This is a genomic window from Citrobacter sp. Cb041 (genome assembly GCF_030336655.1).
In the GTDB taxonomy this organism is placed as follows: domain Bacteria; phylum Pseudomonadota; class Gammaproteobacteria; order Enterobacterales; family Enterobacteriaceae; genus Citrobacter; species Citrobacter braakii.
Genome location: NZ_JAOWDD010000028.1, coordinates 749,297 through 806,258, shown reverse-complemented (window position 1 = coordinate 806,258; position 56,962 = coordinate 749,297). Strand labels below are relative to the sequence as shown.

The following is a 56,962-nucleotide window of genomic DNA, read 5'->3' as shown; positions in this document are numbered from 1 at the left end:
GAGTCGATACCACCAACCCCAATAATCGGCAGCTGACCTTTTAATTCCTGAGACAACTGGCGAATAATTTCTGTACTTTTTAATTGTAACGGTCGACCGCTCAGGCCACCCATTTGATCGCAATTTTTCATTCCCTGAACGAGAGAACGATCGAGAGTGGTGTTAGTCGAAATTACGCCATCAATATTATGACGAACTAAACTGTCAGCAACCTGGATCAGTTCTTCCACAGAAAGATCCGGTGCGATCTTAACCGCCACTGGAACATATTTATGGTGGATCGCTTGCAGATCATTTTGCTTATTTTTAATTGCCGTCAGAAGATCATCCAACGCCTCACCATATTGCAGCGTACGTAATCCCGGCGTATTCGGTGAAGAGATATTAATCGCGATATAACCAGCATAAGCATAGACTTTTTCCATACAAATCAGATAGTCATCTTTGCCGTTTTCTACCGGAGTATCTTTATTCTTACCAATATTAATCCCCAGAATACCGTCAAAATGCGATTTTTTAACGTTCTCAACCAGGTTATCAACCCCCAGGTTATTAAACCCCATGCGGTTGATCAAACCTTCTGCATCGACCAGACGAAACAGACGTGGTTTATCATTACCCGGCTGAGGACGCGGCGTCACGGTACCAATCTCAATGGAACCAAATCCCATCGCGCCGAGCGCATCAATGCACTCCCCGTCTTTATCCAGTCCGGCAGCAAGCCCGAGTGGATTTTTAAACGTCAGCCCCATACAGGTAACCGGTTTTGCGGGTACTTTCTGGCGGACAAGCGCTTCGAGCGGCGTGCCGGTAATGCGACGTAATTGCTGGAATGTCAATTCATGAGCGCGCTCTGGATCGAGCTGGAAAAGGGCTTTACGAACGAAGGGGTAGTACATGAACTCTCCTGGATTCCCGGTGTGCAAACCGGGGGCGTATTATGTGCGATCGCGAGCAAAAAGGGAATTGACCTGCGGCAATAAATAGCAATCGTTTTCCTGCTTCCTCCTTTTTATTCATTTTTCAACTTTTCTATCCCGTATAAATCATTTCGATAAACAAAGTCTCTCTGCCAGACTGCACAAATTGTTATCAATGTTAATCAAAAGCAAACAATTGGTTATAAGGGGAGAATAACATTATGCGCGTCATCACTCTGGCGGGAAGCCCACGCTTTCCCTCTCGCTCCAGCGCGTTGCTGGAATATGCCCGAGAAAAATTGAACGGCCAGGATGTCGAAGTCTTTCACTGGAACCTGCACAACTTTGCCCCGGAAGACCTGATCTATGCCCGTTTTGACAGTCCGGCGCTGAAGACATTTATCGAACAACTACAGGATGCTGACGGGCTGATTGTCGCAACGCCGGTCTACAAAGCAGCTTACTCTGGCGCACTGAAAACGCTGCTCGATCTGCTCCCCGAGCGGGCGCTGGAAGGAAAAGTGGTTTTGCCGCTGGCGACCGGCGGCAGCGTGGCGCATTTACTGGCCGTCGATTACGCGCTGAAACCGGTGCTGAGCGCGCTAAAGGCTCAGGAGATCCTGCACGGCGTGTTTGCCGATGATTCACAGGTCATCGACTATCAGCATAAACCGCAGTTTACGCCCAACCTGCAGCAGCGCCTGGACAGTGCGCTCGACACTTTCTGGCTGGCGTTGCATCGTCGCGATCTCCAACTCCCGCAACTGAACGCCCTGCGAGGTGCCGCCCATGCTTAATCTGCTCAAGCGTCATACCTCATGGCTGGCATTAACCGGGCTGCTGTCACTGTCATCCTTGGTGCATGCCGCAGAATCGGCTCCGGATGCCCTGCGCATTGGGTATCAGAAAGGAAGCGTCAGCATGGTGCTGGCAAAAAGTCATCAGCTACTGGAGAAACGCTACCCACAGACCAAAATCTCGTGGATTGAGTTCCCGGCTGGACCGCAAATGCTGGAAGCACTCAATATCGGCAGTATCGATCTCGGCAGTACCGGTGACATTCCGCCAATTTTCGCCCAGGCCGCCGGAGCCGATCTGGTTTATGTGGGCGTCGAACCGCCCAAACCGAAAGCCGAAGTGATTCTGGTGCCGAAAAATAGCCCGATCCAGAGCGTTGCGCAGCTCAAAGGGCATAAAGTCGCCTTCCAGAAAGGTTCCAGCGCCCACAATTTACTGCTCAGGGCGCTGCAACAGGCAGGGTTGAAATTTACCGATATTCAACCGACTTATCTGACCCCCGCCGATGCGCGAGCAGCCTTCCAGCAAGGAAACGTCGATGCGTGGGCTATCTGGGATCCTTACTATTCGGCCGCATTACTGCAAGGTGATGTGCGCGTGCTGAAAGACGGCTCAGACCTCAAGCAGACCGGTTCGTTTTATCTCGCTGCACGTCCTTATGCCGAAAAAAATAGCGCTTTTGTTCTTGGCGTACTGGATACCTTTAGCCAGGCGGATGCGTTAACTCTCAGCCAACGCCAGCAAAGTATTACTCTGCTGGCTAAAACCATGGGTCTGCCCGAGCCGGTAATTGCGTCTTATCTGGATCACCGTCCGCCAACCACCATTACGCCCGTCAGCGCCTCGGTTGCCGCCCTACAACAACAAACCGCGGATCTGTTTTATGACAACCGTCTGGTGCCGAAAAAAATCGATATTCGCCAGCGTATCTGGCAACCCACTCAGCAGGCAGGAGAAAAATTATGAGTCTGAACATGTTCTGGTTTTTACCCACCCACGGTGACGGTCATTATCTGGGGACGGAAGAAGGTTCGCGCCCGGTCGATCACGGTTATTTGCAACAAATTGCGCAAACAGCCGATCGTCTGGGATTTACTGGCGTTCTGATCCCAACCGGTCGCTCCTGTGAAGATGCCTGGCTGGTCGCCGCGTCGATGATCCCGGTCACCCAGCGATTAAAGTTTCTGGTCGCGCTTCGTCCAAGCGTAACCTCGCCGACGGTCGCCGCCCGCCAGGCCGCGACGCTCGACAGACTCTCTAACGGCCGGGCGTTATTCAACCTGGTAACCGGCAGCGATCCACAAGAGCTAGCGGGTGACGGCGTGTTCCTTGATCACACCGAGCGCTATGAAGCCTCTGCTGAATTCACTCAGGTCTGGCGGCGTTTGCTGCAAGGTGAAACCGTGGATTTCAACGGCAAACACATTCATGTCCGCGGCGCGAAACTGTTTTTCCCTCCTGTACAACAACCCCGGCCACCGCTTTATTTCGGCGGTTCGTCTGATGTTGCACAAGATCTTGCTGCCGAACAGGTTGATCTCTATCTGACCTGGGGCGAGCCGCCTGAACAGGTGAAAGAGAAGATTGAACAGGTGCGGGCCAAAGCGGCGGCGCTCGGGCGCAAAATCCGCTTTGGTATTCGTCTACATGTGATCGTCCGGGAGACAACGCAAGAGGCGTGGCAGGCAGCGGATCGTCTGATAGCCCATCTGGATGACGACACCATTGCCAAAGCCCAGGCCGCCTTCTCAAGAACGGATTCGGTTGGTCAGCAGCGAATGGCTGCACTGCACAACGGTAAACGCGACAAACTGGAAATCAGCCCAAACCTGTGGGCAGGAGTAGGACTGGTGCGCGGTGGCGCGGGTACCGCGCTGGTCGGAGATGGTCCGACGGTCGCGGCGCGTATCAACGAGTATGCCGCACTGGGAATCGACAGTTTTGTGTTGTCCGGGTATCCACATCTGGAAGAGGCATACAAGGTTGGCGAGCTGCTGTTCCCACATCTGGATGTCGCTATACCAGAAATTCCACAGCCGCAGCGCCAGCATCAACAAGGCGAAGCGGTGGCAAACGAATTTATCCCACGCAAAATCGCGCAAAGCTAAGGAGCCTGCTGATGGCAACGCCGAAAAACAGGTGGTTACTGCGCCTCGCGCCCTGGTTTTTACCGGTTGGGTTGGTCGCGCTCTGGCAGCTCGCATCATCAATGGGCTGGTTGTCCACCCGCATCCTGCCCTCTCCGGAGGGCGTTGTCGAAGCCTTCTGGACGCTTTCCGCCAGCGGCGAGCTTTGGCAGCATCTGGCGATCAGCTCCTGGCGTGCGCTGGTAGGCTTCTCCATCGGCGGATCGATTGGCCTGACGCTGGGACTGATTAGCGGTCTTTCGCGGTGGGGAGAACGCCTGCTGGATACTTCGGTGCAGATGCTGCGTAACGTGCCGCATCTGGCGCTGATCCCACTGGTGATTTTGTGGTTCGGCATTGATGAATCCGCCAAGATCTTTCTCGTCGCGCTGGGCACGCTTTTTCCGATTTACATCAACACCTGGCATGGGATCCGCAATATCGATCGCGGTCTGGTAGAGATGGCTCGCAGCTATGGGTTGTCTGGTTTTTCACTATTTATTCATGTGATCCTCCCCGGTGCCCTGCCCTCGATTATGGTTGGCGTGCGTTTTGCTCTCGGGCTGATGTGGTTGACGCTTATTGTCGCGGAAACCATTTCAGCCAATGCCGGCATTGGTTACCTGGCAATGAACGCCCGCGAATTTCTGCAAACCGATGTGGTCGTGGTGGCCATTATTCTCTACGCCCTGCTCGGCAAACTTGCCGACGTCAGCGCCCAATGGCTGGAGCGAATCTGGCTGCGCTGGAACCCGGCTTACCATGTGAAGGAGGCTACCGTATGAATACCGCTCGTTTGAACCAAGGCACGCCGCTTTTACTGAGTGCCGTGACGAAACAATACGCCGCCAATACGGTGCTCAATCAGTTAGATTTGCACATTCAGGCCGGACAGTTTGTTGCCGTGGTTGGCCGCAGCGGAGGAGGAAAAAGCACGTTGCTGCGTCTGCTGGCTGGGCTGGAGTCTCCCACCTCAGGTGCATTACTTGCCGGAACCACCCCGCTGGCAGAAATTCAGGAGGATACGCGAATGATGTTTCAGGATGCGCGTCTGCTGCCCTGGAAGACGGTTATCGATAATGTGGGTCTGGGTCTGAAAGGTCACTGGCGCGATGCGGCCCGGGACGCGCTGGCCGCAGTTGGGCTGGAGAATCGTGCTCAGGAATGGCCTGCCGCCCTGTCCGGTGGACAAAAACAGCGCGTGGCCCTGGCGCGGGCATTAATTCATCGTCCCGGTCTGCTGCTGCTGGATGAACCTCTCGGTGCGCTGGATGCCTTAACCCGCCTTGAAATGCAGGAGCTGATTGTCTCTTTATGGCAAGAGCACGGCTTTACCGTACTGCTGGTCACCCATGACGTCAGTGAAGCGGTGGCAATGGCCGATCGCGTGTTGCTTATTGAAGATGGAAAAATCGGACTGGATTTAACGGTGGATATTGCGCGACCACGCCGGATTGGTTCGGTGCGTCTGGCAGAGCTGGAAGCAGAAGTGTTGAACCGGGTAATGCAGCGTAGCGAAACGGAACAGCCGATCCGCCGGCATGGATAAGCATTCAGAAAAATCAGGCCCAGTAAGCGCAAGCGCCACCGGGCCTTTTGCCGGATAGCGGCGTTACCGCCTAATCCGGCTTACAAAACGACAGGTCAACGATTCAGGCTAACGCTTTGGTTACCTTCTCGAACAGATCGCCGGAGAGATTCTCCAGACCTTTCAGCTGTTCCAGCGCCGCGCGCATCTGCGTCTGACGTTTTGCATCATACCGTTTTAAGCGAATCAGCGGCTCAATCAGACGTGACGCCACCTGCGGGTTACGGCTATTGAGTTCAGTCAGCATGTCGACCAGGAACTGATAGCCGCTGCCATCTTCCGCATGGAATGCCGCCGGGTTGCTGCCCGCAAAGGCGCCAATCAGAGATCGGATTCGGTTCGGGTTACTCATACTGAAGGAACGGTGCTTCAGTAAGCCACGTACCGTTTCCAGCACGTTTCTCGCCGGGCTGGTGGATTGCAGGATAAACCATTTGTCCATCACCAGACCGTCATGATGCCACTTATCGTCATACTCCTGCATTAGCGTGTCGCGGCAAGGCAGTTGCGCCGCGACTGCCGCGGACAGCGCCGCCAGCGCATCGGTCATATTGTTTGCTTCACGGTACTGCTTGCTGACCAGCGTGTCGGCCAGATGGGTTTCGCCAAAGGCCAGGAAACGCAGGCAGGCATTACGTAGCGTACGCTTGCCAATATCGGCATGCTCAACGCGGTACTCATCAAGATGATTAGCGTTATAGATGGCGAGGAATTCATCAGCCAGTTCGGCCGCCAGCGTGCGAGTTAACGCTTCACGTACTTCCGTTATCGCCACCGGATCGATGATGTCGAACAGTTCAGCAATTTCATTCACCGAAGGCAGCGTCAGAATCTCTGCCGCCAGTGCCGGATCGATTTTCTCATCCAGCAAAATCGCCCGGAATGCATCGGCCACGTGTACCGGCAGCGACAGCGGCTGTCCCTGCTGATGGCGGGCTACGTTGAGCTTAATATAGGTCGCCAGCAAGCTTTGCGCCGCGTCCCAACGAGAGAAATCGTTACGTGCATGACGCATCAGGAAGGTCAGTTGCTGATCGCTCCATTTGTATTCCAGTTTTACCGGTGCGGAAAATTCGCACAGCAGTGCCGGAACCGGCTGGAAGTAGACATTATCAAAGACAAACGTCTGCTCAGTCTGGGTGACATTGAGTACGGAATTCACCGGGTGCCCGCCTTTTTGCAGCGGGATCACTTTCCCTTCGTTGTCATACAACTCGAGGGCGAAAGGAATATGCAGCGGTTGTTTTTCGGCCTGATCCGGCGTGGCCGGCGTGCGCTGGCTGATAGTCAGCGTGTACTGCTCAGTGGATGGATTGTAGTCATCACGCACGGTCAGAATCGGCGTACCGGACTGACTGTACCAGCGGCGGAAATGCGAAAGATCGACGTTGGACGCATCTTCCATCGCCTGCACGAAATCATCACAGGTTGCAGCGCTGCCGTCATGACGCTCAAAGTACAACTGCATCCCTTTCTGGAAGTTAGCCTCACCGAGCAGGGTGTGGATCATACGAATAACTTCAGCGCCCTTTTCGTACACGGTCAGGGTATAGAAGTTGTTCATTTCAATAACCATATCCGGACGGATAGGATGCGCCATTGGGCTGGCATCTTCGGCAAACTGCAGGCCGCGCATGGTGCGCACATTGCTGATCCGGTTTACCGCGCGTGAGCCGAGATCGGAACTGAACTCCTGATCGCGGAACACGGTTAGCCCCTCTTTCAGGCTCAACTGGAACCAGTCGCGACAGGTCACGCGGTTGCCGGTCCAGTTGTGGAAATATTCGTGACCGATGACGCGCTCAATATCCAGGTAGTCTTTGTCGGTGGCGGTATCGGTACGTGCCAGCACATATTTGGAGTTAAAGATGTTCAGACCTTTATTCTCCATCGCCCCCATGTTGAAGAAATCGACCGCGACAATCATATAAATGTCGAGGTCATATTCGAGGCCAAAGCGCTCTTCATCCCATTTCATGGAGTTTTTCAGTGAGGTCATCGCCCACGGCGCGCGGTCCAGGTTGCCGCGATCGACGTACAGTTCCAGCGCCACTTCACGCCCGGAACGGGTAGTAAAGGTGTCGCGCAGGACGTCGAAATCACCGGCTACCAGCGCAAACAGATAACACGGTTTCGGGAACGGATCCTGCCACTGTACCCAGTGACGACCATTTTCCAGTTCCCCCTGCGCCACACGGTTACCGTTGGAGAGCAGGAACGGATATTGGGTTTTATCGGCGATAATTTTGGTGGTAAAACGCGCCAGGACATCCGGCCTGTCGAGATACCAGGTAATATGGCGGAACCCTTCCGCTTCACACTGGGTGCACAGCGCATCGCCGGACTTGTACAGTCCTTCCAGCGCGGTATTGGCCGCTGGGCTAATTTCATTCACGATACGCAACGTAAAACGTTCCGGCAGTTGACTGATGACCAGAGCGCCCTCTTCTTCTTTATACTCTGCCCACGGCTCGTCGTTCACGTGGATCGACACCAGGGTCAGATCTTCACCATTCAGGCGCAGGGGCGCATCGGACGCGCCATGACGGACAGCCTGGCTCACGGCGGTGACCACGGTTTTTTCAGCATCCAGGTCAAAGGTCAAGTCAATATCAGTAATCTGGTAATCCGGCGCACGATAGTCGTGACGGTATTTGGCTTGTGGCTGTTGTGTCATAAAAAAACCTTTAGCATCTTTGGTAGAGTCTCGGCTTCAGTCTATTCCTGTTGCGTAAATCGCGCTACGCAGAATGTTCATCTTTTCAGGCACAAACACCCTTTTTGCTACATTTTTATAACACGCGGCACGAATTGCCCTCGACCAGAAAGACAGCTTATGGTGTGATCGGGGTTCAATAAATCGCTAAACAAGGTATACTCCAGCGGTTTTCTTAGTTGTTTATTGTACTAAACGCTCCCGTGAGAGGATGCTACTGCGCACCTATGACACAATTCGCTTCTCCTGTTCTGCACTCGCTGCTGGATACAGACGCTTATAAGTTGCATATGCAGCAAGCCGTTTTTCACCACTACTATGATGTACAAGTAGCGGCTGAATTTCGTTGCCGTGGCGATGACCTGCTCGGTATTTATGCCGATTCTATTCGTGAGCAGGTGAATGCTATGCAACACCTGCGACTGCAGGAGGACGAGTACCAGTGGCTCTCCGGCCTGCCTTTCTTTAAAGCTGATTACCTCACCTGGTTACGTGATTTCCGCTATAACCCGGAACAGGTTTGCGTCACCAATGATAACGGGAAGCTGAACATTCGCTTAACCGGGCCGTGGCGTGAAGTGATCATGTGGGAAGTCCCGCTGCTAGCGGTTATCAGCGAGATGGTACACCGTTACCGTTCGCCCGAATCAGGCGTCCCGCAGGCACTCGATGAGCTGGAAAGCAAACTAGTAGAATTCTCTGCTTTAACGAAAGATGTCGATATGTCCCGCTTCCATCTGATGGATTTCGGTACGCGTCGTCGTTTTTCACGTGAAGTACAGCAGGCTATTGTTAAACGCCTGCAGCGAGAGCCCTGGTTTGTCGGCACCAGTAACTACGATCTGGCCCGCCGCCTGTCATTAACCCCAATGGGCACGCAGGCGCATGAGTGGTTCCAGGCTCATCAGCAAATCAGCCCTGAGCTTGCCACCAGCCAGCGCGTTGCCCTGGCCGCCTGGTTAAATGAATATCCTGACCAACTCGGCATTGCGCTGACCGATTGCATCACCATGGATGCGTTTTTACGCGACTTTGGCGTCGAGTTTGCAACCCGCTATCAGGGTTTACGCCATGACTCAGGCGACCCGGTGGAATGGGGTGAAAAAGCCATCGCCCATTATGAAAAACTGGGCATTGATCCGCTGAGCAAAACGCTGGTGTTTTCAGATAACCTCGATTTGAAAAAAGCGATTGAGCTCTACCGCCACTTCTCTTCTCGTGTGCAGTTGAGTTTTGGTATTGGCACACGTTTAACCTGTGATATTCCCCAGGTTAAGCCGCTCAATATTGTAATCAAGCTGGTGGAATGTAACGGCAAACCTGTGGCGAAGTTATCTGATAGCCCGGGTAAAACCATCTGCCACGATAAAGCGTTCGTGCGCGCGCTACGCAAAGCCTTCGATTTGCCGCATATTAAAAAAGCCAGTTAAACCTTCCAGGGAGCCAGTTTGGCTCCCTTTTCACGCTAATTTCCGAAATCTTTCACTCCAGCTACGAATTCTGCTTGTCTGATTGCAGATGCCAGGTAACATAGGTATCCCCCCATTACGGGTGGACATGTGTTTATATATCCGACTATTAACAGAGAGAATATTATGAGCGTTGTGCCTGTAGCCGACGTACTCCAGGGCCGCGTAGCCGTTGACAGCGAAGTCACCGTGCGCGGATGGGTGCGTACCCGCCGAGATTCAAAAGCTGGCATCTCCTTCCTCGCCGTTTATGACGGTTCCTGCTTTGATCCTGTACAGGCCGTCATCAATAATTCTCTGCCCAATTACAATCAGGACGTACTGCGCCTGACGACGGGTTGTTCAGTTATCGTAACGGGTAAAGTCGTTGCATCACCTGGACAAGGACAGAGCTTTGAAATTCAGGCCACTGAGGTTGAAGTAGCCGGCTGGGTTGAAGATCCTGATACCTATCCAATGGCGGCTAAGCGTCACAGCATTGAGTATCTGCGTGAAGTGGCGCACATGCGCCCACGTACCAACATGATTGGTGCCGTCGCGCGTGTACGTCATACGCTGGCGCAAGCGCTGCATCGCTTCTTCCACGAGCAGGGTTTCTTTTGGGTATCGACTCCGCTGATCACCGCTTCCGATACGGAAGGTGCCGGTGAAATGTTCCGCGTGTCTACGCTGGATCTGGAAAACCTGCCGCGTAACGATCAGGGCAAAGTCGATTTCGACAAAGACTTCTTTGGTAAAGAAGCTTTCCTGACCGTTTCCGGTCAGCTGAACGGCGAAACCTACGCCTGTGCTCTGTCCAAAATTTATACCTTTGGCCCGACGTTCCGTGCAGAAAACTCTAATACCAGTCGTCACCTGGCAGAGTTCTGGATGCTGGAACCGGAAGTGGCTTTCGCCGACCTGAACGATGTTGCAGGCCTGGCTGAAGCGATGCTGAAGTACGCGTTCAAAGCCGTACTGGCTGAGCGTGCGGATGATATGAAATTCTTCGCCGAACGTGTCGACAAAGACGCGATTTCACGCCTGGAACGTTTCATTGAGGCTGACTTCGCGCAGGTGGATTACACCGACGCGGTAAGCATTCTGGAAAAATGCGGCAAACAGTTCGAAAACCCGGTTTACTGGGGTGTGGATCTCTCTTCTGAGCACGAACGTTATCTTGCTGAAGAGCACTTTAAAGCGCCGGTCGTCGTTAAAAACTACCCGAAAGATATCAAAGCGTTTTATATGCGCCTCAACGAAGACGGTAAAACCGTTGCAGCAATGGACGTCCTGGCTCCGGGAATCGGTGAAATCATCGGTGGTTCTCAGCGTGAAGAGCGTCTGGACGTACTGGATGCCCGTATGCTGGAAATGGGTCTGAACAAAGAAGATTACTGGTGGTATCGCGACCTGCGTCGCTACGGTACCGTTCCACATTCCGGCTTCGGTTTGGGCTTTGAGCGTTTGATCGCTTACGTGACCGGCGTGCAGAACGTCCGTGACGTTATTCCGTTCCCGCGTACCCCGCGTAACGCCACGTTCTAACCCTGCATTTTTAATACAAAAGCCAGCATTGCTGGCTTTTTTTGTCACCGCTTCACGTTTTGGGATCCCCCTCCCGCGTTTAACACAACCCTTCGCCTTCCCCCTTCCTGTTACGTAATATTTCACCGCAATATATTTGAACAAAAAATAATCAGCGTTTTTATTGTGGATTAGCATTTTCTGATTAAATAGTACATTTTCTGACCATTTGCACGGCATTCCAGACGTCCAGAAATAGCTATCTGTAAACCATGAACTTTATGGCAGAACAGAGAAAAAAGGAGTTTATCTAAATTAAATATAAGAAAATCATATAAATAGAAATAGAAGTGGTGATTTTTAGCGCACGGACATCTGAAATTTGAAGTTGTTCACAAAGTTGCACAAAAATAACATTTTGTTACACACTTTTTCTTTTTGAAACCAAATCTTTATATTTGTAGCACTTTGACGGTAGCGAAACGATAGTTTGAATGGAAAGATGCCTGTCAGACACATAAAGACACCAAACTCTCATCAATAGTTCCGTAAATTTTTATTGACGGAAATTATTGGCGGCAGTGGCAGGTGTCATATAAAAACCGATGAGGGTAATAAATAATGATGAAGCGCAATATTCTGGCAGTGGTTATCCCTGCTCTGCTGGTAGCCGGGGCAGCTAACGCTGCAGAAATCTATAACAAAGATGGCAACAAAGTAGACCTGTACGGTAAAGCAGTAGGTCTGCACTATTTTTCCAAGCACAACGGTGACAATGCCTACGCACCTAATGGCGATCAGACTTACGCCCGTCTTGGTTTCAAAGGGGAAACTCAGATTAACGACCAACTGACCGGTTACGGCCAGTGGGAATACCAGTTCAGCGGCAATAACTCTGAAGGCGGTGATGATGCTCAGAATGGCAACAAAACCCGTCTGGCGTTTGCCGGTCTGAAATTCGGTGATGCAGGCTCCTTCGATTACGGTCGTAACTACGGCGTCGTTTACGATGCACTGGGTTACACCGATATGCTGCCAGAATTCGGTGGTGACACTGCTGCTTCCGACCAGTTCTTCTCCCAGCGTAACGGCGGTCTCGCAACTTACCGTAACTCTAACTTCTTCGGTTTGGTTGAAGGCCTGAACTTCGCTGTTCAGTACCTGGGCAAAAACGAGCGTGATGACGCACGTCGCTCTAACGGTGACGGCGTTGGCGGTTCCGTAAGCTACGAAATGGATGGTTTCGGTATCGTAGGTGCTTACGGTGCAGCTGACCGTACCAACGCGCAAGAGCAACTGACCTATGGTCGCGGCGCGAAAGCTGAGCAGTGGGCGACCGGCGTGAAATACGATGCTAACAACATCTACCTGGCGGCGAACTACAGCGAAACCCGTAACGCAACCCGTATCTCTAACGGTTATGCTAACAAAACTGAAGACGTCCTGTTGGTTGCTCAGTACCAGTTCGACTTCGGCCTGCGTCCGTCCCTCGCCTATACCAAATCTAAAGGTAAGGACATCGAAGGAATCGGCGACGTAGATCTGGTGAACTACTTCGAAGTGGGTGCGACTTACTACTTCAACAAAAACATGTCCACCTATGTTGATTACATCATCAACCAGATCGATTCTGACAACAAACTGGGCGTAGGCTCTGACGACACCGTTGCAGTGGGTATCGTTTACCAGTTCTAATAGCAGACCTCTTTGTTAAATGCCTTAAAAACAGGACTTCGGTCCTGTTTTTTTATCTCTGCTAGCGGATTCTTGCGTCTTAAAAAAACACCTCGGCTTTTCGTCAGTAACGGTTGGCATTTTGTAAATCTACCGTTAACCTGATAGCGGACTTCCCTTCTGTAATCACTATGGAACCTCGTCATGTTTGAGAACATTACTGCCGCTCCTGCCGACCCCATTTTGGGTCTGGCTGATTTGTTTCGTGCCGATGACCGCCCAGGAAAAATAAACCTTGGGATCGGTGTATATAAAGATGAGACAGGCAAAACGCCGGTACTGACCAGCGTTAAAAAAGCCGAGCAATATATACTGGAAAATGAAACCACCAAAAATTACCTTGGCATCGACGGTATTCCAGAGTTTGGTCGCTGCACTCAGGAATTACTGTTTGGTAAAGAAAGTTCGCTTATCAACGACAAACGTGCGCGTACAGCACAGACCCCTGGCGGCACTGGCGCACTGCGTGTGGCCGCTGATTTCCTGGCAAAAAACACCTCAGCTAAACGCGTATGGGTGAGCAATCCAAGCTGGCCAAACCATAAGAGCGTCTTTAACTCTGCCGGTCTGGAAGTTCGTGAATACAACTATTACGATGCCGCGAACCACTCATTAGACTTTGATGCGCTGCTGGCAAGCCTCAGCGAAGCGCAGGCTGGCGACGTGGTGTTATTCCACGGCTGCTGCCATAACCCAACCGGTATCGATCCTACGCTGGAGCAGTGGCAAACGCTGGCTCAGCTTTCTGTCGAAAAAGATTGGTTGCCGCTGTTTGACTTCGCATACCAGGGCTTTGCCCGCGGTCTGGAAGAAGATGCTGAAGGTCTGCGCGCATTCGCTGCGCTGCACAAAGAGCTGATCGTCGCCAGCTCCTACTCCAAGAACTTTGGTCTGTACAATGAGCGCGTAGGCGCCTGTACGCTGGTTGCAGCCGATGCTGAAACCGTCGACCGCGCGTTTAGCCAGATGAAATCCGTCATTCGTGCCAACTATTCCAACCCACCAGCACACGGTGCGTCGGTTGTGGCAACCATCCTGAGCAACGATGCCCTGCGCGCTATCTGGGAGCAGGAACTGACTGATATGCGTCAACGCATCCAACGCATGCGTTTGCTGTTTGTGAATACGCTGCAAGAGAAAGGTGCGAACCGCGATTTCAGCTTTATCATCAAACAGAACGGCATGTTCTCATTCAGCGGCCTGACCAAAGAGCAGGTTCTGCGTCTGCGTGAAGAGTTTGGTGTCTATGCCGTCGCTTCCGGACGTGTGAACGTAGCAGGAATGACGCCAGATAACATGGCGCCGCTGTGCGAAGCGATTGTCGCAGTACTGTAATCTATCGCGTACTAAAAAGGCCGCAATAGCGGCCTTTTTCATTTATCTGCGGTGTTACCAGACTGGCATTTCATCCTGCAGGAACGGATTATGTAGCCGTTCGTTGCCCAACGTCGAAAGTGGGCCGTGACCCGGAATAAACGTCACGTCATCGCCTAACGGCAACAGTTTACGTTTAATCGAATCAATCAATTGACTATGATCTCCGCGAGGAAAATCGCTGCGCCCAACGCCGCCTTTGAAAATCACGTCACCAGAAATCAGTAGCTTCGATTGTTCATCAAGGAAGACCACATGTCCCGGCGTGTGGCCCGGGCAATGCAGTATCTGCAACGTCACGTTACCCACGCTTACCCGGTCGCCTTCATTCAACCAGCGATCGGGCGTCAGCGGCTCACAATCGCCCAGGCCAAACATGCGACTCTGAGCAGGAAGTCCTTGTAACCAGAACTCATCTTCTTTTTCCGGACCAATAACCGGTACACCATAATGCTGTGCCAGTTCAGCCGCAGCACCTACGTGATCAAGATGACCATGGGTGAGCAGGATCTGCATTAGCGTCAGGCCACTGGCATCGACTTCCTGTTTGATTTTCTCAGCATCGCCGCCGGGATCGACCAGCGCAGCCAGACGGGTTTGCTCACACCAGATTAACGAGCAGTTCTGGGCGAATGCAGTGACCGGAATAATACGATAGTTCATACGGCTCCTGTTTCATTAAGCTTATGGATCACCAATGACGCGCCGGTCCGGTGTCAATATGCACAAAGTTACTGCGTGGGTAGTATCCTACACCACCTGCGCGCATAGATAACGCAGCTTTGCGAATATTACTTAATGCGATGCCTTCAATATGGAAATCCATGGCCTGCCCTTTCGTGTGGTAGCTTTTCTTTGCCACACCGCGGCTGTGCGCACGTAATTCATTATTGGTATCAATAGAGCGGTAACCAGAAATAAGCTGTACGGGTTTACGCGTGCCCAGCAGGCCCTGCAGACGGAAGAGTTGATCGAACAATCCCGGATCGATGGATTTCACTTTATTCGCACGAAAATCACGGAAAAAGTGATTAAGTTTAGCTAATTCGTCCTGAATATAGCCCCTGCCATCAAAAAACTCTGCTTTTATTGACTCACCGGTATGCAGGTTATTCAGAGTCAAAATGCGCGGACGTGGGGTAGAGAGTGTAGCAAACGCAGGCGTAGGCAAGATGGCAGCGCCGAGGGCAATGCCACCAAGCGCCAGCAGTTTGCGGCGATTAGCGTCAAATTTGTCCATGGTTTTAAGGTCTACAAGGTCAATGTTATCGTATGTATGCTCTAGCGCACGCGGGAAACCTTATCTGGCTAAGTAGTCCACGTCAAGGCTCCCAACCCCAGGAAATACGGGGCTTGCAGCCATTTCGCCCCGTTTCCAGCATAACTTACGACAATTATTTTCCTCGAACTGCTTCATTTATCTGATTAATTGTTCAGCTTTTGACATAATTTGTGCACTGGATCGCGCTGTCTGATCGTAATTGTAAATATCTGTACGATACTGCGTGCGACCATCCGGGCCAACAAATGCGGTCAGATAGTAGAGGTTGACGGGGATATTCTGGCGAATATTCACGTACCTTGTATCCCCTTGCTTCAGGGCATCCGAGATGCGCGTATCATTCCACCCCGCATCCTGTAGCAGCATATTCGCCAGCTCAGATGCCTTGTTCACGCGCACGCACCCGGAGCTTAACGCCCGCGAATCCTTCTGGAACAGAGTGTGGTTCGGCGTATCGTGCAGATAAATAGCATCCGAACTCGGCATATTGAATTTATAGCGTCCGAGCGAGTTACGCGCTCCCGGAGCCTGCTGGAAGCGGAACGGCAGATTGGAGGCGGTGATGGTGGCCCAGTCAACCTGCCACGGATCTATCGTCTCTTTGCTGTTCCAGCCGCGCATTACGGTATAGCCGTGACGCTCAAGATACCCCGGGTCATTCCAAACCTTAGGCAGAATATCCTTCCGGGCCAGCGTCGGCGGCACGTTCCACGGCGGGTTAACGACCACGTTATTCAGCGCACTGCTCATCATCGGCGTTTTACGATCGGGACGTCCGACGATAACGCGCGAGGCCAGTACCTGATTGCCGTTTTGATAATACACCAGCGAGTAGGCAGGAATATTCACCATAATACCGGTAGACAGCGTACCCGGCAGCAGGCGCAAGCGCTGAATATTTAACGCCAGCACGCCCGCACGTTGAGCGGGCGTCACGTTCAGCCAGTCACGCGTGGCAGGGCCAATCGCGCCATCGGCCCCAAGCCCCTGCCACGTCTGAAATCGCTTAACCGCGTCAACAAGTTCACGATCGTAAGCGCTACGGCCTTCTTTGGCAGCCGTACTGACAACAGATTCCAGCATCCCGGTGCGGCGCAAAATTTCACGCAGCGCAGGGATGTCGTTACTCCACTCCCCCGGACGCAGCGTCGCGGTACTGGTCAGTTGCGGCCAGGGCCGCGTATCACCCACCAGTTTGAGCAGCGATTCATGCATTGCTGCGTACTGCGGATGTTGCGGTGCCAGGCTGGCGACAAACGAAGTCAGTTGACCGTTATCCAGCGCGACTTGCCATTGGTTGATCACGGAAATCGGCGGCGTCGTCAGCGCATAGGGCTTATCGCTATAGAGCCAGCGATTACCTTTGACGGGGATGTTGGCAATAAAGTGCAGATATCCCATCATCGCATCTGAGAGCACGATATCTCGCGCCTGACCGGTTACTGCCGGGTCAGTCAGTAGAGCAACCCAGGTGGTGAACTGCGGCTGAAAGCCGGCAATCGCCACTTCAGCTAACTGTTGCTGAAAGGCTTTTACCGCATCACGATTTTCCCACATCGGTTTCATTTCGCGTGCGGCATACAGCAGTTCCAGTTGGCTCATATAAACCGGTGTGAAGCCCGCTGGAAGTTGAGATTGTAATTCGGCGCGGGCTTTATCAACTGACACGCCCTCGGGCAGCGGTTGGATACCTGCCATGATAGCCGTCGCGGAAGATTGAGCCTGCGGCTGCGATAACGCTGTTGGCTGTTCACTGACGGTCGCTGAGCTATCGCCTGGGATCATTTCAGGCTCATCGGCCTGCGCATTGAACAGTGGAGCGAATGTTACGGCCAGGCACAAACTAATTGCCGACAGCCGACGACCACACATTTTATTAAGCAACATCCCTTGCCCCCTGTTTTTTATCATACTTTGAGTAGCCAGGCCGTATGTCTTCCCCTTATTTTGGCGGGGCCGAACCTGTAAAACGCCAATACAAGCTGAAGTATGACGAGCAAGCCTGTGACGCGTTAGGCTTACCTTTAGTATATAAACATGAAAAAATTTTTGCCTAACCTAATGTAAAGAAGTTTAAAGAAATTACACCAGTTATTGAGAATTTTCGGAAGAAAAGAAGGCGGCCATTTAGCCGCCTTTTATTTAGCTTGCCTGCGAGGAGGCATCTTCGGTGCCAGGCAGCGGCTCAGGTAACTGAGGCGCAAACCCGCGCAGACCTACCACGTGAACGTGTTCGGTGTTCTGGAAGACTTTACGCACCAGTTTGTAGGTGGTGCCTTTCTCCGGGCTAATGTTTTCTGGGGCTGCGATAATCAGCTGCATTTGCAGACGCTCGCACAGTTCAAACAGAGTCGCGATAGAGCGTGCATCAAGTCGCGCAGCTTCATCAAGGAACAGCAGACGGCAAGGAGAAATATCTTTCCCGCGCAGTCTACGCCCTTCGTCTTCCCAGCTTTGCACAACCATCACCAGAATAGACATCCCGGTCCCGATCGCTTCACCGGTTGACAGCGCGCCAGATTCAGCACGCAGCCAGCCGTCAGAGCCACGGTTAACTTCAACTTCCATTTCCAGATAGTTACGGTAATCCAGCAGTTCTTCACCGATGGTTTGCGGCGTACGTTGCCCCATATCAATCTGCGGATTCAGACGCTGATACAACTTCGCCAGCGCTTCAGAGAAGGTCAGACGATTGCTGTTAAACAGATCCTGGTGCTGCTCATGCTGTTCGGAAAGTACGTCCAGCAAGGTAGCATGCGTCTCGCGTACGTTGACGTTCAGACGAACGCTGTTTACCTGGCCAAACGACACGCTTTGCAGCCCCTGGTTCAGCATGCGAATACGGTTCTGTTCGCGCTGAATGGTCTTACGAATGATATTCGCCACGCTGCGAGAGCTGATCGCCAGTTTCTGTTCGCGAGACGTTAATTCTTCCGTCAGACGGCTCAGCTCAATCTCCATCTGTTCGATCGCTTCAACCGGATCGTCGGTACGGATGATATCCTGGCGAATACGTTCACGCAGATGCTGATAAACCGCGACAAAGAACTGAATTTTACGCTCTGGGCGTTTTGGATCTTCAGACATGCGCAGTACATCGCGCAGGTGTTCGTTATCCGCAACCGCCAGGCGCAGCGCACCAAGCGCCTTATCCGACATCGAGCGCAGTTCATCACCGGAAAGATACGCCAGCTCACGACGGTGCAGGCGGCGTTCAACGCCGTTATCTTTCACCATCCGCATCACCGCACACCATCCGGCTTTCGCGGTAACCACCTGCTCGCGCATCTCAAAATAATCACGTTCCAGCTTGCGCAGCCTGCGGGTCAGGTTTTCCATCTCCGCTTCGCAGAAGGTCAACGCTTTTTCCAGTTGGTTACGGCGCGCACGGTTGTTGCTGAGCTGCGCATGCAGTTCATCACGACGAATACGCGCGCGCTCTTCTGCACCGCTGTCCGCACGAACGCCAATATCCTGCAGTTCACGTTGTAAATCGTTAAGCAGCTCTTTTTTGGTGTCATAGGAGCTTTTCAGCGACGCCATGACCTGGTTGTACTGGCTTAACTGTGCGGCGTGACTGCGTAGCGCTTCACGGGCGCGGGTACGTTCAGCTTCCGCCAGTTCCAGGCGCTCACGCAGTTTTTCGTTCAGATCGCTGTTGCCGCTAAGCATTTCAGCAGAGTCGGAATAGCTAAAGTGCGCCCGGCGCTGCACCACTTCGGTCAGAGCAAAAGCTTGCTGACGCGCATCGCGCTGCATCTGTTGGGAATACGCGTAGTCTTCCTTCAGTTGTTCAAACTGCTCAGGGTCATTTTGCAGGACCGAAACAATCGGTTCCAGTTTGGCTAACTGGTTGCCATGTTGCTGTACAAAACGCGCTGCTTCCTGGGCTTCATCCAGGCGCTCACGAATTTCGTCCACGCGATCGGCCAGCGTGTCATCCGCCAGCAGATTCAAACGCGGGAGAAGGCGGTTAAGAGCAGAGACCCCCTCTTTCGCCTGCTCAAACTGCATACGGCTTTGCTGATTATCATTTTCATGATTGCTCAGCGCACGTTCCAGTTCAACGCGACGGCCATTCAGTTGGCGAATTTCCGCTTCCGGATCGGCTTCAAACGCCACCGACAAATGACTGCCAATGAAACGACTGAACGCCTGATGCAGACGCTGGGTTTTCTGGACGTCAAAGGAGAGCGTTGCGAAACGTTCAGACAGCCCTTCACGCTCGGCATGCAGGGTTTCGATACGGCTTTCGCGCGCTGCACGGCCAAAAATCGGCACCGTCGGGAAGCGGGAATAACGCCACTGACGCTCGGCGGTTTTCACCACTACCGCTTTTTCCAGCTCATCAACGCTGAAAACGCTGTCATCAAACGACTGCGGATCCCCTTCGATGAAATAGAGATCTTCCGGACAATCCGTCAGCCCTTCAAGCTGCTCGGTAATCAGCGACAGATCCGGCACCACGATGGCATGACGCGAAGGACCGTACAGCGCAGAGAAGTACGGCGCATCTTCAAGGCTAACGTCGTCATAGATTTCTGACAGTAGAACGCCACCGAAGCGCTCCGCCAGCGCGTTCAGACGCTGATCTTCCGCCCCGCCCGGCTGACTTAAACGTTCAATTTCTTCATCAACTGCATTTTTGCGCGCACCGACTTCATCACGCTCAACAATGGCTTCACGCTCGCGCTCCAGCAGTTGTTGCAGATACTCGGTCACATCCTGGCTTGAGGTAAACTCTTCGCCACACTGCTCGCTAAGCTGATTCAGGCTATTCTGCGCGGCCAGCCAGACAGGCGCACGTTTCATCAGATGCTGGATACGAGACTGCAGCTGTTCCTGCTCCTGACGCAACGTCATACGCTGTTCGCTGGCAGAAGAGACGCTGTCCGACAAGGCGGCGATGCGTGCTTCCAGCTCCTGGTGCAGCGCTTCCAGCTCATCGATATCGAACTGTTTACCCTGACGCTTGCAGAATTCAGCCAGCAGACGTTCGGCGTCTTGCTGTTCGCGCAGACGCTGCTCCAGTTCGCTGAGTCGCATACGCAACGGCTGAACCTGTTCCGCCAGGTGGCGCTGTTCAACGCCTTCCCGCAGCAGTTCACGCGCCACGCTCCAGGCTTCACCACGCGCCAGCGGGCCATTGATAGCCGCCACCAGCTGATAAGCCTGTTCGAACTGGCTGTGCGCGGTTTGCGCCACGCTCATTTTTTGTTCCAGCGTCAGCAGTTTTTCAGTGGCTTCCTGCTCTTTAGCCTGGAAGGTTTCCAGCCATTCAGCAGCGCTGTCGGCGGTCAGATCCGGTAAGTGGCAGAGCTCTTTCGCCCGATTCAGCGCCTGGATCGCCTGGGTATATTGGATGGCTCGCGTTTGCTGGACGTCCAGCGCTTGCTGATAATCGGCAAGCTGGCTTTTCAGCTCATCCACTTCCAGTTCCGCGGCTTCTGCGCGGGCTTCGTTTTCATCCTGGCGGTCAACGGCTTCCGCGACCACCTCATTTTGTTCTTCGAGACGGACCTGCAGTTCTTCGAGATCCGCTTCGTAGCGTTCAATTTTTTCCTGCTGACGCAGCGCGGTTTGCACCAGATTCAGGTGATCGCTCGCGGCCTGGTAATCAGCTTCCAGATCGCCTTCCGCGCCGTTATGCTCGCCCAGTTCGCGCGCCATATCCACGTGCTTATACTGCTCAGCGGCCAGCTGCTTACGTGAAGTATGCAGCTCACGACGATATTCCAGCGCTTTATCAAGATGGATACGACGTTCGTTGGCGTGACGCATATAATCCGCGGCCACATAGTTGGTCGCTTCGCTGATCAAATGCTTAAACAGATCGCGGTCAGACTGAGTTACGCGAATCGCTTCCAGCGTCATGCGGTTTTCACGCAGCGCAGCTTCCATATCCTGGAAGGCTTTACGTACGCCGCTGTTTTCCGGCAGCAGGTAGTCACGCAGTGAACGGGTAATGGCACTGGAGATCCCGCCGTACAGCGAGGCTTCAATCAGACGATAGAATTTACTACGGTCAGACGCGGAACGCAGACGACGGGCGATGATGCCCAGATCGAACATCAGTGAGTGATAATCGGTGATTGAGTTGAACTGTTTAAACTGCACGCCTTCCATCTCATCAAGCTTCTCTTTCAGCTCAGAGAGGGACAGCACGCGCGCCTGGCGTTCATTCAGCGTTTCCGTCACCAGTTGGGTTGGCTGCACCGACATCGGCAGTCCCTGAATGGCAAACGGTTTGATATCCACTTTACGATCGCGACCGGCAACCTGTTGCAGACGCACCCCCACGACCACGCGCTGATGGCGCGAGTTGAGGACGTCGAGCATTGAGTAACAGACGCCCGCTTTCAACTTACCGTGCAGGCCCTTATCACGTGAACCACTGGTTGCACCGGCTTCGGTGGTGTTACGGAAATGCAGCAGGGTTAAGTCCGGGATGAGCGCTGTAACAAATGCCGCCATGGTGGTGGACTTACCCGCACCGTTACCGCCGGACAGCGTGGTAACCAGTTCATCAAGGTCGAATGTACGGGCAAAAAAACCATTCCAGTTAATCAGCGTAAGTGAGCGAAATTTACCGCGTTCAATCATTATTCTTCTTCTCCACTGTCCGGCTGATTCTCTTCGGGCTCATCGTTGAGCTGCAGGCGGTTCTCGACCGGCATCGCTTCGCCATCACGAATTAAGCGACGCTGCGCTTCGCGCGGATCGTCACCGCTGCGCACGTCCGCGCCAAAGCGGAAGACTGATTCCGTAATACGGAATTTGCTGCTGTCGTGACCCATAAACCACACCATGCCTAAACGGCGCAGACGGTTTAGCGAAGAACGAACTTTTTCCTGTAGCTTCTGGCGATCAACATCCGAACCGGTTGAACGGTTGTTCACCAGTTTCAGCAGCTTCGCTTCATCAGCCAGCGTTAGCAGTTCGTCGTACAACTCTTGCTGGGTAAAAATCCCTTCGTTCGCCAGGCGTTCCGGGCTGAGATAGAGATAGCAAAGAATTTTACCGACCATCATGTCCAGTTCAGACAGGACCGAACGGGGGATGAGCGTCGTTGAACGCGGGCGAAGGTAGAAGAACCCTTCCGGCGCACGGATCAATTCCACGTTATAGCGGCTGTAAAACTCTTCAAAATATTCCTGAAAATCCATCAGGAAGGCATGATTATCCAGTTCATCCAGACCGATATGGCGGCCCGAACGTAAGGCGCTGTCCAGCGCCGGAAATAACGGATTCGCCAGCGCCTGCGCCAGCTTTACCGGCATCACTTGTTCAATATTTGTCAATGACATGCGCCTGTACCTTGGCTCCGTAATCATTAATCGGCTGCCATTTGGCTGGCAGTCCGGTGAAGTCTGCTTGCGCTACGCCAAGGCGTACCGCCTGATCGATAACTATGCGCGCGACGTCGAAATGACGCGCACGTGGGTATTGCGCCAGATACTCGCGCACGACCAAACCGAGATCCAGTGGTGTTTGTCTGGATTTGTAGATAGCTAGCTGTTCTTCGATGATCGCCGCCAACTGTTCACGGATCTCGTTAAATTCTTCATATTCCAGATCTTCCGGAAGCTCGCCGGTGACCTCTTCGTCACGCAGCACCATCTCTTCGTCACGCATATCCAGCAGACGATCGGCGTTGGCATAGGTTAGCGCCCACGGATCGTCAAAGTATGTCTGCACGGACTGGCGCAAACGCTGGGCAAAGACGCGGTTTTTATCCATATCGATCGCGGTACGGATAAACTTATGCACGTGACGATCGTAGCCGATCCATAAATCAATGGACTGCTGACCCCAACTGATAATGCGGTCGAGCTTACTTTGTAAGTCAAACACCAACCGATCGACGAAATGCAAATCGTCATGCGTCATCGTGGCGTCCTGGATGTGTAACAGGTGAGCCTGTAGCTTATCCCCCGCCGCTTCCAGCGTATCCTGCAGTTCACGCAGCGTACCAGACGTTTCAGAGAGCAGCAGTTCACAGCTGGAGATCGCCGCCCGCCAGTCTTTATTAAGCAACTGTGCGATGTCGTCTTTTACCTGCTGTTGCTGTTCATCCATGATGCGCTGGGTCAGATCGATACTGTCGAAAATCTCCGCCACCGAGTATTTCAATGGCGCGTAGACGTTGCGATGCCAGTGGAACTCATCGCCACCTTCCGCTGCCGCATCCGCCGCGCGCTTTAGTTCACCAGCAACAATCGACAGCTGCATTGAAAGACGTAGCGTAGAGAATTCACGCTGACGAATGTAGTAATCCGTGATGCCAATTCCCAATGGCGTTAAACGATATATAGCGTTGCCTTCCGCCTGCTCGCTGGTAAAGCGGTTCAGCAGACGTTGACGCACCATATCGTTGATCGCGTTGTTGGCGCGTACGCCGATGGTTTCGCTGGTTTGCTCAAACGCATCACTCACATGGCGGAACGCATCCACCAGCTCACCTTCACTCATCTCGCCGTCAAGTCGCTCACCGTTTAAGGTCGCGACCGCCAGCAGGAACGAAAGTCTGTCTACCGGCAGAGAGATGGAGAAGTCATTTTTTCTGGCCCAGGCAACCAGTTCGGGGACTGTCTGGGAAAATTCACTCATAAATTATCCTTGCATCTGCGGCTCGGGCCGAACTTTTAATCGCGGTGACATGAATATAGCGCCCAAGGCTGATATACGGTTCCTGGCGGCAATAGCGCGTTTCTAACTCAAGTAACATTTCAAAGTCGTCATGCTGTTTATGTTTATCTCGCAGATAATCATGAAACACACGGACGCCCGTTTTACCGGTTATCTGCCAACCGATCTCGTCCAGCCACTGGTAGACCTGCCCCGGAACGCGCGGGTAGTCCGGTGAAAGCGTGCGCTTTTTACGTTTCGGCATCCCCACCTGCACATAGTCAAAGTTCCCTGCGACCATGTTATGCATCAACAGACCGTTAGCATTGTAGAACATTAACGACAGCGCGCCGCCTGAACGCAATACTGACCACAGAGTCTGCAACACGTTGACCGGATCTGTCACCCACTCCAGCACAGCATGAAACAATATCAGATCAACCGGGCTTTCCAAATGCGAAGCAACATCCTGAGCGGCGCATTGTATAAAATGCATGTTCCCGCTCACACCTTTTGCCTCTGCCGCCTGTTGCGCTCGGGCGATCATCTCGCCAGACAGATCGCATAATGTGACGAAATGTCCTCGTTGCGCCATTTTGATGGCCGTTTGCCCTTCACCACCACCGGCATCCAGAATGTGCAGTTTTTGCTCACCGAACGTTTCCAGTAATCGATCCAGATCCTGCCAAAGGATAGCCTGTCTTAATTGACCTTTGGTGGTGCCGTAAATGTTACGGGAAAACTTCTCTGCAATGTCATCAAAATTGCGATCCCGCATCGGGCTCTCCGCATACTGGCTTTAGGGTGACTAAGTAAAACCGCTATTTTGTCACACCCACGCCGAGAATGAACCTTCCTGGTGTAATATCCCTGCAGATCCCCTGCTGTATGGTTAAAAAAGGAACCAAAAAGGATGCTTTTTACGCTGAAGAAAGTGATTGGCGGTATGATGCTGCCGCTGCCATTGATGCTAATTATGATGGGTATTGGCCTGGCGCTGGTCTGGTTCAGTCGCTTTCAAAAAACAGGGAAAGTGTGTATTAGCCTGAGTTGGCTGGCACTGTTACTCCTTAGTTTACAGCCCGTCGCCGACAGCCTGTTGAAACCGATTGAGGACAGTTATCCAACGTGGCAAGGTTCGCAAAAAGTGGAATATATTGTGGTGCTGGGCGGAGGGTATACCTGGAATCCGCAGTGGGCGCCGAGTTCAAATCTGATCAGCAACAGCCTTCCACGTCTGAATGAAGGTATTCGCCTATGGCGCGCAAACCCGGGATCGAAGCTCATCTTTACCGGCGCTGCCGCAAAGACGAATAACGTCAGTACCGCAGAAGCTGGCGCCCGCGTAGCGCAGTCGCTGGGGGTGCCAGCCGATGAAATCATCACCCTGGATCACCCCAAAGATACCGAAGAAGAAGCCGCAGCGGTAAAGAAAGCCATCGGCAATGCGCCGTTCCTGCTGGTAACCTCTGCCTCCCACTTACCGCGGGCGATGATCTTCTTCCAGCAGGCCGGCTTGCATCCGCTGCCAGCGCCAGCCAATCAGTTAGCAATTGATTCACCGCTTAATCCGTGGGAGCGTGCTATACCCTCCCCCGTCTGGTTGATGCATAGCGATCGCGTTGGTTACGAAACCCTGGGACGCATCTGGCAGTGGCTGAAGGGATCGGAACATTGACAGGAATGTTGCCTGATAAGATGTTCACATGTTTATCATGCGAGCCACGGCAGCAATGATTTCGTTGCCAGGTCAAAGTTGGAACGATTAAAGCGTCCGGTGTTGACCAGTTGCGTCACTTCATCCCATAACACGTACAACCAGCGCCGCCAGATGAATGACTCCGCCACTGGCGCGCGCTGCAGGTATTGCCAAAGCAGGCTTTCCGCCAGCGCATTATCCATCAGGCGGAACAGTTCATATTCCCTTGGCGCCCACAGCATCAACCCCGGTCCCACCATAGCCAGAAGCTGATCGCTACGGGCGTCTTTGAGCATGCTACGTAAACTGAAATTACCGTGGATCAGCACGCAGTTATCATTGAATCCTTCAAATAAGGCAGGCAAACACTCACGGGTGCGAAACAGGATCCGCTTGTCCTGCATCGTTAGCCCGGTATTGTTGAACTGATTTAACGTGGTCCACAGCACCTCAACCCGCTGACGATACCAGGATGGCCAGATATTCTCTTGCGTGTTATCCACCATTCCCACGCAGCCAGCACTATCCTGCCGATGCCATGACAGCAGACCTTCTACGATCTGATCTTTTAAATGTTCCCAGCGTTCGGGCGTTCGGGCAGGCGCTTCCACCGGCACTCCACGTAAACGCTCAAGCAGTAGCACATCAGGACCGGGATGTTCCTCGTGGGTTAAGACTCCATAAATGACGGGCATACGCACCGTACCACTGCGCGCCAGCATGGAGGTTTTCCATGCCAACTGCTGCGCCATACCCGGCGTGGTGAAACTTCTCGCCATCAGTGGCATCGGATTTCCCTGGCTGTCGTACAGTGACCACAGGGCCGTATCCACTTTTTCATTCACGCATTCTATACGACTGAGTTTTTCACCCAACAGATGACTGAGTTCGGCACGCAACTGTTCCATTTCGGATTGCCCTCATAAATGCTACTGCTTTCATAATGAGCGTCGTGCAGACAGATGTCACCCGGATGAGATCAATTGATGAAAAGAAAAGTTGCGGGAAAGCGTAACGATATGACACTCCTCCCAAAAATTCGCGTCATCAGGGGGAGTGTCGTGAGAAAAACTAACGCATTTCGGCGCGAACGCGCTCAAGATCTTCGGCAGTGTCTACGCCGGTACCGGGTACTTCTTTTGCGACGGCAACATGAATTTTTTCGCCGTACCACAGCACACGTAGTTGCTCCAGCATTTCAATATGCTCAAGCGGGCTAGGCTGCCAGTTAACATAACGGCGGATAAAACCAGCGCGATAGCCGTAAATACCCAGATGTCGCAGGAAGGTGTCACCCACCGTTTCCAGGCTTTTAGCGAAACGGTCGCGATCCCACGGAATGGTCGCGCGTGAAAAATAGAGCGCATAACCTTCGGCGTCCAGAACGACTTTCACCGCATTCGGATTAAATGCCTCTTCCGCACTGTGAATCGGGGCAGCAAGGGTCGCCATACCGACCTGGCGCTGTGCCAGATTCTCAGCGACCTGGCGAATAATGACCGCCGGGATCATCGGCTCATCACCCTGTACGTTCACAATAACGGTATCATCGCTAAAGCCACATTTCTCGATGACTTCCGCCAGACGCTCCGTACCGGACTGGTGATCGGCGCGGGTCATGCATACTTCCCCCCCCACCGCTTCTACCGCGCGAGCGACATCTTCGTGATCGGTCGCAACAATAATACGTTCAGCGCCAGATTCACGCGCTCGCTCCAGCACATGCACGATCATCGGCTTGCCATTGATATCCAGCAGCGGCTTGCCCGGCAAACGTGTGGACGCATAACGCGCAGGAATAATGACCACAAAACTCATGATTTACTCTCATCAGCAGTCAGAACGCGAGCTTCGGTTTCCAGTAACACGGGAATGCCATCACGCAGTGGGAAAGCAAGGTTATCCAGTTTACAAATCAGTTCCTGTTTTTCCTGGTTAAACCAGAGTTTGCCATTGCATACCGGGCAGGCAATGATTTCAAGCAGACGATGATCCATAGTTCCTCCAGATGGACCGGATTGTGAATCCGTAAATATTAACATAATCGCTTACCGTGCTGGGTCTATTTCCCAACCATGGCGCGCATCAGCAAATAAACCTTCAGGATAGCGTCCCAGCGTCACACGTGTTGCCTGCTGCCAGCGGGCAAAATCATCAATCGCCTGAAACAATCCTTTTTGCAAAGTAACCCCAGGTTTGACGCCATCCTGTAACCACAGCGAAATCACTTCCAGTACGCCTGTTTTGCGGTGCATTTTGGCATCCATCCGCCCAACTAACTGCCCGCGATGCAGCAGCGGCAAGACGAAATAACCATACTGACGTTTCGGTGCTGGCGTGTAGCATTCGAGCCGATAGCTAAAATCGAATAGCTGCTCTGCCCGTTTACGATCCCAGACCACCGGATCAAAGGGTGATAATACTGCGCTATGCGTCGCCGTTAATTTACCCGTCAATGCCTGCTCCAGCAGCGGCTGAAGGTGGCTATGCAGCCACAGGGTTCCTAACCCTTCGACATCGACAGGAATAATCTGTTGCTGCTGTGCACGTACGTTGCACCAGTTTTTTAGCGCCGGGCGCTTCAGGCGATAGTAGTCTGCCAGCCATTGTTCGCGAAAAATCCCCAGACTGCGGGCGCTGTTATCCAGCATGAGGCTTTCAGCTTCTTCCTGTGAAAGCCGGTCGCGTTCATCATCCCAGTGCGGCATGACGCGATGGGTTAAATCATACACTCGCTGGAAATTACGTCGTTCCACCACCATCACTTTCCCGGCGGTGAACAGGCCTTCAAGATGACGCTTATGCGGTTTCCATGCCCACCAGCCGCTGGCCCCCTTGTGCAGATGCTCAAAATCAGCAGAGCGGACTGGTCCGTTATGCTGAATGTGCTGGAGCAGTTGCTCAATCTCATGCGCATGTTCTTTCATCCACTCCGCTTTATATTTCCAGCCCATTTTCTCCGGGGCCAGCATGCGGTGACGTATCAGCATAAAGTCGCTGCGTGGCAAAAAGCAGGCCTCGTGCGCCCAGTATTCCATCAGTTCGCCCCGCTGCAATGCGTCATCCAGCCACTGGGGCGAATAATCACCCAACCGACTAAACAGCACCAGGTAAGGGCTGCGCGCCACAATATTGATGGTATCGATTTGCAATAACGACATGCGCGAAATGGTAGCAAGAATATCTGCTGGGGTTGCCCGACGGCGTGTTTTTTTCAGCAGCCCTTGAGCGGCAAGGTGAAGATGACGGGCATCCGTCAAAGAAAGACGCGGCAACGACATTTATGGCCTCATAAATGATTCGCTGCCGCAGCGTGAATCAGTTAGCGAGTCAGCGAGATTAAGCTATCCAGCAACATATCAGGCCGATCGCCTGACAAATGAGCGTCAACAGGTAAATACCACCAGTTTTCATCGGCAAATGCACGGCACTTAACCGCATCTTTTTCCGTCATCACCAGCGTTTGCCCGGCGTCTGCAAACGCACTGACGTCACTGTAGGTCAGAGACTGATGGTCTGCCAGCGCAATACTTTTTTGCACGCTGGCACCGCATGCTTCCAGCGTGGCAAAAAAACGCGGTGGATGGCCAATGCCCGCCATGGCGACAATATTGGACAGCTGCGACACATCGCGGCGTTCACCCGTACGTAAATTAACGGCCAGCCCCGGTTCAAGTCGCATAGGGATTTCCCCTGGCTGGGCAACGCCACCGTTAACGATAGTCGCATCCACCGATTTAAGCCGGCCTGCGCGTTCCCGCATGGGACCCGCGGGAAGCCACCAGCCATTGCCAAACCGACGTTCTCCGTCAATAACCACGATTTCAACATCTCGCGCCAGACGGTAGTGCTGTAGCCCATCGTCCGTCACAATAATCTGCACATCGTGTTGGGCCAAAATGGCTTTGACCGCATCCGATCTTACCGGGGATACCGCTACGGGCACGCCGGTACGTTGGGCGATCAGCACAGGTTCATCACCCGCTTCCGCCGTAGTGGTATCTGCGGTCAGTAACAGCGGGTAAGCAGCCGCTTTCCCGCCATAACCACGCGACACCACGCCCACGCGAATCCCACGTTGACGCAGTTGTTCAACCAGCCAAATCACCACTGGTGTTTTGCCATTGCCACCCGCGGTCAGGTTTCCGACCACCACAACCGGGACTGGTGCACGCCACGCGCGTTTAATCCCAAGCTTGTAACATAAGCGGATCCCCCCGCTGACCAGGCCATACAGCCAGGAGAGCGGGAGTAACAGTCGCCACAGCGGCGACTCACCAGACCAGATTCGAGCGATCATTGACCGAATTGCATTTTGTGTAATTGTGCATACACCCCACGCTGCTCAATCAGCTCGCTATGGGTTCCACGCTCAACAATAATACCGTCTTCCACCACGATGATTTCATCCGCCTGTTCAATGGTAGAAAGGCGGTGAGCAATCACCAGGGAGGTACGGTTTTTCTGAAGCTCATCCAGAGCAGCCTGAATTGCGCGTTCAGACTCGGTATCGAGTGCCGACGTTGCTTCATCAAGGATCAGAATCGGACTGTCACGCAACAAGGCGCGGGCAATAGCGATACGCTGGCGCTGACCACCAGATAGCAGGACGCCGTTTTCGCCAATCACCGTATCCAGGCCATTGTCCATCTTATTGATGAAATCCATGGCGTAAGCCATTTTCGCCGCTTTTTCGATCTGCTCACGGCTGTACAAATCGGTACGCGCGTAGGCGATGTTGTTGGCAACCGTATCGTTAAACAGGTGCACATTCTGCGAAACCAACGCGACCTGATCGCGCAGGGATGCCAGGGTATATTCACGTAGATCGTGTCCGTCCATCAGAATCTGCCCTTCATCAATATCATAGAAGCGCGTGATCAAGCTGGCGATAGTGGATTTCCCGGAACCCGAACGGCCAACCAGGGCAACGGTTTTCCCCGCTGGGATACTCAGGTTGATGTTGCGCAGCGCAGGTACTTCACGTCCCGGATAGGTGAATGTCACGTTGCGGAATTCGAGATTGCCGGTAGCGCGTTCGATTTCGCGTGTACCTTCATCTTTTTCCTGCTCGCTATCCAGAATCGTAAATAAGGTCTGGCAGGCCGCCATACCGCGCTGGAACTGCGCGTTGACGTTGGTCAGCGATTTCAACGGACGCATCAGCGCGATCATTGACGAGAAGACAACCGTAATTGTCCCTGCAGTCAGGTTTTCCATTACGCTTGGGAAGCTGGCTGCATACAACACGAAGGCCAGAGCCAGAGACGCAATCAGCTGGATGATAGGATCGGAGATAGAAGAGGCGGAAACCATCTTCATGCCCTGCAAACGCATCTTATTGCTGACTTTATCAAAGCGCTTAGTTTCGACTTCCTGACCACCAAAAATCAGAACTTCTTTGTGGCCTTTCAGCATCTGCTCCGCACTGGTCGTAACCTGACCCATGGTGTTTTGCATATTTTTACTGATGCTACGAAAACGCTTGGAAACTATACGAATCGCCACTGAAACAATTGGCGCCAGTACAATCAGGATCAATGACAGCTGCCAGCTGTAATAGAACATCATGATAAACAGGCCAATAATTGAAGCCCCTTCACGTACCACGGTGATCAGCGCGCCGGAGGACGATGACGCGACCTGCTCTGAATCATAGGTAATACGTGACAACAGCGTACCTGTAGACTGTTTATCAAAAAAGGAGACCGGCATGCCCATCATATGGCCAAACAGGCGGCGACGCATGGTCATGACCACTTTGCCTGATACCCATGAGATGCAGTAGCTGGAGACATAGCTGGTGAATCCGCGAAGAACCATTAGTCCAATGACCACCAGCGGCATCCACAGCAGCACCGAGCGATCCGTTTTACCAAAACCATCATCCAGTAATGGCTTAAGGAGCGATAGCATGAAGGTATCGCTGGCCGCGTTCAGGATTAACGCTATACCCGCCACGATCAGACCCGATTTAAAAGGCGCTATGGTTGGCCATAGTCGGCGAAACGTCTGCCACGTAGAGAGATCTTTATCGTTATGCATTCAAAAAACCAGCATTTGTTAGAATAGCCGCATATTCTACCCGTTATCCTCCGACACGCCAAACCACTGATGATACCAACGAGGTAAAATCTGATCCCGCAAGCTGTTTATTCGCCAGTTTTTTTGATAAAAATCCAGCGTAATCTGCCCCTGGTGTGGTGTATCCAGCCATTGATAATTTTGTTGCCGATAACGTTGCTTCACTTTCCTGGACGGGAGACGCCAGGCATTGTAACGGGATGCGGAGGCTAGCGCGGCCTGCCCGCCGACCCGCTGAATCAGCGCCTGCGATGATGAGGTATTGCTACCATGATGTGGAACCTGTATCACCGTAGACTGCAGATGCTGCCAGTAGTGACTTAGCATTTTTTGTTCAGCGGGAGACTCAATATCTCCGGTCAGCAGAATACTCTGATGCCCGTCATCGACCTTAACCACGCAGGAGTGGTTATTCCCCAGATCTTTATTTCCACGCACGGGCCAATGCGCACTAAAGGTTAACCCTTGCCATTGCCAGCGCTCCCCGCGTAAACACGGGAGATGCCCTTCCCAACCTAATGGGCTTCTTATCCATAGCGACGGCCAGGCTTGCTGCAGCGAACGCAACCCGCCCCGGTGATCCATATGCTCATGGCTTAAAATAACGCCTTCTGGCTCCAGGTTGTGCCAGCGTAGCCATGGAATAATCAGCTGTTGCGCGCTATCGCCTTCAGGCCATGCCAGACCGGTATCGTAAAGAATCGCTTTCCCATTGCGCGCAATGACCATCGCCAGCCCCTGCCCGACGTCCAGCATATGCACTTGCCAGGCATCAGTACGTAGCGTTCGCCAGAACGGGGCGCTCAGTAAAAGGAGCAAAGTGACGCAAACTACCGGTATAGTTCGCCACGCGTTCAGCCGATATGCGATGAGCAGTAGTCCGGGTACAAATGCAAGCCATTGCCAACGTGCATCAATATTGATCCACCCTTCAGGAAGGCCCCTGAGCCCCCAAAATAATAGTGCGAGGGAGCGATCCGCTAAATACCATAGGTTCGACTCAACCATCGCCAGCCCGGTTAAATGCACGATCATGCCTGCTAATATCAATGGTACGGAAATAAATGTAACCAGCGGTACGGCAAACAAATTCGCCAGAAATGAGGTCAGGCTAAAACCGTGAAACATCGCGATTTGCACAGGCAGAAGCAGGAGCGTAATTCCCAATTGCAAATGAGCAAGCGCCAGAAATTGGCGTCCAACGCGCGACAGCGGCCAATCCGGCATCGGAACCCATTGATACCAGAACAGCAGCGCTGCAACGGCAAAAGCAGACAACCACAGACTTTGTGAAAGAACGGCGACAGGATCCACCACCAGAATGGCTGCCAGACAGCAGAGCCACACCGACCATCCACTCCACTGCCTGCCGCTGAGTTTTAGCCCTCCCCAGACCAGTAGCGCAACAACCGTACGTAATGCCGGGGGCTGTAGCCCCGTTAACCAGGCATAGAATGTTGCGCAGACGATCCCGCCAACTAATGGAACCTGCCAGCAAATCCATCTGGTTGGCATAAAAAATTGCCCCACGCGAATTAATCCTGCTGCCAGAAGTGCGGCAAATGCAATATGCAGCCCGGAAATAGCCATCAAATGGGCCGTACCGGTATCACGCATAATGGTTTTCACCACTTGTGACACGGACAAGCGCTCCCCCATTCCCAGGCCCAGTATAACCTGCTGCCAGGGATAGTCAGCGAGCGCGCTTTTCAACGAGGAGAGATACCGCGAACGCAAACTGCATTGTTGTGTGATAACCGAAGCCTGCAAAAATCTTCCCGTCAGCAGCTGGTGCTGCGCCAATGCGTAACGCTGGCTATCAAACCCACCCTCGTTCAATTGACCGTGTATAGCACGAACCTTCAACGTCATCGCCCATGTCTGGCCCGCACAAACGTTGCCGGGTAAGTACTGCCCATACAGAGTAATTCCGATGGCAGGAAATACCCGCTTCCCCTGCAGATGCGTGATCTGGCCGTAGTGCGTTGTCATATTATCGGTTCCGGTTATCCGCACGATGGCCTGCTGGCTTTTTGCAGGCAGCGTATTACCGGCCCACAGCGCATCTTTCGCTGCCAGAACTCCCCAAAGAAAAAATAGCAGGGTTAATCCGGCGAAACGTACAAGTCTGTGAGAAATAAGACAGAGCAGAATTGCCAGACCAAATATAACGCCGATGCACAGCATGTCAGGTAACGCAGGTAATAGCATAAGCGGGAGAATGCCGAATAATGCACTCGTACTAACCGTTGTTATTTTCATCAGTCACCTCCCTGTAGCAGGAAGTGTGCAGTAATGTTCGACGGTTGTCTGGTGCCAATTTAGCGTTATACGGTATGCATTCCGCTAACATTTAGCGGCGCTTGTAACGAGCAAATTAACTGGGATGGAGATTCCAGGATGGGTTGGCAGAAATGAAAAAAGCACCCATGCGGGTGCTTTTCTCGGCGTTAAGTCTCGCTAAAAACTTAACCGTAAATATTGGCGCGATCGCGCAGTTCTTTACCTGGTTTAAAGTGCGGAACGTATTTTCCTTCCAGGTCCACTTTATCGCCGGTCTTCGGATTACGTCCGGTGCGCGGTGCGCGGTAATGCAAAGAGAAACTGCCGAAACCGCGGATTTCAATACGCTCGCCCTGCGCAAGAGTCGAGGCCATATGTTCCAGCATCTCTTTAACTGCATCTTCAACCGCTTTCGCGGGAATATGAGGTTGCTGGGTTGCAAGTCTTTCAATCAATTCTGACTTGGTCATGATTCCTCCGGTTCCTTAAAGGCATAATTAGCTGCTGCATTGATTAAGGGCGGCCTTAGCCGCCCTTTGTCATTGATTACAGGACGAATCCTGTAATCTGTCAAGCTACTCGTCACCCTTTGTGCTGTTAACAGCACAAAGGATTTAGGAGCACTCGATATTACTCGCCTTTAGCTGCTTTGAAAGCTTCAGCCATTGCGTTGTTAGAGAAGTTAGCATCTTCCTGTTTGTTAACAGTTGCGATTGCATCTTTCTCATCAGCTTCGTCTTTAGCACGAACAGACAGGCTGATTGCACGGTTCTTACGATCAACGCCGGTGAATTTAGCTTCAACGTCGTCGCCTACGCTCAGAACCAGAGTTGCATCTTCAACGCGGTCGCGGGAAGCTTCAGAAGCGCGCAGGTAACCTTCAACGCCGTCAGCCAGTTCTACGGTTGCGCCTTTAGCATCAACTGCAGTGACTTTACCGTTTACGATTGCGCCTTTCTTGTTCAGTGCAACCCAGTTGTTGAACGGATCTTCTGCGAGCTGTTTAACGCCCAGAGAGATACGCTCACGCTCTGCGTCAACCTGCAGAACAACAGCTGCGATTTCGTCGCCTTTTTTGTATTCACGAACTGCTTCTTCACCTGCAACGTTCCAGGAGATGTCAGACAGGTGAACCAGGCCGTCGATGCCGCCGTCCAGGCCGATGAAGATACCGAAGTCAGTGATAGACTTGATTTTACCTTCAACACGGTCGCCCTTGTTGTGGGTTTCCGCGAACTGCTGCCATGGGTTGTTTTTGCACTGCTTCAGACCCAGGGAGATACGACGACGTTCTTCGTCGATATCCAGAACCATAACTTCCACTACATCGCCAACGTTAACAACTTTGGACGGGTGGATGTTTTTGTTGGTCCAATCCATTTCGGAAACGTGAACCAGGCCTTCAACGCCTTCTTCGATTTCAACGAAGCAGCCGTAGTCGGTCAGGTTGGTCACGCGACCAGTCAGTTTGGTACCTTCCGGATAACGCTTAGCGATAGCTACCCATGGATCTTCGCCCAGCTGTTTCAGGCCCAGAGATACACGAGTACGCTCGCGGTCGAACTTCAGCACTTTAACAGTGATTTCGTCGCCAACGTTTACGATTTCGCTCGGATGCTTAACGCGTTTCCATGCCATGTCGGTGATGTGCAGCAGGCCGTCAACGCCACCCAGATCAACGAATGCACCGTAGTCAGTGAGGTTCTTAACGATACCTTTAACTTCCATGCCTTCCTGCAGGTTTTCCAGCAGCTGATCGCGTTCTGCGCTGTTTTCGGATTCGATAACGGCACGACGGGAAACAACAACGTTGTTACGCTTCTGATCCAGCTTGATTACTTTGAATTCAAGCTCTTTGCCTTCCAGGTGCAGCGTGTCGCGGACCGGACGAACGTCTACCAGGGAACCCGGCAGGAACGCGCGAATACCATTCAGCTCAACAGTGAAGCCACCCTTGACTTTGCCATTGATAACACCAGTAACGGTTGCAGCTTCTTCGTAAGCTTTTTCCAGCGTGATCCAAGCTTCGTGACGTTTAGCTTTTTCACGGGACAGCAGGGTTTCACCGAAGCCGTCTTCTACTGCATCCAGAGCAACGTCAACTTCGTCACCAACCTGGATTTCCAACTCGCCCTGGGCGTTTTTGAACTGCTCAGCCGGAATGGCGGACTCAGATTTCAGACCAGCGTCAACCAGTACTACGTCTTTGTCGATAGCAACAACAACACCACGAACGATGGAACCCGGACGGGTTTCGATTTCTTTTAAGGATTCTTCAAACAGTTGAGCAAAAGATTCAGTCATGTTTAATCTTCAGGTTTCATATTTAACGTCCACCTGGCTCCATGCCGGATGGGGTTGTTTAACATACCCGCTGTCAATCCATTGCAACGGGGGTACTGCAAATTCGGTCGCACTTAAGCGAGTGCCAGTTTTTGGCGCGCGTATTGTAACGCTTTTTCAATCACTTGCTCAATGCTTAATCGGGTTGAATCCAAAACTAAAGCATCAGCAGCGGGAACCAGCGGCGCTACAGCACGGTTACGATCGCGGAAATCGCGTTCTTCGATCTCGGCCAAAAGGCGTTCAAAGTTAACACTAAAGCCCTTTTCCTGCAACTGTAGCATACGTCTATGCGCACGTTCTTGCGAGGAGGCGTCCAGGAAAATTTTCACTGGTGCATCCGGGAACACCACGGTCCCCATGTCTCGTCCGTCGGCAATCAGGCCGGGCGCTTCACGAAACGCGCGTTGGCGGCGTAACAGCGCTTCGCGTACGCGAGGAAACGCAGCGACCTGAGATGCGGCATTCGCTACTTCCTGAGTGCGGATTTCGCCGCTGACATCTTCACCTTCCAGAATGACTTCCAGGTTGCCGTCCGTTGAGATAAAACGCACATCCAGGTGTGAGGCAAGCGGTACCAGAGCATCTTCAGATGTGACATCAACATGGTGATGCAACGCTGCGAGCGCCAGTACGCGGTAGATCGCGCCTGAATCTAACAGATGCCATTGCAATGCTTCCGCCATTGCCTTGCACAAGGTGCCTTTTCCTGCACCACTTGGGCCATCAATGGTAATAACCGGGGCAATTGCCGTCATCTTTTTCTCCTTAAACGGGCATACGTTAACGTGAACGCCGCGCATTATACGCGCCAACGCTAATAATCGTTAACACAGAGTGTAAAAACCCGATTAGTCTGTAACGATGTGAGGAAGAATTGCGCAATTATAGCGGGCTGGCGAGAAACCAGCCCGGAAGATGACACTGATTTACTTTTTATCTGCAGCGATGCGCTCACGAATATGCGGAGCGCGATCGTCAGATGTGAGGATCAGGCAGGTGTACTAATACGCGCCAACTGTTCGAAATAATCCGGGAAGGTTTTGGCGGTACATTTAGGGTCCAGAATGGTCACCGGCGTGTCAGACAACGCCACCAGCGAGAAACACATCGCCATGCGGTGATCGTTGTAGGTCGCGATCTCCGCAAACTGTAACGTCGCCGGTGGTGTAACGCGAATATAGTCTTCGCCCTCTTCAACGATCGCGCCCACTTTACGCAACTCGGTCGCCATCGCGAACAGGCGGTCGGTCTCTTTGACACGCCAGTTGTAGATGTTACGTAAAGTCGTGGTGCCTTTAGCGAACAGCGCTGCCGTGGCGATGGTCATCGCCGCATCGGGAATATGGTTCATATCCATGTCTACCGCGTTCAACTCACCGTGAGTACAGGCAATAAAGTCATCGCCCCAGGTAATGGTCGCGCCCATTTTTTCCAGCACATCAGCGAAGCGGATATCACCCTGCATACTGTTGCGGCCAATCCCGGTGACTTTTACCGTACCGCCTTTAATGGCTCCCGCTGCGAGAAAATAGGAAGCGGAAGAAGCATCGCCTTCAACCAGATATGCACCCGGTGACTGATACTGCTGCTGACCCTGCACAACAAAGCGCTGGTAGTTCTGATTCTCAATTTCAACACCAAACGTTTTCATCAGGTTCAGTGTGATATCAATGTAAGGTTTAGATACCAACTCGCCTTTAATGGCGATCGTCGTATCCTGCGGCGCCAGTGGCGCAGTCATCAGCAGCGCAGTCAGGAACTGGCTGGATACGCTGCCGTCTACCTCAACCTGTCCTCCGGTAAAGCCACCGCGCAGACGTAAAGGCGGACAGTTTTCCTGCTCCAGGTATTCAATGTTGGCTCCGCCCTGGCGTAACGCATCAACCAGATGGCCAATCGGACGCTCTTTCATGCGCGGCTCGCCCGTCAAGACGATGTCATTGCTGCCCAGACACAGCGCAGCGGCCAGCGGGCGCATTGCGGTTCCGGCATTGCCAAGGAACAGTTCCACTGCGCCTTCGGCATGCAGCGCGCCGCCATTGCCGATAATCTCGCAACGCGTACGGTCGGCAGAAAGGGTATAGCTAATTCCTAACGCATTCAGAGCATTAAGCATATGGCGGACATCATCGCTGTCCAGCAGGTTGGTCAGGACAGTGGTGCCATTTGCTAATGCAGCCAGCAGCAAAGCGCGGTTAGAAACACTTTTGGATCCAGGCAGATTGATGGTGCCATCCACCCGCGCAATGGGTTGTAACGTCAGGGATTCCATGAAACTCGACTCTCAAAAACAGACATAAAAACCCCACAGACTGGCTGTGGGGATGAAAATACAGCAGATTAACCGCGGCGGCGCTCGAAATCGACCATGAAATCGGTCAGCGCTTTTACACCTTCTAGCGGCATTGCATTGTAGATGGACGCGCGCATACCGCCGACCACACGGTGCCCTTTCAACGCGTGCAGACCCGCAGCGAAAGACTCTTCCAGGAAGAGTTTATCCAGGGCGCTGTCAGCAAGCTGGAACGGTACGTTCATGCGTGAACGGTTCGATTTTGCCACGTCGTTACGGTAGAAATCGCTGTTATCGATTACGCCGTACAGCAGTTCCGCTTTTTGCTGGTTAATTTTATCCATCGCGTTAACACCGCCCTGCTCTTTCAGCCATTTAAAGACCAGGCCAGACAGATACCAGGCAAAGGTTGGCGGCGTGTTGAACATGGAGTCGTTGTCATTCAGCACGGTATAGTCGAGGATTGACGGGCATGACACATGAGCCTTACCCAGCAAATCTTCACGTACGATGACAATGGTCAGCCCGGCCGGGCCGATGTTTTTCTGCGCCCCGGCATAAATTACGCCATAACGGCTCACGTCAAGCGGTGCGGAAAGAATGGTAGAGGACAGATCCGCCGTAACCACCACATTGCTGGCAAAATTCGGCGTTTCATCGATCGCAATGCCATCAATGGTTTCATTCGGGCAATAGTGCAAATACGCCGCGTTGTCAGAAAGCTGCCATTCGCTCATTGGCTTAACAGCACGCAGTCCGTCAACGGTGACTTTGGCGTCGATAACGTTTGGCGTACAGTATTTTTTCGCTTCTTTAATTGCGCTGGCGGCCCAATAACCGGCATCAACGTAATCCGCCGTGGTTTTGTCACCCAGAATATTTAACGGGATACCCGCAAACTGCCCGCGCCCACCGCCATGGCAGAACAACACTTTATAGTTGGAGGGGATGCTGAGAAGATCGCGAAAATCCTGCTCCGCTTCCTCTGCGACCTGGATGAATTCTTTGCCACGGTGGCTAATTTCCATCACCGACGTGCCAAGACCGTTCCAGTCGCGAAGATCCTGTTGAGCCAGTTTAAGTACTTCTGCCGGTAACATTGCCGGACCTGAACTAAAATTGAAGACCTGAGCCATTTCCCCTCACCACGTTGTGTTGTTGTCCAATCAACATCCTGTCATTGGCGATAATCCGGTGACAGACATTGGTATAAGTTATTCCTGTGGATATCGGTTTTATCATTCAGTGACACGCGCCGCAATGGGTAAAACTGGCCAGGGTAAAAATGTGTCATTGGTCACACAACAGAATCTATCGGATTGACGGGTAAAAACCGAGATTTTCGCTGTCAGGTGACCCGTTTTGCCCGACTGGCCTTCGACCATTCTGGATTTGCACAGCGTGGACATAATTGATGATCTCCGGCGTTCATTTGCACCACTTCACTACACCGTATACAGGCATAGTCCCCAGCTTCAGGTATCACTTTAAATCGCTGTGTACAGCGTTTAGGCAAAATACTGAGCCCCGGCTTTACGTCTTCATCGGCAAAGAAATAGACGCTGATTTGCCCATTAGTCTCCAGGATGGCCAGTCTCACCTGTCCCAATTGCTCCACGCCGTTCAAACGCAATTCCATAAAGAATTCGAATTCCGTCATATTGGCGCTATTGAGCTTCGACCATGCCAGCTCGCCGTCCTCAATGATCACAACGGGCTTGCCCTCCAGCAAATCCTCCATTTTCTCGCTATGCGCCATCAGCCACATAACCAGCCGATACAGCACGGCAAGCGTAATAAAGACCACCAGCACCGGCAGCATCGGGACATCATCATAAAATGCCACGTCTCCCGCCGCGGATCCCAGCGTAAGGATAATCAGCACTTCAAAAAGCGACATCTGGCGTACGCCGCGACGTCCGGTGATTTTTAAAAACAGAAAAACCAATATAAAGGTATAGAGGCTGCGCAGAGCAACTTCTCCCAGAAAATCCATGGGCACCTTATCCAGTACCATTCGGTGTAAATCGAAAGCTTTCATTATTATGCTCTAAACGTGGTTGGCTGTAGGAAAGCATAGCTAATACTTTTATTTACGTCTGAACTCCGGCGACGATAGCGCCATTCATTTAAAACCCGTATCATTGCGCGCTTTCCGTACGACAAAAGTGATTTTCATGACGCAAACATTTATCCCCGGCAAAGATGCCGCTCTGGAAGACTCCATCGCTCGCTTCCAGCAAAAATTGCTCGACCTTGGTTTTCAAATTGAAGAAGCCTCGTGGTTGAATCCCGTCCCTAACGTCTGGTCTGTACATATTCGCGACAAAGAATGCGCGCTGTGCTTCACCAACGGTAAAGGCGCGACGAAAAAAGCGGCGCTGGCTTCCGCGCTGGGCGAATATTTTGAGCGTCTGTCGACTAACTATTTCTTTGCGGATTTCTGGCTGGGTGAAACCATCGCCAACGGTCCATTCGTGCATTATCCGAACGAAAAATGGTTCCCGTTGACTGAAGAAGACGACGTACCAGAAGGTCTACTGGATGCTCGTCTGCGTGCGTTTTACGATCCAGACAACGAACTGACTGGCAGCATGCTTATCGATCTGCAATCCGGTAATGAAGAACGTGGGGTCTGCGGCCTACCGTTTACCCGTCAGTCGGATAACCAGACCGTCTATATTCCGATGAACATTATTGGCAACCTGTACGTTTCTAACGGCATGTCTGCGGGTAACACCCGAAACGAAGCGCGCGTTCAGGGCCTGTCTGAAGTCTTTGAGCGTCATGTGAAGAACCGTATTATTGCGGAAAGCATCAGCCTGCCGGAAATCCCGGCCGAAGTCATGGCGCGCTATCCGGCAGTGGTGGAGTCCATCGCCAAACTGGAAGCGGAAGGTTTCCCAATTTTCGCCTACGATGGCTCGCTGGGCGGCAAGTATCCGGTGATTTGCGTTGTCCTGTTCAACCCGGCCAATGGTACCTGCTTTGCCTCCTTCGGTGCGCACCCGGATTTCGGCGTTGCGCTGGAGCGTACCGTCACTGAACTGCTGCAGGGCCGTGGTCTGAAAGATCTTGATGTCTTCACCCCACCAACCTTTGACGACGAAGAAGTGGCTGAACACACTAACCTTGAAACCCACTTCATCGACTCCAGCGGCCTGATCTCCTGGGATCTGTTCAAGCAGGATGCTGACTATCCGTTCGTTGACTGGAATTTCTCCGGCACCACGGAAGAAGAGTTCGCCACCCTGATGGCCATCTTCAATGCTGAAGATAAAGAAGTGTATATCGCCGACTACGAGCACCTGAGCGTTTACGCGTGCCGCATTATTGTTCCGGGAATGTCTGACATCTATCCGGCTGAAGATCTGTGGTTAGCCAACAACGCCATGGGCGCCCATCTGCGTGACACTATCCTCTCTCTTCCGGGCAGTGAATGGGATAAAGAAGACTATCTCAATCTGATCGAACAACTGGATGAAGAAGGCTTTGACGACTTCACCCGCGTACGCGAGCTGCTCGGTCTGGCAACCGGTGCGGATAACGGTTGGTACACCCTGCGCATTGGCGAGCTTAAAGTGATGCTGGCGCTGGCCGGCGGCGACCTGGAGCAGGCGCTGGTCTGGACAGAATGGACGATGGAATTCAACGCCTCTGTCTTTAGCGCTGAACGTGCCAACTACTACCGCTGTCTGCAAACGCTGCTGTTGCTATCTCAGGAAGAAGATCGTCAGCCGCTACAATATCTGAACGCGTTTGTTCGCATGTACGGTGCCGAGGCGGTTGAAGCCGCAAGTGCAGCATTAAGTGGCGAAGCGCCGTTCTACGGGCTTCAAACTGTTGATAGCGATCTGCAGGCTTTCCCGGCGCATCAGTCTCTGCTGAAAGCCTACGAAAAACTGCAGCGCGCGAAAGCAGCACATTGGTCAAAATAGTGACAATCAGCCTGCGCTGAGTAGGCTAAAGGTATTGTCTGGGCTATATTACGGGGCGCTTAATGCGCCCTGTTTTTTATTTTGGTCAAATCAAAAAATAAATGTAAAAACAAGGTTAAATATTAGTAGTTGATATTAAGAAAATTAGCTTATTAATGTGGTTTTTTATCTCAATTACTCCATTTTAATTAACCGCCCCAGAGGAGACAGAAAGAAAAAATTCAACTCACTTTATAATTTTTAAAATTTATTTTTATTTGGATAATCAACAAGTTACACCGTAATCGCATAAAAACCATGCGCCTTACGGGCCTATAAGCCAGGCGAGATATGATCTATATCAAATTCTCATCTATAATGCTTTGTTAGTATCTCGTCGCCGACTTAATAAAGAGAGAGTTAGTGTGAAAGCTGACAACCCTTTTGATCTTATTCTTCCTGCTGCAATGGCCAAAGTTGCCGAAGAAGCAGGCGTCTATAAAGCAACGAAACATCCGCTTAAGACGTTCTATCTGGCAATTACTGCCGGTGTATTCATTTCAATTGCCTTTGTTTTCTATATCACCGCCACAACCGGTACCGGCACAATGCCTTTCGGCATGGCGAAGCTAGTAGGTGGTATCTGCTTTTCCCTGGGGCTGATTCTCTGCGTTGTCTGCGGTGCAGACCTCTTCACCTCAACCGTACTGATTGTCGTAGCGAAAGCCAGTGGCCGCATCACCTGGGGCCAATTGGCGAAAAACTGGCTTAACGTTTATGTCGGCAACCTGATTGGCGCCCTGATCTTCGTGTTACTCATGTGGCTTTCTGGCGAGTATATGACCGCTAACGGCGCGTGGGGTCTCAACGTCCTGCAAACAGCCGACCACAAAGTGCACCATACTTTTGTTGAGGCGGTAAGTCTTGGCATCCTGGCGAACCTGATGGTGTGTCTGGCAGTATGGATGAGCTATTCGGGTCGCAGCCTGATGGACAAAGCGTTTATCATGGTATTACCGGTCGCAATGTTTGTTGCCAGCGGTTTTGAGCACAGTATCGCAAACATGTTTATGATCCCTATGGGTATTGTAATTCGCGATTTCGCCACCCCGGAATTCTGGACCGCTGTTGGGTCTTCTCCGGAGAATTTTTCTCACCTGACCGTGATGAATTTCATCACCGATAACCTGATTCCGGTTACGATCGGCAACATTATCGGCGGCGGTTTGTTGGTCGGGTTGACATACTGGGTCATTTATCTGCGTGGTAACGATCATCATTAATCTGATGATGCCCATTACACGCAGTAAATAAAAAATCCACTTAAGAAGGTAGGTGTTACATGTCCGAGCTTAATGAAAAGTTAGCCACAGCCTGGGAAGGTTTTACCAAAGGTGATTGGCAGAATGAAGTAAACGTCCGTGACTTCATTCAGAAAAACTACACTCCGTATGAGGGTGACGAGTCCTTCCTGGCTGGCGCAACTGATGCGACCACTGCACTGTGGGACAGCGTGATGGAAGGCGTTAAACAGGAAAACCGCACTCACGCGCCTGTTGACTTTGACACCTCCGTTGCTTCTACCATCACTTCTCACGACGCTGGCTACATCAACAAAGCGCTCGAGAAAATTGTTGGTCTGCAGACTGAAGCGCCGCTGAAACGTGCGATCATTCCGTTTGGCGGCATCAAAATGGTTGAAGGTTCCTGCAAAGCGTACAATCGCGAACTGGACCCGATGCTGAAAAAAATCTTCACCGAATACCGCAAAACCCACAACCAGGGCGTATTCGATGTTTACACCAAAGACATTCTGAACTGCCGTAAATCCGGTGTTCTGACTGGTCTGCCAGATGCCTATGGCCGTGGCCGTATCATCGGTGACTACCGTCGCGTTGCGCTGTACGGTATCGACTACCTGATGAAAGACAAATACGCTCAGTTCGTCTCTCTGCAGTCCGATCTGGAAAACGGCGTAAACCTGGAAGCCACTATCCGTCTGCGTGAAGAAATTGCTGAACAGCACCGCGCACTGGGTCAGATCAAAGAAATGGCTGCTAAATATGGCTGCGATATCTCTGGTCCGGCAACCAACGCTCAGGAAGCTATCCAGTGGACTTACTTCGGCTACCTGGCCGCGGTTAAATCTCAGAACGGCGCAGCAATGTCCTTCGGTCGTGTATCCACCTTCCTGGATGCCTACATCGAACGTGATATCAAAGCAGGCAAAATCACCGAGCAAGACGCTCAGGAAATGATTGACCACCTGGTCATGAAACTGCGTATGGTTCGTTTCCTGCGTACCCCTGAATATGATGAACTGTTCTCCGGTGACCCGATTTGGGCAACTGAATCTATCGGTGGTATGGGCGTTGATGGCCGTACTCTGGTTACCAAAAACAGCTTCCGCTTCCTGAATACCCTGTACACCATGGGTCCTTCTCCGGAGCCGAACATCACCGTTCTGTGGTCTGAAAAACTGCCTCTGAACTTCAAGAAATTCGCCGCTAAAGTGTCCATCGACACCTCTTCTCTGCAGTACGAGAACGATGACCTGATGCGTCCGGACTTCAACAACGACGACTACGCTATCGCTTGCTGCGTAAGCCCGATGGTTGTTGGTAAACAAATGCAGTTCTTCGGTGCGCGTGCAAACCTGGCGAAAACCATGCTGTATGCAATCAACGGCGGCGTTGATGAAAAACTGAAAATGCAGGTTGGTCCTAAATCTGAACCGATCAAAGGCGACGTTCTGAACTTCGACGAAGTTATGGAGCGCATGGATCACTTCATGGACTGGCTGGCTAAACAGTACGTCACTGCTCTGAACGTTATCCACTACATGCACGACAAGTACAGCTACGAAGCCTCTCTGATGGCGCTGCACGACCGTGACGTTATCCGCACCATGGCGTGTGGTATCGCTGGTCTGTCCGTTGCTGCTGACTCCCTGTCTGCAATCAAATATGCGAAAGTTAAACCGATTCGTGACGAAGACGGTCTGGCTGTCGACTTCGAAATCGAAGGCGAATACCCGCAGTTTGGTAACAACGACTCTCGCGTTGATGACATGGCGGTTGACCTGGTAGAACGTTTCATGAAGAAAATTCAGAAACTGACTACTTATCGTAACGCTATCCCGACTCAGTCTGTTCTGACCATCACCTCTAACGTGGTTTATGGTAAGAAAACCGGTAACACCCCAGATGGTCGTCGTGCTGGCGCGCCGTTCGGACCAGGTGCTAACCCAATGCACGGTCGTGACCAGAAAGGTGCTGTTGCCTCTCTGACCTCCGTTGCTAAACTGCCGTTTGCTTACGCTAAAGATGGTATCTCTTACACCTTCTCTATCGTTCCGAACGCACTGGGTAAAGACGACGAAGTTCGTAAGACCAACCTGGCTGGTCTGATGGATGGTTACTTCCACCACGAAGCGTCCATCGAAGGTGGTCAGCACCTGAACGTGAACGTCATGAACCGTGAAATGCTGCTGGATGCGATGGAACATCCGGAAAAATATCCGCAGCTGACCATCCGTGTTTCTGGCTACGCAGTACGTTTTAACTCCCTGACTAAAGAACAGCAGCAGGACGTTATTACTCGTACCTTCACTCAGACCATGTAATTGGTTTTGACTGAAATCGTACTTTAAAAAGCGTACAATAAAGGCTCCACGTAAGTGGGGCCTTTTTAATAGCCTGCTTTGTCAGCTATCTATACTTATGGATAGCAGCCAAAACAGACTCGACACAGTTAATAACTGTGCACTAACACTGGCCCCGGATGGGCCACACCTGGAGAAACACCGCAATGTCAGTTATTGGTCGCATTCACTCCTTTGAATCCTGTGGCACTGTTGATGGCCCGGGCATCCGTTTTATTACCTTCTTCCAGGGCTGCCTGATGCGCTGCCTGTATTGTCATAACCGTGACACATGGGATACGCACGGCGGCAAAGAAGTCACCGTCGACGAGTTAATGAAAGAGGTCGTGACCTACCGCCACTTTATGAACGCCTCCGGTGGCGGTGTGACAGCGTCCGGTGGCGAAGCTATCCTGCAAGCTGAATTTGTACGCGACTGGTTTCGTGCCTGTAAAAAAGAAGGTATTCATACCTGTCTGGATACCAACGGTTTTGTTCGCCGCTACGATCCGGTGATCGATGAATTGCTGGAAGTCACTGACCTGGTGATGCTCGATCTCAAACAGATGAATGATGAAATCCATCAGAATCTGGTGGGCGTATCTAACCATCGTACGCTTGAGTTCGCACGTTACCTGTCCAATAAAGACATCAAGGTGTGGATCCGCTACGTCGTTGTGCCTGGCTGGTCTGACGATGACGACTCCGCGCACCGCCTGGGCGAGTTTACCCGCGATATGGGCAACGTAGAGAAAATCGAACTGCTGCCATACCATGAGCTGGGCAAACACAAATGGGTGGCAATGGGTGAAGAGTACAAACTTGACGGTGTTAAGCCACCGAAGAAAGAGACCATGGAGCGCGTGAAAGGCATTCTTGAGCAGTATGGTCATAAAGTGATGTACTAATGACGACCACGGCGTCGCAGCGCTCTGCTTGAGTAGCGCGACGCCAACGTTCGATGCCTACGACATAAAATATTCTGAAAGTTTATTGGTCACGCTTTCAATAGAGAAAATACGTTTCTGGTGTGCTTTACGACACTGCACGTAACGCTCATCCTGCTCTTCCAGAGCACTGAGTATGCGATCCGCCACCATCATCGCACCAGCAATTTCAGCAAAACCAGACTCACCTTCCCCCTGTAACGCAACCGCCGCCTGTAAATTCCAGTCAGAAAGCCGATTTAATGGAGCAAACGATCCGCGAGTTAACGAGAGAATTTTTATGCCTTGTTCCTTCGCTAGCGTCAGCGACTGCATCATATCGGTAGAGATTTGTTCTGTATGAATAACAATAATCCCTGTTTTTTGGCTGTCCGCCAACGGAGAGATAGCCGCCGGATAAAATCGGTCGATATAACTGGCTATTTTCCCCATCTGCACCAGATTGATTTGCAGGAATAACGCCACCGGCACCGCCGTACCTACCGCATAAATTGCAATATTACTGAGCTGATTTAACCAGGTCGCAACCGCCTGCAATTCTTTGCTGTCGATGATGGCATTGCTGTCACAAACGCTTGCCAGTACCGCCGCCGTCTCCTCACTTCCTCCATCATTCGGCCGTGCAGCTCCTTGTTCCAGTGCAAGAGCCGTTCTGAAATCAGAAAACCCCTTAAAACCAAAGGCACGGCAAAAACGAGTGATACTCCCCTCACTGGTATCAATAGAATCGGCCAGCTCGGTTATCGTATGCCGCATCACAAAATCAGGATTTTCAGTGATAAAACGCCCTACCTTTTCCAGGATCGGACTCAGCTCTGAAGCCCCATTTCTTATGTTAATCAATAAATTAGTATCTATCTGACTCATTTTTCGCCTTTTTGCACAAAATGCAAATGCTGTCACATACTTTGCCTGGCTTTGCGATAATAATTTTTATCGCACCAATGATAATTAAAAATAATTATTTTTACAAACAGGAGAACGTCTAATGAAAGGTCTGATCGTCTGTCGTACCGGTATGGGCAGTTCGCTAATGCTGAAAATCAAAGCCCAAAAAGTCATCGATAAACATGGCTGGGATATCGATCTTGAACACGATGTCCTGTCAGGGCTACGAACCTGGCAAAACATCGACTTCGTGATCACCATGAGCGACCTGACCGATGAGGTAGAAGCCGCCGGGTTCAGAGCAATCGGTATCACCGATCTGATGAACAGCGAAGAAATGGAATCTGCGCTCACCAGCGTTGTTCAAAACAACTAACCTCTCCGGGGGAAATATGGATCTCCTAAAGTTCATTGTATTCGACATTTTGGGTGTAACCCCACTTTTAGTTGGCTTTATTGCTCTAATTGGTTTGCTTATCCAGCGTAAACCCATCGAAAAAGTGCTTTCAGGTACCTTTAAAACCATCGTCGGATTTCTGGTATTTGCCGGCGGAGCAGGGATTGCGGTGACATCCTTAGGTAATTTTCAGACCTTATTCAGCGATGGATTCGGTCTGAAAGGTGTGATGCCGTTAGCCGAAGCGTTAACTGGGCTGGCACAAACCAAGTTTGCCATGTGCGTTTCACTCATCATGGTCGTTGGTTTCGGCTGGAACTTGTTTTTTGCCCGCGTAACGCCGTTCAAATACATCTTCCTGACGGGTCAACATAATCTGTATCTGTCTGCCCTCTTAACCGTTACGCTTAAGGCGCTTGGCTACAGCGATGTAACAACAATTATCGTCGGCTCCATACTGCTGGGGCTTGCGGCCTGTGTCTATCCAGCTATCGCTCAGCCGTGGATGCGTAAGATTACCGGTAATGATGAAATCGCGATGGGGCATTACGTTACTCTGGCCTACGCGCTATCGGGATGGATCGGTTCGAAAGTGGGCGATCCTAAGCAGTCAACAGAAAAGCTAAATCTTCCCGGATGGTTGGGGATTTTTAAAGATTACATCGTCTCCGTGTCCATCTCTGTCAGTATTTTCTATTACATCGCGGCGCTTGCCGCAGGCAAAGAAGCGGTAACAGCCGCCGCCGGTGGAATGCATTGGCTGGTTTATCCGCTATTCCAGTCACTCACGTTTACCGCATCGCTTTATATCATCATCACCGGCGTTCGCTTGCTGTTGTCAGAAATAGTCCCGGCATTTCTGGGCATCTCTGAAAAATTTATCCCGAACGCCAAACCCGCACTGGATTGCCCAGTCGTCTTTCCGTATGCCCCAACCGCCACCGTTTTAGGTTTCATCTCTTCCTTTGTGGGTGGATTGGTGGTTATGGGGGTCCTCGCATTAATTGGGCAAACGGTCATTATCCCCGTCGCCATCCCCTACTTCTTCATTGGTGCTACCGCCGCCGTCTTCGGTAATGCGTCAGGAGGCTGGAAAGGGGCCATCGCCGGTAGCTTTGTCACTGGCATATTAATTGGTATTGGCCCGGCACTCATCTATCCCATCATGGAGTCGGTGGGTTTGTCCGGTACTAGCTTCCCGGAGACAGATTTTGTCGCCCTCGGCTTAGTGGTTTATTACATCGGCAAAATGTTGCCCTGATAAGGAATGAACATGAATATTGACGAATTGAAATCCCATGCGCTGGCTGCTCGCCGGGATATTGTCACCATGATTTATGAATCAGGCATTGGCCATCCTGGCGGTGCATTGTCCATCATCGACATTCTGACCTGGATTTACGATCAAGAGGTGGACTTCTCCTGCGCCCCTCGCGCTCGCGTGGTCATGAGCAAAGGTCATGCGGTTGCTGCTCAGTACGCCATGCTGCATCAAAAAGGCAAAATTGAGCGCAGCGAATTTAATACTTTTCGACAAATTAACTCACGTTTACAGGGGCACCCTAGCATCAAATCTCTGCCCGAAGTCGATGCAACAACCGGCCTGCTGGGCCAGGGATTATCCATTGCCTTTGGTATGGCGGCGGCCAAAAAACAGCGGGGGGAATCACAGCGCGTTTTCGCCATCATTGGCGATGGCGAAATGCACGAAGGACAAATCTGGGAAACGCTACAACAAGCAGGCCATATGAAGATGGATAACCTGGTGGCGATTATCGACTACAACGGTTTTTCCTCCCACGACCCCGTTAATCAGGTGGTGAATCTGGAACCTCTGGCCGACAAAGTGCGTCTTTTCGGCTGGCACGTACTCGAACTCCATAACGGTAACGATATGCATCAGGTTGCCGACACGCTGATGCTTTCACGCCATCTGAAAGGAAAACCTGTCGCCATTATTGCGCATACCACCAAAGGCAGTGGCGTTAGCTATATGGAAAATAACGGTGACTGGCATTCAAAAACCCCAACCACCGAACAATATCAGCAGGCTATGGAGGAGTTGCAGTGATGAAAGCCCCACGTGATGAAATTGGTAACGCACTCATTGCCCTGAAAAAAAAGGGCTATCCCATTGTCGCCATTGATAGTGATTTAGCCAGCTCCACCCGCACTGACCAGTTCCAGGCCGTCTATCCAGACGCTTTCTTTGAAATGGGTATTGCGGAAGGATCGGCAATGAGCTTTGCCACTGGCCAGGCGTTGGAAGGAAATATTCCGTTCTACGTTAACTTTGCGATGTTTGTGACAGGCACCGCCTGGACTCAACTGCGCCAGGCGTGCTACGCCAAAGCTAACATTAAATTAGTTGGTAGCCACCCAGGAATGGATGATGGACCTGACGGCGCATCGCATCATGCGCTGGAAGATCTGGCCCTGACGCGCGTACTGCCGGGGCTCACAATTCTAACGCCTGCCGACGCTGAAGAAGTTGAGGCCGCATTTGAACAGGCAGTAAACATTCCCGGTCCGGTCTATATTCGCGTAGCCCGAGAACCGATGCCCGTGCGCGATAAATCTGCCGTTCCGCGAGTGACCGATATCGCCGCCGTGGAGGACTCAGGCAATGACTTCGCCATTCTCTATGAAGGGACCGTTCTGGAGCAAGCAAGCGCAGGTTATGTGCAGCTGTGCGCCCAGGGAAAACGTGGCAAGCTGATTCACGTCGCCATGCTAAAACCGTTTAACCGCCAGCGCTTTCTGCAACTGATTGCCAGTTGCCCGCAGATCGCAACGATTGAAAATCACACGATCACCGGTGGGCTTGGCGGACAGGTTGCTGAAGTATTGGCGGAGGAAGGATTAACCACGAGATTAATCCGACTGGGGACACAAGACACGTTTACGGAATCAGGCAATAGCCGCCAGTTGAAAGAGAAATACGGTATTTCGGCGACCGCACTCTTTGAAGCCCTCAGATAGTTCGGGTTGGCAGACCGCAATGCGGTCTGCTGCTCTGAAATAAGGAGAACACAATGACATCTGCGCTATTTTCTGCCTATCAGTTTCGTGAACAATGCCACTCCTGGCAGGAGGCCGTGACGCTGGCTTGCCAGCCTCTGGAAGAACTGGGCGCGATTACGTCCGCCTACGCTCAGGCAATCATCCGTGAAACAGAACAACTGGGTCCGTGGTACATCTTAAGCCCTGAGTTTGCCCTACCGCACGCTCGTCCGGAAGAAGGAGTGATAAGCAGTGAGACACATCTGTCGCTCTTGTGTCTGAAAGAGGCGGTGCCTTTTCCAGGGCATCCAGATGTGCGGTTAATTATTGTCCTGGCGGCTGCCAGCAGCACCCGACATATTGAAATGATTCAAAAACTGGTTTGCTGGCTGGATGAAGGGGAGCATTTACAACAGCTGACGAGTATGACCAGTCAGGCGCAACTTCACTGCACGCTGAAAGCATGCGAATACCTCGCAACTTCCGGCATACCCGCAATGGGAAAATGAGTCACGGTATGCAAACATTTTGCCTGCATACCGTCTGGCGCGCTTTATACGTGAGCCACCGGAGTCGGTGTATGTCTGGCGCTACGCAACAACATCAGCAGATAAATAAACGATACGCTGGCGATCATAATGAATAACAGATTATCGGAATAATTCTGCATCAGCATTGCGGTGAATGAAGGACCAAGCAGGCTGCCAACGGTATAGCTTAATAACAATGCCTGATTCATGGCGACCAGCTGATGATGTTCAACCTTTTCACAGGCCCAGGCCATCGCCACCGGATAGAGGGTAAAACCTGCCGCACCCAACATAAACAACGCAGGCGCCATCGCCGCCTGATTCAGCATGGCGATACTTCCGACGATAACCACGAAGACCTGTACGCGTAAAACCAGCAGGCGCCCCAGCTTGTCTGCCAGGCGGCCAATCGGCCATTGCCCCAGAATACCGGCGCTAACCAGAACCGCCATCCAGAAACCAATGCTGGCGTTGCTCACCCCTTGATGGTTGAGATACAGCGGCATCAGGCCATACAAAGACCCCAGCACAATCCCGGAAATAATACAGCCGTTAACGCCCAGACGCGCCTGCCGCAACTTCAGCATGGAGGTAATAGGAGTAGACTGCTGTTCATCACCCTGCTGATTGGCAATGCGCGTAAAGAGCAATGGCAAAACGCCAGCCAGGATCGTACCCGTCACCCACGGCAGGACGTTCATCAATTCTGTTGATACTTTACTGACCAGTAGCTGGCCTAAAAACGTCCCCACGTAATAGATCATCATATAGGCGGCAAGCAAGCGTCCGCGATTACGCGAAGTCCCGCTGCACATCAGCGCACTTTCCACTACCACCCAAATCATGGCGCAGCCAACACCGGCGATAAAACGCCAGGTCATCCAGCTCCAGAACCCCACCATAACCCCCAGGCCGATACAGCCCGCGGCAAAAATAAGCGAGGCAATGTAATAGCTGCGATTAAAACCAAGGTGTTTTATTAAATACCCGGTCAGCAACGTCCCTACCAGATTGCCGGTAAAGTAGGAAGAACTCACCACACCTACCTGCCAGGTGGGCAGATTTTCATGGGCGAGCCAAAGCGGGACGAGCGTGTTTAACACGGCGATCGCCAGGGTCAGCAGAAGCAGCCCGCACAGCAACAGCATGACGGGACGGGTATAGATGGACATGAATAAAAACCGTGAGGAAGTTCAAATTTCATGCGCATCATGCCACTGCCAAAAACATTGTCAATCGGCGCAATCAAAGGGCTGAGGCGCTTTCCGGACGATCGATTTGCATTACTGATTCTTAATGTGAATAGATAAAAAACACAAAAACACATCTGCTTGTTTTTATTGATCTAAAACAAAAATCTCGCGTTGCGTTCAGTCGAAAAATTTCATGGACTCCCCTTACTTTTATTTCTTACTAAACTCTATGCGGGATGCAGATCTGCATTGTCTTCAAAATAGAACAGTGAGTTCTTATTTAGGTATCTAATCCATATATCGTTCTTTCTGTAGACTTAAACTCATCAAATTTCCCCCACTGATGCTGAACAGGAGAAATATCATGACTAAACCTTACGTAAGACTTGATAAAGATAATGCGGCAGTACTGCTGGTCGACCATCAGGCTGGCCTGCTCTCTCTGGTTCGGGATATCGATCCCGATAAATTTAAAAACAACGTGCTTGCCCTCGGCGACTTAGCAAAATACTTCAAACTCCCAACCATTCTGACAACCAGTTTCGAGACAGGACCAAACGGGCCACTGGTACCGGAACTGAAAGCTCAATTTCCCGATGCGCCTTATATTGCTCGCCCCGGAAACATTAACGCGTGGGATAACGAAGATTTCGTGAAAGCAGTGAAAGCGACCGGTAAAAAACAGCTGATTATTGCCGGTGTCGTGACGGAAGTTTGCGTTGCTTTCCCTGCGCTCTCGGCTATTGAAGAAGGTTTTGATGTCTTTGTCGTAACCGATGCGTCGGGTACGTTTAATGAAATTACTCGCCATTCAGCATGGGATCGGATGTCCCAGGCCGGTGCTCAACTGATGACGTGGTTTGGTGTCGCATGTGAGTTGCATCGCGACTGGCGCAACGATATCGAAGGTCTGGCGACGCTGTTCTCTAATCACATTCCTGATTATCGCAATCTGATGACCAGCTACGACACGTTAACTAAACAGAAGTAAAAAACCGGGGCTATGCCCCGGTTTGTCATTTAGCTGGCAACCGCCATACCGACGGTCATATGCAGACCGTAGAACACGCCACGACCAATCAACTCGCCGACTAACAGCAGAATAAACGCGACGGAAAGCAGTGGAACTGCAGGCTGGTAGCCTTTCACTTGCGGTACAATCCAGCAGCACAGCGCTAAGGCCAGAGCGACAATCCGCCACGCCATCAGCGAGCCGTAATCCGGAACCAGCGCAGACGCCTGTTGAATGGAACTGTGGATCGTCGCCAGTTCAGCCCCCTGCATTACAGACATGATGGCGCTCACGACCAGAGCAAGCACTGAAATAGCCGGCAACAGGCGCATCGCCCAACCGTCCACGCCAGCAATTCTCAGCAACAGATATCCCAGCAGCGGACCGCCCATAAACATCGTCAGGAAGAAGCCCAGCGGCGTCCAGATGCTGTACCAGGTCGGCACAGTATCGATGGTGTTATACACTCGCACCATCATCCAGACAAAAATCACGCCCAGTACCATGGTGACAACTAACCACAGATTGCGTAATACGGGCGACATTTTTTTCAGCGTTGCCAGCAGCCAGCCGATGCCGCCAACGGCAAAGAAAATTGAGCCGCTGGCAATTTCATTACTCAACGCAGAAGACCCTATACGATTGAGTGAGTTAAAGGCGCGCATCGGTGAGCCCAGGTGGAGCATGGAAGCAATAAAGCCAATGCCCATTAATACCCACAGCCCGAACATGCAGGCAATCACGCGCTGCTGCGATTCAGGGCGTAAGTCCCCTTTCATCAACGCCAGCGCCAGAACGATAAAGCCACCAACTACACACTGTCCGAAGACAGTGAAGATCATCAGCGGCCATTCATGCCATCCACTTCCCATCTTACACCTCCTTCGGATTGGCCAGATAACCTGTAGTATCCCCGGTCGGGCGGCTATTGGCGTTAGGTTTGATGACAATACTTGGTTTGGTAAAGTGCGCGCCCGGCAGTGGCGCTACCGCAGCCAAAGTACCGTGTTTTTTGCGCAGCTCTTCAATCGGACCAAAATCCAGCGCACGCAGTGGGCAGGACTCCACGCAGATAGGTTTCTTGCCTTCAGCGACGCGCTCATGGCAGCCATCACATTTAGTCATATGCCCTTTTTCAGCATTGTACTGTGGCGCGCCGTAAGGACAGGCCATGTGGCAATACCGGCAGCCAATGCAAACATCTTCGTCGACAACGACAAAACCATCTTCACGTTTGTGCATCGCACCGCTCGGACAAACCTTGGTACAGGCCGGATCTTCACAGTGGTTACACGCAATGGAGAGGTAATAAGCAAAGACGTTCTGATGCCAGACGCCGTTGTCCTCCTGCCAGTCGCCGCCTGCGTATTCATAAATGCGGCGGAAGCTGACTTCCGGGGTTAAATTTTTGAAATCTTTGCAGGCCAGTTCGCAGGTTTTGCAACCGGTGCAACGGCTGGAATCAATAAAAAATCCATACTGGGTTGTCATCGGTTACTCCTTACGCCTTTTCAACCTGGACAAGGTTCGTGTGTGACGGATTCCCCTTTGCGAGAGGAGACGGACGCTGGGTCGTCAGGACGTTAATACAACCGCCCTGATCCACGCGTTTTGCATCCGGGTCATACCAGGCCCCTTCGCCCAATGCCACCACGCCGGGCATCATACGTGGCGTCACTTTCGCCTCAATATGCACTTCACCACGATCGTTAAAGATACGTACCTTGTCGCCGTTGTTAATACCGCGTCGCTGCGCATCCATCGGGTTGATCCACATTTCCTGGCGGCAGGATGCTTTCAGGACGTCCACGTTGCCATAGGTCGAGTGAACGCGAGACTTATAGTGGAAGCCGGTCAGCTGCAAAGGGAATTTCTCCACCAGCGGATCGTTTAAGCTTTCAAAGCCTGGGGTATAAATCGGTAGCGGATCGATTACATCACCTTCCGGCAGTTCCCAGGTTGCCGCGATCTCGGCAAGCTGCTGCGAATAAATTTCGATCTTACCTGACGGCGTGGTCAGCGGATTGGCTTTAGGATCCTCACGGAATGCCTTGTACGCCACATGATGTCCTTGCGGATCGCGCTGTTTAAAGATCCCTTGCTGACGGAATTCTTCAAATGTAGGCAGTTCAGGAATCGCTTTGCGCGACTGCTCATACAGATGGCGCATCCACTCTTCCTGAGTACGACCTTCTGTAAACTGCTGCTCAACGCCAAGGCGCTTCGCCAGCTCGCTGGTCATCTGGTAGATAGTCTTGCATTCGAAGCGTGGTTTGATCGCCTGATCGGTGAAAATCACATAGGACATGTTCCCGCATGAGGCATCCAGCGCAAAATCCATCTGTTCGGAGGCAGTGCAGTCCGGCAGCAAAATGTCTGCGTATTTCGCCGAGGAAGTCATATGACAGTCGATGACGACGATCATCTCGCACTTCTTCTCGTCCTGGAGGATTTCATGCGTGCGGTTAATATCAGAGTGTTGGTTAATCAGACAGTTACCGGCATAGTTCCAGATCATCTTAATAGGAACATCGAGCTTGTCTTTGCCGCGTACGCCGTCACGCAGGGCCGTCATCTCCGGGCCTC

At 52.0% G+C, this 56,962-nt stretch carries 47 protein-coding genes (1 of these 47 only partly in view); 20 read left to right on the top strand and 27 right to left on the bottom strand.

All coding sequences use genetic code 11. The features are described from left to right. Positions 1-899 (bottom strand): quinone-dependent dihydroorotate dehydrogenase (gene pyrD / locus OGV52_RS06300; RefSeq protein WP_287108246.1); only part of this gene is annotated, 899 nt, incomplete at its 3' end. Positions 900-1,141: 242 nt separating this feature from the next. Between pyrD and ssuE the strand changes: the two genes are divergently transcribed. The 5 genes from ssuE to ssuB are packed head-to-tail and all read left to right on the top strand — an operon-like array spanning position 1,142 to position 5,393. After that, a complete protein-coding gene (ssuE, locus tag OGV52_RS06295) occupies positions 1,142-1,717 on the top strand; it encodes an NADPH-dependent FMN reductase (RefSeq protein ID WP_016152471.1) in 576 nt (191 codons plus the stop codon). Beyond that, positions 1,710-2,684, top strand: a complete 975-nt coding sequence (locus OGV52_RS06290; RefSeq protein ID WP_103766101.1) for a sulfonate ABC transporter substrate-binding protein — start codon at positions 1,710-1,712, stop codon at positions 2,682-2,684. Before ssuE ends, OGV52_RS06290 begins: the two co-directional genes overlap by 8 nt. Next, the gene (ssuD, locus tag OGV52_RS06285) at positions 2,681-3,826 is read left to right on the top strand and encodes an FMNH2-dependent alkanesulfonate monooxygenase (protein ID WP_016156131.1); all 1,146 of its coding nucleotides are present in this window, start codon (positions 2,681-2,683) and stop codon (positions 3,824-3,826) included. Before OGV52_RS06290 ends, ssuD begins: the two co-directional genes overlap by 4 nt. 11 nt (positions 3,827-3,837) lie before the next feature. Continuing rightward, entirely contained in the window at positions 3,838-4,629 is a 792-nt protein-coding gene (gene ssuC / locus OGV52_RS06280; RefSeq protein ID WP_016156130.1) for an aliphatic sulfonate ABC transporter permease SsuC, read from the top strand. Further along, positions 4,626-5,393, top strand: coding sequence for an aliphatic sulfonates ABC transporter ATP-binding protein (gene ssuB, locus OGV52_RS06275; RefSeq protein WP_016152467.1), 768 nt, complete (start codon positions 4,626-4,628; stop codon positions 5,391-5,393). The genes ssuC and ssuB overlap by 4 nt, the downstream gene beginning before the upstream one ends. A 103-nt stretch (positions 5,394-5,496) precedes the next feature. Here the strand turns inward: ssuB and pepN are convergent, their stop codons facing one another. Further along, positions 5,497-8,109, bottom strand: a complete 2,613-nt coding sequence (gene pepN / locus OGV52_RS06270) for an aminopeptidase N (RefSeq protein ID WP_204551613.1) — start codon at positions 8,107-8,109, stop codon at positions 5,497-5,499. Positions 8,110-8,375: 266 nt separating this feature from the next. Between pepN and pncB the strand changes: the two genes are divergently transcribed. From pncB to aspC, 4 genes are all read left to right on the top strand, one after another. Further along, positions 8,376-9,578 carry a nicotinate phosphoribosyltransferase gene (pncB, locus tag OGV52_RS06265; RefSeq protein ID WP_016152465.1) on the top strand — a complete coding sequence of 401 codons (1,203 nt, stop codon included), beginning with the start codon at positions 8,376-8,378 and terminating at the stop codon, positions 9,576-9,578. A 165-nt stretch (positions 9,579-9,743) separates the two neighbouring features. After that, positions 9,744-11,144, top strand: a complete 1,401-nt coding sequence (gene asnS, locus OGV52_RS06260; protein ID WP_016152464.1) for an asparagine--tRNA ligase — start codon at positions 9,744-9,746, stop codon at positions 11,142-11,144. 600 nt (positions 11,145-11,744) lie between these two features. Next, positions 11,745-12,818, top strand: coding sequence for a porin OmpF (ompF, locus tag OGV52_RS06255; protein WP_155574100.1), 1,074 nt, complete (start codon positions 11,745-11,747; stop codon positions 12,816-12,818). Between the two features lie 183 nt (positions 12,819-13,001). Then, positions 13,002-14,192: an aspartate transaminase gene (gene aspC, locus OGV52_RS06250; protein ID WP_287108243.1), complete on the top strand. Its 1,191-nt coding sequence runs from the start codon at positions 13,002-13,004 to the stop codon at positions 14,190-14,192. A gap of 54 nt (positions 14,193-14,246) precedes the next feature. Here the strand turns inward: aspC and OGV52_RS06245 are convergent, their stop codons facing one another. The 7 genes from OGV52_RS06245 to cmoM form a co-directional block, all read right to left on the bottom strand. Further along, positions 14,247-14,894 carry an MBL fold metallo-hydrolase gene (locus OGV52_RS06245; RefSeq protein WP_287108241.1) on the bottom strand — a complete coding sequence of 216 codons (648 nt, stop codon included), beginning with the start codon at positions 14,892-14,894 and terminating at the stop codon, positions 14,247-14,249. A 28-nt stretch (positions 14,895-14,922) separates the two neighbouring features. Beyond that, entirely contained in the window at positions 14,923-15,471 is a 549-nt protein-coding gene (gene mepK, locus OGV52_RS06240) for a peptidoglycan L,D-endopeptidase MepK (protein WP_016152461.1), read from the bottom strand. A 177-nt stretch (positions 15,472-15,648) separates the two neighbouring features. Beyond that, positions 15,649-17,400: a L,D-transpeptidase gene (gene ldtD / locus OGV52_RS06235; protein ID WP_279263425.1), complete on the bottom strand. Its 1,752-nt coding sequence runs from the start codon at positions 17,398-17,400 to the stop codon at positions 15,649-15,651. A gap of 255 nt (positions 17,401-17,655) precedes the next feature. Continuing rightward, positions 17,656-22,116: a chromosome partition protein MukB gene (gene mukB, locus OGV52_RS06230; RefSeq protein ID WP_016156124.1), complete on the bottom strand. Its 4,461-nt coding sequence runs from the start codon at positions 22,114-22,116 to the stop codon at positions 17,656-17,658. Then, positions 22,116-22,820 (bottom strand): chromosome partition protein MukE, encoded by a 705-nt coding sequence (gene mukE / locus OGV52_RS06225; protein ID WP_016152457.1) that lies wholly within the window; start codon positions 22,818-22,820, stop codon positions 22,116-22,118. The genes mukB and mukE overlap by 1 nt, the downstream gene beginning before the upstream one ends. Further along, positions 22,801-24,123 (bottom strand): chromosome partition protein MukF, encoded by a 1,323-nt coding sequence (gene mukF, locus OGV52_RS06220; protein ID WP_016156123.1) that lies wholly within the window; start codon positions 24,121-24,123, stop codon positions 22,801-22,803. Before mukF ends, mukE begins: the two co-directional genes overlap by 20 nt. After that, positions 24,116-24,919: a tRNA uridine 5-oxyacetic acid(34) methyltransferase CmoM gene (cmoM, locus tag OGV52_RS06215; protein WP_287108239.1), complete on the bottom strand. Its 804-nt coding sequence runs from the start codon at positions 24,917-24,919 to the stop codon at positions 24,116-24,118. The genes mukF and cmoM overlap by 8 nt, the downstream gene beginning before the upstream one ends. A gap of 135 nt (positions 24,920-25,054) precedes the next feature. Between cmoM and elyC the strand changes: the two genes are divergently transcribed. Then, positions 25,055-25,819: an envelope biogenesis factor ElyC gene (elyC, locus tag OGV52_RS06210; RefSeq protein ID WP_047501165.1), complete on the top strand. Its 765-nt coding sequence runs from the start codon at positions 25,055-25,057 to the stop codon at positions 25,817-25,819. Between the two features lie 35 nt (positions 25,820-25,854). On the opposite strand, the gene OGV52_RS06205 is transcribed toward elyC, so the two are convergent. The 13 genes from OGV52_RS06205 to OGV52_RS06145 all read right to left on the bottom strand — a co-directional run bounded on the left by OGV52_RS06205 (position 25,855) and on the right by OGV52_RS06145 (position 40,887). Continuing rightward, positions 25,855-26,748 carry a YcbJ family phosphotransferase gene (locus tag OGV52_RS06205; RefSeq protein ID WP_016156120.1) on the bottom strand — a complete coding sequence of 298 codons (894 nt, stop codon included), beginning with the start codon at positions 26,746-26,748 and terminating at the stop codon, positions 25,855-25,857. Between the two features lie 163 nt (positions 26,749-26,911). Next, on the bottom strand, positions 26,912-27,658 hold the full coding sequence (kdsB, locus tag OGV52_RS06200; protein WP_287108237.1) for a 3-deoxy-manno-octulosonate cytidylyltransferase: 747 nt from the start codon (positions 27,656-27,658) through the stop codon (positions 26,912-26,914). After that, complete coding sequence (ycaR, locus tag OGV52_RS06195; protein WP_003035793.1) at positions 27,655-27,837, bottom strand: protein YcaR; 183 nt, start codon at positions 27,835-27,837, stop codon at positions 27,655-27,657. Before ycaR ends, kdsB begins: the two co-directional genes overlap by 4 nt. 51 nt (positions 27,838-27,888) lie before the next feature. Beyond that, positions 27,889-29,121, bottom strand: a complete 1,233-nt coding sequence (locus OGV52_RS06190) for a winged helix-turn-helix domain-containing protein (RefSeq protein ID WP_141875036.1) — start codon at positions 29,119-29,121, stop codon at positions 27,889-27,891. Between the two features lie 41 nt (positions 29,122-29,162). Further along, positions 29,163-30,140 (bottom strand): tetraacyldisaccharide 4'-kinase, encoded by a 978-nt coding sequence (lpxK, locus tag OGV52_RS06185; protein ID WP_047359381.1) that lies wholly within the window; start codon positions 30,138-30,140, stop codon positions 29,163-29,165. Continuing rightward, positions 30,137-31,885 carry a lipid A ABC transporter ATP-binding protein/permease MsbA gene (gene msbA, locus OGV52_RS06180; protein WP_047501171.1) on the bottom strand — a complete coding sequence of 583 codons (1,749 nt, stop codon included), beginning with the start codon at positions 31,883-31,885 and terminating at the stop codon, positions 30,137-30,139. Before msbA ends, lpxK begins: the two co-directional genes overlap by 4 nt. 36 nt (positions 31,886-31,921) lie before the next feature. After that, the gene (locus tag OGV52_RS06175) at positions 31,922-34,186 is read right to left on the bottom strand and encodes a ComEC family protein (RefSeq protein WP_200079544.1); all 2,265 of its coding nucleotides are present in this window, start codon (positions 34,184-34,186) and stop codon (positions 31,922-31,924) included. 206 nt (positions 34,187-34,392) lie between these two features. After that, positions 34,393-34,677, bottom strand: a complete 285-nt coding sequence (ihfB, locus tag OGV52_RS06170) for an integration host factor subunit beta (protein WP_003035780.1) — start codon at positions 34,675-34,677, stop codon at positions 34,393-34,395. Between the two features lie 160 nt (positions 34,678-34,837). Then, positions 34,838-36,511, bottom strand: coding sequence for a 30S ribosomal protein S1 (gene rpsA, locus OGV52_RS06165; RefSeq protein WP_003035776.1), 1,674 nt, complete (start codon positions 36,509-36,511; stop codon positions 34,838-34,840). Positions 36,512-36,624: 113 nt separating this feature from the next. Beyond that, entirely contained in the window at positions 36,625-37,308 is a 684-nt protein-coding gene (gene cmk, locus OGV52_RS06160) for a (d)CMP kinase (protein WP_016152447.1), read from the bottom strand. Positions 37,309-37,541: 233 nt separating this feature from the next. Continuing rightward, positions 37,542-38,825 carry a 3-phosphoshikimate 1-carboxyvinyltransferase gene (gene aroA, locus OGV52_RS06155; RefSeq protein ID WP_287108234.1) on the bottom strand — a complete coding sequence of 428 codons (1,284 nt, stop codon included), beginning with the start codon at positions 38,823-38,825 and terminating at the stop codon, positions 37,542-37,544. 68 nt (positions 38,826-38,893) lie between these two features. Then, complete coding sequence (gene serC / locus OGV52_RS06150) at positions 38,894-39,982, bottom strand: 3-phosphoserine/phosphohydroxythreonine transaminase (RefSeq protein ID WP_016152445.1); 1,089 nt, start codon at positions 39,980-39,982, stop codon at positions 38,894-38,896. Positions 39,983-40,194: 212 nt separating this feature from the next. Beyond that, positions 40,195-40,887, bottom strand: a complete 693-nt coding sequence (locus OGV52_RS06145; RefSeq protein WP_016156114.1) for a DUF421 domain-containing protein — start codon at positions 40,885-40,887, stop codon at positions 40,195-40,197. 136 nt (positions 40,888-41,023) lie between these two features. On the opposite strand from OGV52_RS06145, the gene ycaO reads away from it, so the two are divergent. The 4 genes from ycaO to pflA all read left to right on the top strand — a co-directional run bounded on the left by ycaO (position 41,024) and on the right by pflA (position 47,314). Further along, positions 41,024-42,784 (top strand): 30S ribosomal protein S12 methylthiotransferase accessory factor YcaO, encoded by a 1,761-nt coding sequence (gene ycaO, locus OGV52_RS06140; protein ID WP_047414124.1) that lies wholly within the window; start codon positions 41,024-41,026, stop codon positions 42,782-42,784. 404 nt (positions 42,785-43,188) lie between these two features. Next, positions 43,189-44,046, top strand: coding sequence for a formate transporter FocA (gene focA, locus OGV52_RS06135; protein ID WP_003831909.1), 858 nt, complete (start codon positions 43,189-43,191; stop codon positions 44,044-44,046). A 59-nt stretch (positions 44,047-44,105) separates the two neighbouring features. Further along, the gene (pflB, locus tag OGV52_RS06130) at positions 44,106-46,388 is read left to right on the top strand and encodes a formate C-acetyltransferase (protein ID WP_016152441.1); all 2,283 of its coding nucleotides are present in this window, start codon (positions 44,106-44,108) and stop codon (positions 46,386-46,388) included. A gap of 185 nt (positions 46,389-46,573) precedes the next feature. Beyond that, complete coding sequence (gene pflA / locus OGV52_RS06125) at positions 46,574-47,314, top strand: pyruvate formate lyase 1-activating protein (protein WP_003035751.1); 741 nt, start codon at positions 46,574-46,576, stop codon at positions 47,312-47,314. 57 nt (positions 47,315-47,371) lie between these two features. On the opposite strand, the gene OGV52_RS06120 is transcribed toward pflA, so the two are convergent. Continuing rightward, positions 47,372-48,220 carry a MurR/RpiR family transcriptional regulator gene (locus tag OGV52_RS06120; RefSeq protein WP_047359385.1) on the bottom strand — a complete coding sequence of 283 codons (849 nt, stop codon included), beginning with the start codon at positions 48,218-48,220 and terminating at the stop codon, positions 47,372-47,374. A 121-nt stretch (positions 48,221-48,341) separates the two neighbouring features. Between OGV52_RS06120 and OGV52_RS06115 the strand changes: the two genes are divergently transcribed. From OGV52_RS06115 to OGV52_RS06095, 5 genes are read left to right on the top strand one after another with little or no spacing between them, the layout of a single operon-like run. Next, entirely contained in the window at positions 48,342-48,617 is a 276-nt protein-coding gene (locus tag OGV52_RS06115; RefSeq protein ID WP_016152439.1) for a PTS sugar transporter subunit IIB, read from the top strand. A gap of 16 nt (positions 48,618-48,633) precedes the next feature. Further along, on the top strand, positions 48,634-49,899 hold the full coding sequence (gene ulaA, locus OGV52_RS06110; RefSeq protein ID WP_104651581.1) for a PTS ascorbate transporter subunit IIC: 1,266 nt from the start codon (positions 48,634-48,636) through the stop codon (positions 49,897-49,899). Positions 49,900-49,911: 12 nt separating this feature from the next. Further along, the gene (locus tag OGV52_RS06105; RefSeq protein WP_016156111.1) at positions 49,912-50,709 is read left to right on the top strand and encodes a transketolase; all 798 of its coding nucleotides are present in this window, start codon (positions 49,912-49,914) and stop codon (positions 50,707-50,709) included. After that, positions 50,709-51,620, top strand: a complete 912-nt coding sequence (locus tag OGV52_RS06100; RefSeq protein ID WP_047501183.1) for a transketolase family protein — start codon at positions 50,709-50,711, stop codon at positions 51,618-51,620. The genes OGV52_RS06105 and OGV52_RS06100 overlap by 1 nt, the downstream gene beginning before the upstream one ends. A gap of 53 nt (positions 51,621-51,673) precedes the next feature. Next, positions 51,674-52,150: a PTS sugar transporter subunit IIA gene (locus OGV52_RS06095; RefSeq protein WP_287108232.1), complete on the top strand. Its 477-nt coding sequence runs from the start codon at positions 51,674-51,676 to the stop codon at positions 52,148-52,150. 44 nt (positions 52,151-52,194) lie between these two features. Here the strand turns inward: OGV52_RS06095 and OGV52_RS06090 are convergent, their stop codons facing one another. Next, on the bottom strand, positions 52,195-53,343 hold the full coding sequence (locus tag OGV52_RS06090) for an MFS transporter (protein WP_016152434.1): 1,149 nt from the start codon (positions 53,341-53,343) through the stop codon (positions 52,195-52,197). A gap of 385 nt (positions 53,344-53,728) precedes the next feature. Between OGV52_RS06090 and ycaC the strand changes: the two genes are divergently transcribed. Then, positions 53,729-54,355 carry an isochorismate family cysteine hydrolase YcaC gene (gene ycaC / locus OGV52_RS06085; protein WP_016152433.1) on the top strand — a complete coding sequence of 209 codons (627 nt, stop codon included), beginning with the start codon at positions 53,729-53,731 and terminating at the stop codon, positions 54,353-54,355. A 29-nt stretch (positions 54,356-54,384) separates the two neighbouring features. On the opposite strand, the gene OGV52_RS06080 is transcribed toward ycaC, so the two are convergent. The 3 genes in view from OGV52_RS06080 to dmsA are tightly spaced (at most 10 nt apart) and all read right to left on the bottom strand, a layout consistent with a single transcriptional unit that may run on beyond the window. Next, positions 54,385-55,248 (bottom strand): dimethyl sulfoxide reductase anchor subunit family protein, encoded by an 864-nt coding sequence (locus tag OGV52_RS06080; RefSeq protein ID WP_049043008.1) that lies wholly within the window; start codon positions 55,246-55,248, stop codon positions 54,385-54,387. A 1-nt stretch (position 55,249) separates the two neighbouring features. After that, positions 55,250-55,867, bottom strand: a complete 618-nt coding sequence (locus tag OGV52_RS06075) for a DMSO/selenate family reductase complex B subunit (RefSeq protein ID WP_003035741.1) — start codon at positions 55,865-55,867, stop codon at positions 55,250-55,252. A gap of 10 nt (positions 55,868-55,877) precedes the next feature. After that, on the bottom strand, positions 55,878-56,962 hold the final stretch of the coding sequence (dmsA, locus tag OGV52_RS06070) for a dimethylsulfoxide reductase subunit A (protein ID WP_019076391.1). 1,360 nt of this gene lie beyond the right edge of the window; the window shows 1,085 of its 2,445 coding nt (coding positions 1,361-2,445); its start codon lies beyond the right edge, outside the window; the stop codon is at positions 55,878-55,880.

Bases quoted from the DNA above. Each gene is read 5' to 3' on its own strand.
- OGV52_RS06205 (WP_016156120.1), bottom strand. From the start codon at position 26,748: ATGGAACAGTTGCGTGCCGAACTCAGTCATCTGTTGGGTGAAAAACTC.
- elyC (WP_047501165.1), top strand. From the start codon at position 25,055: ATGCTTTTTACGCTGAAGAAAGTGATTGGCGGTATGATGCTGCCGCTG.
- ldtD (WP_279263425.1), bottom strand. From the start codon at position 17,400: ATGTTGCTTAATAAAATGTGTGGTCGTCGGCTGTCGGCAATTAGTTTG.
- ssuE (WP_016152471.1), top strand. From the start codon at position 1,142: ATGCGCGTCATCACTCTGGCGGGAAGCCCACGCTTTCCCTCTCGCTCC.
- OGV52_RS06075 (WP_003035741.1), bottom strand. From the start codon at position 55,867: ATGACAACCCAGTATGGATTTTTTATTGATTCCAGCCGTTGCACCGGT.
- cmk (WP_016152447.1), bottom strand. From the start codon at position 37,308: ATGACGGCAATTGCCCCGGTTATTACCATTGATGGCCCAAGTGGTGCA.
- OGV52_RS06115 (WP_016152439.1), top strand. From the start codon at position 48,342: ATGAAAGGTCTGATCGTCTGTCGTACCGGTATGGGCAGTTCGCTAATG.
- OGV52_RS06120 (WP_047359385.1), bottom strand. From the start codon at position 48,220: ATGAGTCAGATAGATACTAATTTATTGATTAACATAAGAAATGGGGCT.
- OGV52_RS06190 (WP_141875036.1), bottom strand. From the start codon at position 29,121: ATGTCGTTGCCGCGTCTTTCTTTGACGGATGCCCGTCATCTTCACCTT.
- cmoM (WP_287108239.1), bottom strand. From the start codon at position 24,919: ATGCGGGATCGCAATTTTGATGACATTGCAGAGAAGTTTTCCCGTAAC.
- rpsA (WP_003035776.1), bottom strand. From the start codon at position 36,511: ATGACTGAATCTTTTGCTCAACTGTTTGAAGAATCCTTAAAAGAAATC.
- mukB (WP_016156124.1), bottom strand. From the start codon at position 22,116: ATGATTGAACGCGGTAAATTTCGCTCACTTACGCTGATTAACTGGAAT.
- mepK (WP_016152461.1), bottom strand. From the start codon at position 15,471: ATGGACAAATTTGACGCTAATCGCCGCAAACTGCTGGCGCTTGGTGGC.
- asnS (WP_016152464.1), top strand. From the start codon at position 9,744: ATGAGCGTTGTGCCTGTAGCCGACGTACTCCAGGGCCGCGTAGCCGTT.
- pncB (WP_016152465.1), top strand. From the start codon at position 8,376: ATGACACAATTCGCTTCTCCTGTTCTGCACTCGCTGCTGGATACAGAC.
- ompF (WP_155574100.1), top strand. From the start codon at position 11,745: ATGATGAAGCGCAATATTCTGGCAGTGGTTATCCCTGCTCTGCTGGTA.
- aspC (WP_287108243.1), top strand. From the start codon at position 13,002: ATGTTTGAGAACATTACTGCCGCTCCTGCCGACCCCATTTTGGGTCTG.
- ihfB (WP_003035780.1), bottom strand. From the start codon at position 34,677: ATGACCAAGTCAGAATTGATTGAAAGACTTGCAACCCAGCAACCTCAT.
- OGV52_RS06100 (WP_047501183.1), top strand. From the start codon at position 50,709: ATGAAAGCCCCACGTGATGAAATTGGTAACGCACTCATTGCCCTGAAA.
- ssuB (WP_016152467.1), top strand. From the start codon at position 4,626: ATGAATACCGCTCGTTTGAACCAAGGCACGCCGCTTTTACTGAGTGCC.
- OGV52_RS06090 (WP_016152434.1), bottom strand. From the start codon at position 53,343: ATGTCCATCTATACCCGTCCCGTCATGCTGTTGCTGTGCGGGCTGCTT.
- ycaC (WP_016152433.1), top strand. From the start codon at position 53,729: ATGACTAAACCTTACGTAAGACTTGATAAAGATAATGCGGCAGTACTG.
- ycaO (WP_047414124.1), top strand. From the start codon at position 41,024: ATGACGCAAACATTTATCCCCGGCAAAGATGCCGCTCTGGAAGACTCC.
- kdsB (WP_287108237.1), bottom strand. From the start codon at position 27,658: ATGAGTTTTGTGGTCATTATTCCTGCGCGTTATGCGTCCACACGTTTG.
- pflB (WP_016152441.1), top strand. From the start codon at position 44,106: ATGTCCGAGCTTAATGAAAAGTTAGCCACAGCCTGGGAAGGTTTTACC.
- ycaR (WP_003035793.1), bottom strand. From the start codon at position 27,837: ATGGATCATCGTCTGCTTGAAATCATTGCCTGCCCGGTATGCAATGGC.
- OGV52_RS06145 (WP_016156114.1), bottom strand. From the start codon at position 40,887: ATGAAAGCTTTCGATTTACACCGAATGGTACTGGATAAGGTGCCCATG.
- OGV52_RS06290 (WP_103766101.1), top strand. From the start codon at position 1,710: ATGCTTAATCTGCTCAAGCGTCATACCTCATGGCTGGCATTAACCGGG.
- ulaA (WP_104651581.1), top strand. From the start codon at position 48,634: ATGGATCTCCTAAAGTTCATTGTATTCGACATTTTGGGTGTAACCCCA.
- msbA (WP_047501171.1), bottom strand. From the start codon at position 31,885: ATGCATAACGATAAAGATCTCTCTACGTGGCAGACGTTTCGCCGACTA.
- OGV52_RS06080 (WP_049043008.1), bottom strand. From the start codon at position 55,248: ATGGGAAGTGGATGGCATGAATGGCCGCTGATGATCTTCACTGTCTTC.
- ssuC (WP_016156130.1), top strand. From the start codon at position 3,838: ATGGCAACGCCGAAAAACAGGTGGTTACTGCGCCTCGCGCCCTGGTTT.
- pepN (WP_204551613.1), bottom strand. From the start codon at position 8,109: ATGACACAACAGCCACAAGCCAAATACCGTCACGACTATCGTGCGCCG.
- OGV52_RS06245 (WP_287108241.1), bottom strand. From the start codon at position 14,894: ATGAACTATCGTATTATTCCGGTCACTGCATTCGCCCAGAACTGCTCG.
- OGV52_RS06175 (WP_200079544.1), bottom strand. From the start codon at position 34,186: ATGAAAATAACAACGGTTAGTACGAGTGCATTATTCGGCATTCTCCCG.
- OGV52_RS06105 (WP_016156111.1), top strand. From the start codon at position 49,912: ATGAATATTGACGAATTGAAATCCCATGCGCTGGCTGCTCGCCGGGAT.
- ssuD (WP_016156131.1), top strand. From the start codon at position 2,681: ATGAGTCTGAACATGTTCTGGTTTTTACCCACCCACGGTGACGGTCAT.
- pflA (WP_003035751.1), top strand. From the start codon at position 46,574: ATGTCAGTTATTGGTCGCATTCACTCCTTTGAATCCTGTGGCACTGTT.
- OGV52_RS06095 (WP_287108232.1), top strand. From the start codon at position 51,674: ATGACATCTGCGCTATTTTCTGCCTATCAGTTTCGTGAACAATGCCAC.
- serC (WP_016152445.1), bottom strand. From the start codon at position 39,982: ATGGCTCAGGTCTTCAATTTTAGTTCAGGTCCGGCAATGTTACCGGCA.
- aroA (WP_287108234.1), bottom strand. From the start codon at position 38,825: ATGGAATCCCTGACGTTACAACCCATTGCGCGGGTGGATGGCACCATC.
- lpxK (WP_047359381.1), bottom strand. From the start codon at position 30,140: ATGATCGCTCGAATCTGGTCTGGTGAGTCGCCGCTGTGGCGACTGTTA.
- mukE (WP_016152457.1), bottom strand. From the start codon at position 22,820: ATGTCATTGACAAATATTGAACAAGTGATGCCGGTAAAGCTGGCGCAG.
- mukF (WP_016156123.1), bottom strand. From the start codon at position 24,123: ATGAGTGAATTTTCCCAGACAGTCCCCGAACTGGTTGCCTGGGCCAGA.